Annotated in this window: 47 protein-coding genes (1 of these 47 only partly in view); 27 read left to right on the forward strand and 20 right to left on the reverse strand. The window is 68.6% G+C overall.

The features are described 5' to 3' along the window. Nucleotides 1-307: 307 nt before the first annotated feature. Nucleotides 308-1,492 (reverse strand): Xaa-Pro peptidase family protein, encoded by a 1,185-nt coding sequence (locus CA234_RS14415; protein ID WP_126002024.1) that lies wholly within the window; start codon nucleotides 1,490-1,492, stop codon nucleotides 308-310. Between the two features lie 12 nt (nucleotides 1,493-1,504). After that, entirely contained in the window at nucleotides 1,505-2,731 is a 1,227-nt protein-coding gene (locus CA234_RS14420) for an FAD-dependent oxidoreductase (RefSeq protein WP_125975270.1), read from the reverse strand. A 128-nt stretch (nucleotides 2,732-2,859) separates the two neighbouring features. Between CA234_RS14420 and CA234_RS14425 the strand changes: the two genes are divergently transcribed. Next, nucleotides 2,860-3,504, forward strand: coding sequence for a GntR family transcriptional regulator (locus CA234_RS14425; protein WP_125975268.1), 645 nt, complete (start codon nucleotides 2,860-2,862; stop codon nucleotides 3,502-3,504). 4 nt (nucleotides 3,505-3,508) lie between these two features. Here the strand turns inward: CA234_RS14425 and CA234_RS14430 are convergent, their stop codons facing one another. From CA234_RS14430 to CA234_RS14440, 3 genes are read right to left on the reverse strand one after another with little or no spacing between them, the layout of a single operon-like run. Further along, nucleotides 3,509-4,915, reverse strand: a complete 1,407-nt coding sequence (locus CA234_RS14430) for an amino acid permease (protein WP_126002025.1) — start codon at nucleotides 4,913-4,915, stop codon at nucleotides 3,509-3,511. A gap of 28 nt (nucleotides 4,916-4,943) precedes the next feature. Next, a complete protein-coding gene (locus CA234_RS14435) occupies nucleotides 4,944-5,942 on the reverse strand; it encodes a 4-hydroxyproline epimerase (protein WP_126002026.1) in 999 nt (332 codons plus the stop codon). Between the two features lie 8 nt (nucleotides 5,943-5,950). After that, a complete protein-coding gene (locus tag CA234_RS14440) occupies nucleotides 5,951-6,874 on the reverse strand; it encodes a dihydrodipicolinate synthase family protein (RefSeq protein WP_125975262.1) in 924 nt (307 codons plus the stop codon). A gap of 211 nt (nucleotides 6,875-7,085) precedes the next feature. On the opposite strand from CA234_RS14440, the gene CA234_RS14445 reads away from it, so the two are divergent. The 3 genes from CA234_RS14445 (at nucleotide 7,086) to CA234_RS14455 (ending at nucleotide 13,720) form a co-directional block, all read left to right on the forward strand. After that, nucleotides 7,086-10,022: a TonB-dependent receptor gene (locus CA234_RS14445; protein WP_126002027.1), complete on the forward strand. Its 2,937-nt coding sequence runs from the start codon at nucleotides 7,086-7,088 to the stop codon at nucleotides 10,020-10,022. 107 nt (nucleotides 10,023-10,129) lie between these two features. Further along, a complete protein-coding gene (locus CA234_RS14450) occupies nucleotides 10,130-13,324 on the forward strand; it encodes a helicase-related protein (protein WP_126002028.1) in 3,195 nt (1,064 codons plus the stop codon). Between the two features lie 69 nt (nucleotides 13,325-13,393). After that, nucleotides 13,394-13,720, forward strand: coding sequence for a hypothetical protein (locus CA234_RS14455; protein ID WP_126002029.1), 327 nt, complete (start codon nucleotides 13,394-13,396; stop codon nucleotides 13,718-13,720). A gap of 6 nt (nucleotides 13,721-13,726) precedes the next feature. Here the strand turns inward: CA234_RS14455 and CA234_RS14460 are convergent, their stop codons facing one another. From CA234_RS14460 to CA234_RS14485, 6 genes are all read right to left on the reverse strand, one after another. Continuing rightward, nucleotides 13,727-14,494, reverse strand: a complete 768-nt coding sequence (locus CA234_RS14460) for a ThuA domain-containing protein (protein WP_126002030.1) — start codon at nucleotides 14,492-14,494, stop codon at nucleotides 13,727-13,729. Next, nucleotides 14,491-15,753: a M20/M25/M40 family metallo-hydrolase gene (locus CA234_RS14465; protein WP_126002049.1), complete on the reverse strand. Its 1,263-nt coding sequence runs from the start codon at nucleotides 15,751-15,753 to the stop codon at nucleotides 14,491-14,493. The genes CA234_RS14460 and CA234_RS14465 overlap by 4 nt, the downstream gene beginning before the upstream one ends. Nucleotides 15,754-15,883: 130 nt before the next feature. Beyond that, nucleotides 15,884-16,114, reverse strand: coding sequence for a hypothetical protein (locus CA234_RS14470; protein WP_126002031.1), 231 nt, complete (start codon nucleotides 16,112-16,114; stop codon nucleotides 15,884-15,886). Nucleotides 16,115-16,659: 545 nt separating this feature from the next. Then, nucleotides 16,660-17,847, reverse strand: coding sequence for a replication initiator protein A (locus CA234_RS14475; protein ID WP_125975250.1), 1,188 nt, complete (start codon nucleotides 17,845-17,847; stop codon nucleotides 16,660-16,662). A gap of 166 nt (nucleotides 17,848-18,013) precedes the next feature. Further along, complete coding sequence (locus CA234_RS14480) at nucleotides 18,014-19,096, reverse strand: ParB/RepB/Spo0J family partition protein (RefSeq protein ID WP_125975248.1); 1,083 nt, start codon at nucleotides 19,094-19,096, stop codon at nucleotides 18,014-18,016. 34 nt (nucleotides 19,097-19,130) lie between these two features. Further along, complete coding sequence (locus CA234_RS14485; protein ID WP_125975246.1) at nucleotides 19,131-20,330, reverse strand: AAA family ATPase; 1,200 nt, start codon at nucleotides 20,328-20,330, stop codon at nucleotides 19,131-19,133. Nucleotides 20,331-20,513: 183 nt separating this feature from the next. On the opposite strand from CA234_RS14485, the gene CA234_RS14490 reads away from it, so the two are divergent. Together CA234_RS14490 and CA234_RS14495 are read left to right on the forward strand one after the other, a co-directional pair. Then, the gene (locus CA234_RS14490) at nucleotides 20,514-20,795 is read left to right on the forward strand and encodes a type II toxin-antitoxin system Phd/YefM family antitoxin (RefSeq protein WP_125975244.1); all 282 of its coding nucleotides are present in this window, start codon (nucleotides 20,514-20,516) and stop codon (nucleotides 20,793-20,795) included. Next, on the forward strand, nucleotides 20,792-21,124 hold the full coding sequence (locus CA234_RS14495; protein WP_126002032.1) for a type II toxin-antitoxin system RelE/ParE family toxin: 333 nt from the start codon (nucleotides 20,792-20,794) through the stop codon (nucleotides 21,122-21,124). The genes CA234_RS14490 and CA234_RS14495 overlap by 4 nt, the downstream gene beginning before the upstream one ends. Nucleotides 21,125-21,131: 7 nt before the next feature. Here the strand turns inward: CA234_RS14495 and CA234_RS14500 are convergent, their stop codons facing one another. Next, on the reverse strand, nucleotides 21,132-21,389 hold the full coding sequence (locus CA234_RS14500) for a response regulator transcription factor (RefSeq protein WP_241213516.1): 258 nt from the start codon (nucleotides 21,387-21,389) through the stop codon (nucleotides 21,132-21,134). 236 nt (nucleotides 21,390-21,625) lie between these two features. Between CA234_RS14500 and CA234_RS14505 the strand changes: the two genes are divergently transcribed. Then, a complete protein-coding gene (locus CA234_RS14505) occupies nucleotides 21,626-22,303 on the forward strand; it encodes a FadR/GntR family transcriptional regulator (protein WP_125975240.1) in 678 nt (225 codons plus the stop codon). Here CA234_RS14505 and CA234_RS14510 read toward each other — a convergent pair. Then, the gene (locus CA234_RS14510) at nucleotides 22,293-22,838 is read right to left on the reverse strand and encodes a gluconokinase (protein WP_241213517.1); all 546 of its coding nucleotides are present in this window, start codon (nucleotides 22,836-22,838) and stop codon (nucleotides 22,293-22,295) included. The two genes, CA234_RS14505 and CA234_RS14510, sit on opposite strands and share 11 nt — an antisense overlap. Before the next feature lie 138 nt (nucleotides 22,839-22,976). Between CA234_RS14510 and CA234_RS14515 the strand changes: the two genes are divergently transcribed. From CA234_RS14515 to CA234_RS14550, 8 genes are all read left to right on the forward strand, one after another. Beyond that, on the forward strand, nucleotides 22,977-25,997 hold the full coding sequence (locus CA234_RS14515) for a glycosyl hydrolase family 28-related protein (RefSeq protein WP_125975236.1): 3,021 nt from the start codon (nucleotides 22,977-22,979) through the stop codon (nucleotides 25,995-25,997). A 115-nt stretch (nucleotides 25,998-26,112) separates the two neighbouring features. Further along, entirely contained in the window at nucleotides 26,113-29,082 is a 2,970-nt protein-coding gene (locus tag CA234_RS14520; protein WP_125975234.1) for a TonB-dependent receptor, read from the forward strand. Between the two features lie 132 nt (nucleotides 29,083-29,214). Continuing rightward, nucleotides 29,215-29,421, forward strand: coding sequence for a hypothetical protein (locus CA234_RS14525; RefSeq protein WP_125975232.1), 207 nt, complete (start codon nucleotides 29,215-29,217; stop codon nucleotides 29,419-29,421). Nucleotides 29,422-29,533: 112 nt separating this feature from the next. Next, the gene (locus tag CA234_RS14530; protein WP_125975230.1) at nucleotides 29,534-30,145 is read left to right on the forward strand and encodes a TetR/AcrR family transcriptional regulator; all 612 of its coding nucleotides are present in this window, start codon (nucleotides 29,534-29,536) and stop codon (nucleotides 30,143-30,145) included. Nucleotides 30,146-30,715: 570 nt separating this feature from the next. Beyond that, a complete protein-coding gene (locus CA234_RS14535) occupies nucleotides 30,716-31,129 on the forward strand; it encodes a hypothetical protein (RefSeq protein WP_126002033.1) in 414 nt (137 codons plus the stop codon). Beyond that, on the forward strand, nucleotides 31,107-32,357 hold the full coding sequence (locus CA234_RS14540; protein WP_206431203.1) for an efflux RND transporter periplasmic adaptor subunit: 1,251 nt from the start codon (nucleotides 31,107-31,109) through the stop codon (nucleotides 32,355-32,357). Before CA234_RS14535 ends, CA234_RS14540 begins: the two co-directional genes overlap by 23 nt. A 116-nt stretch (nucleotides 32,358-32,473) precedes the next feature. Continuing rightward, the gene (locus tag CA234_RS14545; protein WP_126002035.1) at nucleotides 32,474-35,650 is read left to right on the forward strand and encodes a multidrug efflux RND transporter permease subunit; all 3,177 of its coding nucleotides are present in this window, start codon (nucleotides 32,474-32,476) and stop codon (nucleotides 35,648-35,650) included. 51 nt (nucleotides 35,651-35,701) lie between these two features. After that, nucleotides 35,702-37,108 carry an efflux transporter outer membrane subunit gene (locus tag CA234_RS14550; RefSeq protein ID WP_126002036.1) on the forward strand — a complete coding sequence of 469 codons (1,407 nt, stop codon included), beginning with the start codon at nucleotides 35,702-35,704 and terminating at the stop codon, nucleotides 37,106-37,108. Between the two features lie 54 nt (nucleotides 37,109-37,162). Here the strand turns inward: CA234_RS14550 and CA234_RS14555 are convergent, their stop codons facing one another. Beyond that, nucleotides 37,163-37,597 (reverse strand): pyridoxamine 5'-phosphate oxidase family protein, encoded by a 435-nt coding sequence (locus CA234_RS14555; protein WP_126002037.1) that lies wholly within the window; start codon nucleotides 37,595-37,597, stop codon nucleotides 37,163-37,165. 272 nt (nucleotides 37,598-37,869) lie between these two features. Between CA234_RS14555 and CA234_RS14560 the strand changes: the two genes are divergently transcribed. The 5 genes from CA234_RS14560 (at nucleotide 37,870) to CA234_RS14580 (ending at nucleotide 41,728) form a co-directional block, all read left to right on the forward strand. Continuing rightward, nucleotides 37,870-38,517, forward strand: a complete 648-nt coding sequence (locus tag CA234_RS14560) for a PEP-CTERM sorting domain-containing protein (protein WP_125975218.1) — start codon at nucleotides 37,870-37,872, stop codon at nucleotides 38,515-38,517. Between the two features lie 118 nt (nucleotides 38,518-38,635). Continuing rightward, the gene (locus CA234_RS14565; protein WP_241213518.1) at nucleotides 38,636-39,229 is read left to right on the forward strand and encodes a sigma-70 family RNA polymerase sigma factor; all 594 of its coding nucleotides are present in this window, start codon (nucleotides 38,636-38,638) and stop codon (nucleotides 39,227-39,229) included. Between the two features lie 3 nt (nucleotides 39,230-39,232). Next, complete coding sequence (locus tag CA234_RS14570; RefSeq protein WP_126002038.1) at nucleotides 39,233-39,859, forward strand: zf-HC2 domain-containing protein; 627 nt, start codon at nucleotides 39,233-39,235, stop codon at nucleotides 39,857-39,859. Then, nucleotides 39,856-41,046, forward strand: coding sequence for a S8 family serine peptidase (locus CA234_RS14575; protein ID WP_126002039.1), 1,191 nt, complete (start codon nucleotides 39,856-39,858; stop codon nucleotides 41,044-41,046). Before CA234_RS14570 ends, CA234_RS14575 begins: the two co-directional genes overlap by 4 nt. A gap of 7 nt (nucleotides 41,047-41,053) precedes the next feature. Then, a complete protein-coding gene (locus tag CA234_RS14580) occupies nucleotides 41,054-41,728 on the forward strand; it encodes a TorF family putative porin (RefSeq protein ID WP_164521823.1) in 675 nt (224 codons plus the stop codon). Here CA234_RS14580 and CA234_RS14585 read toward each other — a convergent pair. Together CA234_RS14585 and CA234_RS14590 are read right to left on the reverse strand one after the other, a co-directional pair. Beyond that, nucleotides 41,711-42,739, reverse strand: coding sequence for a LacI family DNA-binding transcriptional regulator (locus CA234_RS14585; protein WP_126002041.1), 1,029 nt, complete (start codon nucleotides 42,737-42,739; stop codon nucleotides 41,711-41,713). The genes CA234_RS14580 and CA234_RS14585 overlap by 18 nt on opposite strands. Nucleotides 42,740-42,751: 12 nt before the next feature. Further along, nucleotides 42,752-43,933, reverse strand: a complete 1,182-nt coding sequence (locus tag CA234_RS14590; protein ID WP_126002042.1) for an MFS transporter — start codon at nucleotides 43,931-43,933, stop codon at nucleotides 42,752-42,754. A 354-nt stretch (nucleotides 43,934-44,287) separates the two neighbouring features. On the opposite strand from CA234_RS14590, the gene CA234_RS14595 reads away from it, so the two are divergent. From CA234_RS14595 to CA234_RS14610, 4 genes are all read left to right on the forward strand, one after another. Further along, nucleotides 44,288-46,519: a glycoside hydrolase family 3 protein gene (locus CA234_RS14595; protein ID WP_126002043.1), complete on the forward strand. Its 2,232-nt coding sequence runs from the start codon at nucleotides 44,288-44,290 to the stop codon at nucleotides 46,517-46,519. A gap of 116 nt (nucleotides 46,520-46,635) precedes the next feature. Further along, a complete protein-coding gene (locus CA234_RS14600) occupies nucleotides 46,636-49,827 on the forward strand; it encodes a TonB-dependent receptor (RefSeq protein ID WP_126002044.1) in 3,192 nt (1,063 codons plus the stop codon). A gap of 68 nt (nucleotides 49,828-49,895) precedes the next feature. Then, the gene (locus tag CA234_RS14605) at nucleotides 49,896-50,603 is read left to right on the forward strand and encodes a SapC family protein (RefSeq protein ID WP_125975201.1); all 708 of its coding nucleotides are present in this window, start codon (nucleotides 49,896-49,898) and stop codon (nucleotides 50,601-50,603) included. Between the two features lie 35 nt (nucleotides 50,604-50,638). Then, a complete protein-coding gene (locus CA234_RS14610; protein ID WP_126002045.1) occupies nucleotides 50,639-52,129 on the forward strand; it encodes a tryptophan halogenase family protein in 1,491 nt (496 codons plus the stop codon). A 9-nt stretch (nucleotides 52,130-52,138) separates the two neighbouring features. Here the strand turns inward: CA234_RS14610 and CA234_RS14615 are convergent, their stop codons facing one another. Beyond that, on the reverse strand, nucleotides 52,139-52,348 hold the full coding sequence (locus CA234_RS14615; protein ID WP_241213519.1) for a hypothetical protein: 210 nt from the start codon (nucleotides 52,346-52,348) through the stop codon (nucleotides 52,139-52,141). 115 nt (nucleotides 52,349-52,463) lie between these two features. Between CA234_RS14615 and CA234_RS14620 the strand changes: the two genes are divergently transcribed. Both CA234_RS14620 and CA234_RS14625 read left to right on the forward strand, forming a co-directional pair. Next, the gene (locus CA234_RS14620; RefSeq protein ID WP_125975194.1) at nucleotides 52,464-53,198 is read left to right on the forward strand and encodes an ABC transporter ATP-binding protein; all 735 of its coding nucleotides are present in this window, start codon (nucleotides 52,464-52,466) and stop codon (nucleotides 53,196-53,198) included. After that, nucleotides 53,195-54,640, forward strand: a complete 1,446-nt coding sequence (locus tag CA234_RS14625; protein ID WP_241213520.1) for a hypothetical protein — start codon at nucleotides 53,195-53,197, stop codon at nucleotides 54,638-54,640. The genes CA234_RS14620 and CA234_RS14625 overlap by 4 nt, the downstream gene beginning before the upstream one ends. A gap of 2 nt (nucleotides 54,641-54,642) precedes the next feature. Here CA234_RS14625 and CA234_RS14630 read toward each other — a convergent pair whose 3' ends face one another. Continuing rightward, nucleotides 54,643-55,194, reverse strand: a complete 552-nt coding sequence (locus CA234_RS14630) for a hypothetical protein (protein WP_125975191.1) — start codon at nucleotides 55,192-55,194, stop codon at nucleotides 54,643-54,645. A 244-nt stretch (nucleotides 55,195-55,438) separates the two neighbouring features. Between CA234_RS14630 and CA234_RS14635 the strand changes: the two genes are divergently transcribed. Continuing rightward, entirely contained in the window at nucleotides 55,439-56,437 is a 999-nt protein-coding gene (locus tag CA234_RS14635; protein WP_241213521.1) for a phosphatase PAP2 family protein, read from the forward strand. Nucleotides 56,438-56,450: 13 nt separating this feature from the next. On the opposite strand, the gene CA234_RS14640 is transcribed toward CA234_RS14635, so the two are convergent. Together CA234_RS14640 and CA234_RS14645 are read right to left on the reverse strand one after the other, a co-directional pair. Then, the gene (locus CA234_RS14640; protein WP_125975186.1) at nucleotides 56,451-56,978 is read right to left on the reverse strand and encodes an RNA 2'-phosphotransferase; all 528 of its coding nucleotides are present in this window, start codon (nucleotides 56,976-56,978) and stop codon (nucleotides 56,451-56,453) included. Between the two features lie 62 nt (nucleotides 56,979-57,040). Continuing rightward, a protein-coding gene (locus CA234_RS14645; RefSeq protein ID WP_164521824.1) for a response regulator crosses the window boundary here: on the reverse strand, nucleotides 57,041-57,207 show its 3' portion. It continues 187 nt past the right edge of the window; the window shows 167 of its 354 coding nt (coding positions 188-354); its start codon lies off the right edge, out of view — the gene reads right to left on this strand; its stop codon occupies nucleotides 57,041-57,043.

Raw genomic sequence — 57,207 nt, forward strand, 5'->3', positions numbered from 1 at the left:
TCAAAGAGCGACAAAAATCGACGCTGCGCCTTTCCCCTTTTTCTCGGGGCGGCCGCTGCGCCTGAATTTCGGTGACCACCGCTGCGTCCCGGTGAGGAGCACCGCGTCGGTGGAGTGGCTTCTATGCGCGCTTCCCAGGACCGTCAACACCGTTTTGCATTTTTGTGGCGCTTGACCGATCCAAGCCCACGAAATCGACAGAAAACCGCGATTTTCCCACGGTAGAAAGTTCGGCCCGCATGACCATTTGATGGCCTTTGCGAGCCGAATCACCGCGAATCACGGTCCCGAGCGGGAGAATCGGGGCTCAGACGAGCCGGTCGATCGCCTTTTGCGGCTCGGTGAACCAGCGCGGACCCGACTCGCTCATATAGAAATGGTCCTCGAGGCGAATGCCGAACCGATCGGGCACGACGATCATCGGTTCGTTCGAGAAGCACATGCCGGTGTCGAGCAGCGTCCTGTCCCCGCGCACCAGATAGGCGGGCTCGTGGATCGACAGGCCGATGCCGTGGCCGGTGCGGTGCGGCAGGCCGGGCAGGCGATAGTCCGGCCCAAGCCCCGCCTTCTCCAATACGACGCGCGCGGCGGCATCGACCTGCTCGCACGGCACCCCCGGTTGGGCAGCAGCAAATGCCGCGGCCTGGGCTTCCTTCTCGAGCGACCAGATCGCCTGCTCGTCGTCCGACACGCGCCCGAACGCATAGGTGCGGGTGATGTCCGAATGATAGCCTTCGACCGTGCAGCCGGTGTCGATCAGCACGAGCTGGCCTTCTTCCAGCGCCTGTTCGCCAGGCAGGCCATGGGGAAAGGCGGTCGCATGGCCGAACTGGACGATGCAGAAGCTTGAGCCAGCGGCGCCGAGCGCACGATGGGCCTGGTCGATGAAGCGCTTCACCGCGCCGGTGGTAATGCCCGGCTCCAGAATCCGCGCGGCGGCGTGATGGACCGCCAGCGTCATGTTCTTGGCCTGCTGCATCAGCGCAAGCTCGGCGGGCGACTTGCGCATCCGGCAGCCGTCGATCGCGGGGGCACCGTCGACCAGGGTGACGCTCGGGGCCGCGCGGCGCAGGCGCTCGGCCATCTGGAAGGGCAGCGCCGGATCGATCGCCAGCGTGGTGACACCGTACAGCGCATCCGCGACCAGTGCGAAGGGATCCTCGTCCTCCTCCCACAGCCGCATGTCCGCCTCGTACGCCATGTCGGCGGTGAGCGAACCGAACTCGAAGCACGGGCAGATCATGATCGGTTCGCCGTGGAGCGGCAGCAGCATCGCGACCAGCCGTTCGGTGGCGCCCCAGGGGACGCCGGCGAAATAGCGCAGCGACATGCCGGCATTCACCAGCAGCGCCTGCGCGCCCATCGCTTCCATACGCTCGCGCACGCGCGCGAGGCGATCGCGGCGCTCGGCAAGGGTGATGGCCGGCGCGCGATCGGCCCAGGGGGCGAGCGCGGCGAGTTCGGTTTCCGCGGTGGATCCGCCGATGGTCATGGAGGGACGTCCTTATGCGTGGAAGCGTTGGAGATCGAAGGGGGCGAGGTCGGCCGCGCCGCCCTCGGCCAGCGCGGCGATGCGTTCGCCGGTGATCGCCGCCAGCGTGAGGCCGAGATGCTGATGGCCGAAGGCGTAGAGCAGGTTGCCCGCCTTGCAGCTGCGGCCGATCGCCGGGAGATAGTCGGGGAGCGTCGGCCGCGCGCCGCTCCAGCGGGTGAAGGGCGGGCGCAGCGGCAGGCCGAGCGCGGCGATATGCGCCTCGAGCCGTTCCCATTTGGCGGGATCGGGCGGCGTGTCGATGCCGGCGAACTCGACGAAACTCGCCGCTTGCACGCAGCCGGCATAGCGGGTGACGATCATCGAGCGATCCTCGAACACCAAGGGCGGCAGATCGGCGGGCCAGTCATGATCGGTGGCGCGGAGATGATAGCCGCGCTCGGCGATGATCGGTACGCGGTGGCCGAGCGGCCCGAGCAGACGCCCCGAGGCGACGCCGGCGGCGACCAGGAGCTGGTCCGCATCCGCCACGGGGGCGCCGTCGATCGCCAGCCGCGCCTCACCGCCCGCGAGGCTGAGCGTCGCGTGACCGGACAGGATCGTGCCGCCGGCCGCGACCAGCGCCGCCCGCAGCGCGCAGTCGAGCGCGCCGAGGTCGCTGATCTGCGCGGTGTTGGTGAAGCGGATCGCGCCCGCGACCGCCTTGCCCGGCAGCTGGAGCAGCTCGGCGGGCGTGGCGTCGCGGAACGCCGCGGTGCCGATGTCCGCCGACGCCCAGGCGCGCCGCCCCGCCTCGACCGATGCGGGGCTGCTCCAGGCGACGAGATGCCCCTGCTCGCGCAGCAGGTCTGGCGTGTCGAGGCTGGCGCTCAGCCGCTGCCAGGCGGGCATCGCCTCGGCGAGCAGTCCGCCCAGCGCCGCTTGCCCCCGCGCGAACACGCTCGGCCGTGCCGCGCCGAGCAGCCGCAGCCCGAAGGGCAGCCAGTGTCGCCAGGCCGATGCCGGCAAGGACACCGCCCCCCCTGCCCCGAAGCGCCGGCGCGGCAGGCTGCGCACCGTCGCCCAGGAGGCGAGCGGCGCGACCTGCTCGATCGCGATATGCCCGGCATTGCCCCAGGAGGCGGCACGGCGATCGGGATCGGCGTCGACCAGCCGCACCGACCAGCCGGAACGCGCCAAGGCGATCGCGCTCGACAGTCCGACGACGCCCCCGCCGATCACCACGATATTGCGCTGCATCAACTTCGCCTTGCCGATTTTGGGGTACAGGTATACTGTATTTGCGCGTTTCGCCTGCCACAAGCCGCGCCCGCAGGACGGGGAAATCCTGGCGCCGGCGGCAGGTATTCCAGGGAAAGACCGAACACATGAGTATCGTCGTCCGCACGCTGTCGGAACAGATCTTCACGATCGTCCGCGAGCAGATCGTCTCCGGCAAGCTGCCGGTCGACCAGGCGATCCGCCAGGACGCGCTGGCCAACCAGCTGGGCGTGAGCAAGATCCCGCTGCGCGAGGCGCTGGCGCGGCTGGAGCAGGAAGGGCTGCTCGTCGGCCAGGCGAACCGCGGCTATTTCGTCCGCGCGATGTCCTCGGGCGAGGCCGAGGAGATCTTCGCGCTGCGCCTGGCGATCGAGCCCGATGCGGTTGCCGCCGGCGCGCTTTCCGCCACCGATACCGATCGCGCCGCTGCGCGCGAGGCGCTGGCCGCGCTCGACCTTGCCGCCCACGAGCATCTCGACGAAGTCGCCGCGCGCAACCGCGAGTTCCACATCGCGATGGTCCGCCCCGGCGGGCGGCTGCTCACCACCCAGCTGGTCGAACGACTGCAGATCCTCGCCGAGCGCTACGTCCACAAGCATCTCGAACCCGCCGGGCGCGAGGATCGTGCGCATCTCGAACATGCCGAGCTGATGACCGCGTGGGAAAGCGGCGATGCCGATCGCACCCGCGCGCTGGCCCGCGCCCACATCGAAGGCACCCTCACCGATCTCCGCCGCCAGCTGAACGGCTGAGCCCTCAGCCGCGCGCCAGCACGCTGCGCGCGCGGCCATAGAGGAAATAGACGGCAAGCCCCGCCACGTTCCAGATCAGGAAGCGGACCAGCGTCTTCTCCGGCAGCGAGAAGAGCAGATAGAGGCAGCCGAGCACCGCCAGCGTGCCGACCACATAAGGTTGCGGGCAGCGGAAGATGCGGGGCGCGTCGGGCGCGCGGCGGCGGAGCAGCATCATGCAGACGCCCACCGCGATGAACGCGATCAGCGTGCCGGCATTGGCCAGCTCGGCGATCTCGTCGAGCCGCAGGAAACCCGCGACCGCGGCGACGAACAGCCCGGTGATGCCGGTCACCAGCACCGGCGCGCCGGTGCGCGGCGAGACCCTAGCGAGCCCGCGCGGCAGCAGCCCGTCGCGCGCCATCACGAAGAAGATGCGGCTCTGCCCGTACATCATCACCAGGATCACCGAGGGGAGCGCGACCAGCGCTGCGGCGGCGATCGCCCAGGCGGCGAAGGGGTGGCCGAGCGTGCGCAGCACCAGCGCCAGTGGCTCGGGCGAGTTGCCGAGCGTGGTGTAGGACATCGCCCCCACCGCGGCGACCGCGACGAGGATGTAGATGGTGGTGCACAAGGCCATCGATCCGACGATGCCGATGGTCAGGTCGCGACCCGGCTTCTTGGCTTCTTCGGCCGAGGTGGCGACGGCGTCGAAGCCGTAAAAGGCGAAGAACACGATCGCCGCGGCGGCCATCACGCCGCGGGTGCTGGCGCCGTCGGCATGGGAGGCGAAGCCATAGGGCATGAAGGGGTGGAAGTTCGCCGCATCGAAGCCGGGCAATGCGAGTGCCACAAACACCGCGAGCGCCACCAGCTTGATCACGACCAGCACGATGTTGAGCGTCGCGCTCTCGCGGGTGCCGAGCATCAGCATGCCGGCGATCACGAAGGAGACGAGCACCGCGGGCAGGTTGACGATGCCGCCGGCATGCGGCCCCTGGAGCAGCACCGCGGGCAGGTGGATGCCCGCCGATTGCAGCCAGCCGACCAGATAGCCCGACCAGCCCACCGCCACCGCCGAGCAGGCCAGCGAATATTCGAGGATCAGGCTCCAGCCGACCACCCAGGCGATCGTCTCGCCCAGCACCGAATAGCTATAGGTATAGGCGCTGCCCGCCGCCGGGATCATCGTCGCGAGCTCCGCATAGGCGAGCGCGGCGCAGGCGCAGACCGCGCCGGCGATGACGAAGGCGAGGATCACCGCCGGCCCTGCCCGCTCGGCGCCGACGCCGGTCAGCGTGTAGATGCCGGTGCCGACGATCGCGCCGACGCCGAGCGCGATCAGGTGCGGCCAGGATAATGTGGGGCGCAGCCGATGCGCGCTATGGCCCGTGCTGCGTTCGATCGGCTTGATCGGTCCCCAAAATCCCATGCAACCCCCGATGGTTTCGTTGTGCTGTTCAGACGACCGAGAAGCCCGCCCAGAAGGGGTCCTCGCGGTCGATCCAGATGGTGTTGAAGCCGGTCGCGATCGCCGAGCCTTCGATCGAGGGAATGATGCCGGGGCGATCGCCCACCATCACCGCTTCCTCGACCCGGCCGATGAACCGGCTGCCGATATAGCTTTCATGGACGAAGCGGTCGCCGACGTTCAGGCGCCCCTGCTGCTCCAGATGCGCGAGCCGCGCCGAGGTGCCGGTGCCGCACGGGCTGCGATCGATCGCGCGTTCGCCGTAGAACACGGCGTTGCGGCCATCGGCCCCTTCCCCCTTGGGCTTGTCGGCCCACAGGACATGGCTGACGCCGCGGATGCGGTCGTCGAGCGGATGCACCGGCTCTACTTGCGCGCGCACCAGCTCGCGGATCGTGCGGCTGAGCTCGACGATGCGCGAGGCGCCGAGATCGTCGAGGCCGGTATAGGGGCCCTGCGGCTCGATGATCGCGTAATAATTGCCGCCATAGGAGACGTCGATGCGGAGCGGGCCGAAGCCCGGCACCTCGATCTCGATGCCGCGTGCGGCGACATAGGCGGGCACGTTGCGGATGCGCACCCAACGCACCCGGTCGCCCTCCATGCCATAGGCGATGTCGATCACCCCCGCCGGCACTTCGATGCGCAGCTGGCCGGGCGTACGCGGGGTGATCAGGCCGTGCTCGAGCCCGAAGGTCACCATCCCGATCGTGCCGTGCCCGCACATCGGCAGGCAACCCGAGGTCTCGATGAACAGGATGCCGCAATCGGTATCGTCGCGGGTGGGCGGGTAGAGGAACCCGCCCGACATCATGTCGTGCCCGCGCGGCTCGAAGCAGAGGCCGGTGCGGATCCAGTCGAACCGCTCGAGAAAGTCCGCGCGCCGCGCCAGCATGTCGCCGCCGCGAAGCAGCGGTGCGCCGCCCGCGACCAGCCGCACCGGGTTTCCCGCGGTGTGGCCGTCGATGCAGAAGAAGGTGTGGCGCATGGTTTTCCTCAGGCTGCCTTGGCGGCGCGCTGGCTCGGGCGGGTCGCCGCAGCTTCCTCGACCCAGGCGATCACCTGGGCGCGGCGCGCACCCGAAAGCGGCAGGCGCGGCAGGCGGACGCGCTCGCTGCCACGGCCCATGATCTGCTCGGCGAGCTTGATCGACTGGACCAGGTCGTGCTCGGCATCGAGATGGAGCAGCGGCATGAACCAGCGGTAGATGGCGCGGGCCTCGTCGTAGCGGCCTTCGTTGAACGCCGCGATCAGCCGCACCGACTCTTCGGGGAAGGCGCTGGTGAGGCCCGAGACCCAGCCCGAGGCGCCGAGGAACATGCCTTCGAGCGCGACATCGTCCAGGCCCGCCATCAGCGTGTAGCGATCACCATAGCGGTTGAAGAGATCGGTGAAGCGGCGCGGATCGGGCGCGCTTTCCTTGACCGCCACGATGTTCTTCACATCGGTGAGGCGATCCAGCGTCGCGGTGTCGATCGACACGCGATAGGCTGGCGGGTTGTTGTAGAGCATGATTGGCAGCGAGGTCGCCTCGGCTACCGCTCGGAAATGGGCTTCGAGCTCCTCCGCGGTCGGCACATAGACCATCGCGGGCAGCAGCATCAGCGCGTCGACGCCGATCTTCTCGGCATCGCGGGCATACTGGATCGCGCGCGCGGTGGTGAATTCGGACACGCCGGCGACCAAGGGCACGCGGCCGCCAACCGCCTCGACGCCGGCCTGGAGCACGACGCGCTTTTCCTCTGGCTCGAGCGAATTATTCTCGCCGCAGGTGCCGAGCAGGATAAGGCCGTCGACGCCGTCATCGACCAGCGCGGTCTGGGTGCGCTGGGTGGCGTCGAGGTCGATCGAGAGATCCTCGGCGAACTGAGTCGTCGCCGCGGGATAGACGCCGGTCCAGAGCGTCTTGGCTGCAGTCATAAGAACACGATCCTCCACTGGGTTGGCCGATTTCGTATACCGTATGCGACGGATGCGCAAGGCTGCTTCGGAGCAACGCACAAATTGGTGATTCCCGAAAGGGGTAACCGGCGGGGCACGGGACAGCTTCAGATATCGTATAATTTATTTGACGAGATGATGTTTCTTATGTTGCATATGTGCGACTCAAAAAAAGCGGGGTGCGCGGCAAATGCGTAATTTTCTTACAATTCGTTCAGGAGCGGCACTGGGCGCGCTCGCCATCTCTCTTGTTGCCGGGGTGGCCCATGCCCAGGATATGGAAGGCCCGGCAGGCGCGGACGATGATCGCACCGAAATCACGGTCACCGGTACCCGCATCCGCCGCCCCGACCTGGAGAGCAACAGTCCGCTGACCAGCGTCGATGCGCAGGAAGTGCGCTACCAGGGCGCGGTCAATGCCGAGACGATGCTGGCGCGGCTGCCCCAGTTCACCGCCGACGGCAACGAGAACGTCTCCAACGGTTCTGACGGCTCGGCGCAGATCAACCTGCGCAACCTCGGCTCGAACCGGGTGCTGACGCTGATCAACGGCCAGCGCATCCTCTCCTCGCAGGCGACCGACATCAACTTCGTGCCCACGGCGCTGATCGAGCGGGTCGACGTCGTCACGGGCGGCGCCTCGGCGGTCTATGGCTCGGACGCGATGTCGGGCGTGGTCAACTTCATCCTGCGCGACCATCTCGACGGGCTGCGGCTCGATGCGCAGACCAGTATGGCCCAGCACACCAATGACAATGCCTATGTCCGCGGCCTCGTCTCGGCCAAGGGCTACCAGCTGGCGCCGCGCAACGTGTTCGACGGCGCCAAGCAGGACATCAACGGCGCGTTCGGCAAGAACTTCGCCGGCGGCCGCGGCAATATCACCGTCTATGGCGGCTATCGCCACACCGATCCGGTGCTGCAGGCGACGCGCGACTATTCGTCCTGCGCGCTCAACGCGGATGGTCCCAGTGCGCTGGTCTGCGGCGGGTCGAGCAACACCACCTATGGCACCTTCGCGCCGCTCGCGGGCCCGAGCAAGGACCTGGGCTACCTGACCAACGCGCGCGATGGCTCCAAGAGCTGGGTGCCGTACGACGCGAGCTACGCCTACAACTACTCGCCGACCAACTACATCCAGCGCTCGGACGAGCGCTATACCGGCGGCGGCAGCGCCTCGTTCGAGATCGCGCCCGCCGCCAAGGTGTATGGCAGCTTCATGTGGATGAAGGACCATACCTTCTCGCAGGTGGCGCCCTCCGCGCTGTTCCTCGGCACCACCTTCACCCTGCCCTGCGACAACCCGCTGATGAGCGCAGGCCAGCAAGCGGCGCTGTGCGGCCCGGCCGCCGGCACGTCCGCCACGATCGACTCGCTGATCGGCTATCGCCTCAACGGCGCCTATTCGCGCCGCGACGATCTGCGCCACCAGGATTATCGCTACAACGGCGGCGTGAAGGGCGATCTCGGCCACGGTTTCAGCTACGACGTCGGCTATCTCTATTCGCTGTCGCGCTACAACGAGACCTATCTCAACAATGTCGACAATGTGAAGGCGCAGCGCGCGCTCGACGTGGTGTCGGTGAACGGCACGCCGACCTGCCGCTCGAAGATCGACGGTACCGATCCGAACTGCGTGCCGATCGACATCTTCCGTGCCGACGGCATCACCACCGATCAGGCGCGCTACCTGTTCAGCCCGTCGAGCACCGCGTCACGCAACACGCTCGAAGTGTTTTCGGGCTCGGTCAACGGCGACCTCGGCACCTTCGGCATCCAGAGCCCCTGGGCGACGCGGGGTGCGGGTCTCGCGGTCGGACTGGAGCGCCGCCGCGAGACGCTCAACTTCACCGCGGACGACGTCGCCAAGCAGGGCGGCAGCGCCGATGCCGATGGCTCGATCACCGTCAACGAAGCCTATGGCGAGCTCGAGCTGCCGCTGGTCGAGAACGTGCCCTTCATCCACGACCTGACGGTGAACGGCGGCCTGCGCTATTCGGACTATACCAACCGCCAGGGATCGACGGCGACCGAATCGCACTACAAGGCCTGGACCTACAAGGCGGAGCTGACCTGGTCGCCGGTCGACGGCGCCCGCTTCCGCGCCAGCTACAACCGCGCGATCCGCGCGCCCAACATCAGCGAGCTGTTCGGCGCGCGCGGCATCGGCAACGTCTCGCTGACCGATCCCTGCGCCGGCGCCACGCCGGACGCTTCCCTTGCCGCGTGCAAGCTGACCGGGGTCAGCGACGCGCAGTACGGCCACATCATCCAGTGCCCGGCCGAGACCTGCTCGCAATCCTATGGCGGCAATCCGGCGGTGAAGCCCGAGGTGGGCGACACCTACACCTTCGGCGTGGTGCTGACGCCAAAGCAGCTGCGCGGCTTCTCGCTTTCGGTCGATTACTACCACATCAAGGTGAACGGCTATATCAGCTCGATCGCGCCCTCGCTGGTGGTCAGCCAGTGCACCAGCACCGGCGATCCCTATTATTGCGGGCTGTTCCACCGCGATCCGCGCTCGGGCGCATTGTTCGGCAGCAACGGCTATGTCGTCGGCAGCACGCTCAACACCGGCTATCTGCTGACCTCGGGCATCGACGTGGCGGCGGCCTATGCGACGCGGATCGGCAACCTCGGCAAGCTCGACGCCAACATCGTCGGCACCTGGCTGGAACAGCAGGTGCAGGAGCCGCTGCCCGGCCTCGGCAGCTATGACTGCAAGGGCTATTACGGCTATAGCTGCGGTCAGCCCAACCCGACCTGGCGCCATGTCGCGCGCCTGACCTGGACGGTCCCCGGCGAGAAGGCGACGCTATCGCTCGCCTGGCGCCACTTCGCCAAGACGGCGCTGTCGACCTCGTCGTCGAACGCCTTCCTCAGCGAGGCCGGCCCGATCAGCATCATCAACGCGACCATTCCGGCCTATGAGTATTTCGATCTCGCCGCCACCGTGGTGCCGGCCAAGCAGCTGCAGTTCCGCATGGGCATCAACAACCTGACCGACAAGTCGCCGCCGGCGATCGCCTCGGGCGTGCTGGCCAGCTTCGGCAACGGCAACACCTATCCGGGCGTGTACGACCCGATGGGCCGCACGCTGTTCGTCGGTGCGACGCTGACCTTCTGAGGTCTCCCCGGGGCCGGCCTTCCCTCGCCGGCCCCACCCCTCGCCTCTGGAACGGCAGCGCAGGCTGCTCGTTAGCGGTAGCCCGCTCGTTCCAAAGGCTTTCCCGCATGGCTTCTTCCCGCGATCCCGTTGCCCGCGCGATCGCGCCCACCAGGGCCGCCCCTGCCCTTGCAACCGGCGAGACCGCCGCGCTGCTGGCGGAAGCGCTGGCCTCGGCCGACCTGTTCTTCGCCGCCGCCGACGAACCTCGCGCCATCGCCATTGCGCGTGCGCTGGCGGCGCTTGCGCCCGAGGCAACCGTGGTGTTCTGCCCCGGCAGCGACGCGCTGCCCGGCGACGGCGCTCCGGCCTCCCCCGCCAATGTGGGCGAGCGTGTTGCGGCGCTGCGCCGCTTGCGCCTCGCCCAGGCTGAGGAGATGCGACCGCGGATCGCCTGCATCACCACCGGCGAGGCGCTGGCCAGGCTCTACCCGCCGCCAGCCGCCTTCGAAGCCGCCCCACCGCGGATCGCCACCGGTGCGCCGATCGACCTGGCAGCGCTGTTCGAAACGCTGGTCGAAGCCGGCTATGTCGAGGACGAGCGTGTCGACGAGCCCGGCGAGGTTGCGCTGCGCGGCCAGGTGCTCGACGTCTATCCCGCGGATGCCGAGGGACCGCGCCGGATCGAAGTGGCCGACGGCGTGGTGCTCTCGCTGCGCAGCTATGATCCCGGCACCCAGCGCACCACCGGCGACTGCGAGGCACAGGAACTGGGCCGCGTCTCGGAACCGCCACTCGGCAAGGATGCCGTACCGCTCACCGCGCATCTGCCCAGTGCCCTGCTGGCGATCGAGTCCCCGGCGGAGGACCGGCGCAAGCGCTTCCTCGCGCTCGCCGCGGACGCGCAGCGCCATCGGCCGAGCCGCGCGCTGCGCGACGTGCTGGAGGACAAGCACTGGCAGGCCGCGGTGAAGGAGCATCTGCCGCTGGTGCTGACTGCCGCCGGCGATCCCCCGCCCCGCTTCATCGAAGGCCGCGCCCCGCTCCGCGCCTTTGCCCGCGCGGCCCGCGATTGCGTCGCCGCGGACGACCGGCTGGTCGTGCTGGGCAGCGCCCGCGACCTGCGCTTCCTGCGCAGCCGCATTGCAAGCGTGCTGAAGACCGAGCTGCACGACGTACCCAGCTGGGCCGCGCTGCAGAACGCGCCGATCGGCACGGTCGCGCTGCTGGAAGCGCCCGTCGACCGCGGGTTCCGCCGCGACGGCATCCTCGCCGTAGCCGCCGCCGACCTGCTCGGCAGCCGTGCCGAGCGCGACACGGCGCAGACCGGCGCCGCCGATCCCACGCTGTTCGGCCAGACCGAGATCCGCCTCGGCGACCTCGTCGTTCACGAGGACCATGGCATCGCCGAAGTCACCGGCCTTGCGCCGATGCCGGGGGAAGCGGAGGCGGGCGGCGATGCCATCGCCCTCACCTATGCCGATGGCGGCGTGCGGCTGGTGCCGGTCGCCGAGGCCGATCGGCTGTGGCGCTATGGCGGCGATGCCGATGCGGTGGCGCTCGACAAGCTCGACGGCTCCAGCTGGCAGAAGCGGCGCGGTGCGATCGATCTTGCTATCGCCGAGACCGCGCGCGGCATGATCGCACTGGCCGAAGAACGTATGAAACTAACCGCTCCGGTTCTTTCTCCCGATATTTCTGCGTATGAGCGGTTTGTCGCCGGCTTCGCCTATACCGAAACGCGGGATCAGGCCCGTGCGATCGAAGCGGTGCGCAGCGACCTTGCCGCAGGGACGCCGATGGACCGTCTGGTGATCGGTGACGTCGGCTTCGGCAAGACCGAAGTCGCGCTGCGCGCCGCCGCGCTGGCTGCACTCGCCGGCTATCAGGTGGCGGTCGCCGCCCCCACGACCGTCCTGGCCCGCCAGCATCTCGAGACCTTCACCGAACGTTTCGAGGGAACCGGCATCGCCGTCGCCGGCCTCTCCCGGCTGTCGAGCGCAGCCGAGAAGAAGCGGGTCAAGGCGGGGCTCGCCGACGGGTCGATCCAGGTGGTGATCGGCACCGGCGCGGTCGCCGGCAAGGGTGTGGCGTACGACAAGCTCGCGCTCGTCATCATCGACGAGGAGCAGCGCTTCGGCGCCGCCGACAAGGCCAAGCTCCGCGCCCTCGGCGCGGGCCATGTCCTGACGCTCAGCGCCACGCCGATCCCGCGCACGCTGCAGGCCGCGTTGGTCGGCATCCAGCACCTCTCGGTCATCGCCACGCCCCCTGCCCGCCGCCAGCCGATCCGCACCGCCGTGGGCGCGTTCGACGAGGCGATGGTGCGCACCGCGCTGCTCCGCGAGCGCAGCCGGGGCGGCCAGAGCTTCGTCGTCGTGCCGCGGATCGAGGACATGGCCCCACTGGCCGAGAAGATCGCCCGCCTCGTGCCCGAGCTCGAGCTGCTCCAGGCGCATGGCAAGATGCCTGCCGCCGAGATCGATGAGGCGATGGTCCGTTTCGGCCGCGGCGATGGCGACGTCCTGCTGGCGACCAACATCATCGAGGCGGGGCTCGACGTGCCGCGCGCCAATACCATGGTGCTCTACCGCGCCGATCGCTTCGGGCTCAGCCAGCTCCACCAGCTGCGCGGCCGGGTGGGGCGCGGCAGCCGGCGCGGGCAGGTGCTGCTGCTCACCGAGCCCGACAAGCCGATCGGCGCGCGCACCCTCAAGCGGCTGCGCACGCTGGAGGCCTTTGACCGGCTCGGCGCCGGCTTCGCGATCAGCGCGCAGGATCTCGACATGCGGGGCGCGGGCGACCTGCTCGGCGATGCGCAGGCGGGGCACATGAAGCTGATCGGCGTCGACCTCTACCAGCATCTCCTCGAAGCCGCGCTGCGCACCGCACGTGGCGAAACGGTGGAGCGCTGGACGCCCGAACTGCATCTGGGGCTGCAGGGCTGCCTCCCCGAGTCGTGGATCCCCGACGAGGAGCTGCGCGTCGGCTTCTACGTCCGTCTAGCCCGTGCCGAGGACGGGCCGGCCATCGACGCCTTGGAGGCGGAACTGGAAGATCGCTTCGGCGCCCTTCCGGAGGCGGCCACGACCCTGCTCGCGATCGCCCGCGTCCGCGCCCAGGCATCGGCGCAGCGGATCGCGCGGATCGACGCCGGCCCCGCCGCGATCGCCTTCACCCCGCGCGCCGATTTTGTCGGGGATGCGGAGGTGGCCGGCCTCGCCGCCAAGGGCGCTCGGCTGCTGCTCGCCGAGCGGATCGACGATCCCGCCGCGCGGCTGGCCCGGATCGAAACGGTGCTGGAGGCGATGGCGGGCGATTGACGCATTGTGCTGCCCCCTCCCCCGGCCTAGGCTGGCCGAAGAAAACAGAAACCGGAGAGGAATGGCGCCATGATTCTGCCCATCCTGCTGCTGATGCTCCAGACCAGCCCGGCGTTCAACGCCGAGGAGGAGATCATCGTCGTCTCGCGCCAGCTGCGCATGATCAAGGTCGACCTGAAGACCGACAAGCGCGAGGGCGCCATGCATCTGCGCAGCTGCCGTATCCTGCGCGGTTCGGGGCATAGCGACCTCGATGCGATCCCCTGCGGCGTTGCGGAGCAATGCGTCGCCGACGGCGTACCCACGCGGCGCGAGTTGAAGAACTGCGTCGAGGATCGCTCGACCAGCCGGATCAACCTGGTGCTGGCGTCGCGCCGCATGGCGCGGGTCGACTGACGCTCCTCAGCGCTGCTCGCCGAGGCCCGTCGCTGCCCAAGTGATGCCGCCCAGCAGGTGCTGGAGGTAGCGGTCGTCGCGGTACATCGCTGCTTCGTGGCCGAGCAGGGTCACGAACACCCTGCCCTTCTCGTAGCGATGGAACCAGGCCTCGGGATGGTCCTTGCCCATCCGGTGCCCGACCTGCCCGGGCCAGATGCGGGTGGGATCGTAGCTCGCCTCGTCAACGCCGAGCACGCGGTGGATCGCGATGTCGAACGGGTTGCTGGTGACGTAGAATTCGTCGCTCCACAGCCAATGGTCCGGGAGCCCGAACGTCGCCGGAAAGCCCTTGTCGAGCACGTTCACCACCGCGGTCTGGATCATCGGGTGGTTGACGAAGCTGCGCCCGACCAGCTTCTCGTACCAGGGCCACACCCCCGCGGCTATGATCGCAGCACGGTGGACAACGACAGCATTGCCGCCGCCCTGCAGGTACTGCTCCAGGCCGGACCGCTGGGTGGGGCTGAATTCGTCCGCTAGCGTGTTGAGCAGCAGGATCGCGGCGTATCGGCTGAGGTCCCTATCGAGCGGCGTGCCGTCCTTATGCCAGTCAACGGCAAAGGCGTGGAGGCTACCGAGCTTTTCGAGACTTTCGCGCGCGACGGGGATGTACTCGTAATGATATTTGCTGGGCGCCGCGATCACCAGCAGCGTGAACTGCGGATCGGCCCGCCCCATTGTCGGCAGCAGCAGCGCGGCAAGTGCCAGCAGCAGACGGACCGCGGCCTTCATCGCGCGCTGCGTTCCGCACTGAGGCGCGACATCAGGATCGCCGCGCGCTTGGCCTGGCGCCGGATGCTGGCGAGGTCCACCGTCTCGCCCGGCGCATGGTCGCCGGTGCTGTAGGGGCCCAGTCCCGCGAGGCTGTCGACATCGGCGGCGACGAAGGAGATGTCCCCTGCCCCGCGCCTGAGCGGATCGAGCGCGGGCATCTCGGGCAGGCCGAGATCGCGATTGACGCCGTTCAGCGCCGCCAGCAGCGCGCGGTTGCCGTCGGTCGGCGCCATCGCCGGATAACCTTCGCCGAAGCGGATCGTGGCATCGGTTCCCGGTGCATGCGCGGCGACGATCGCTTCCATCTTCGCCTTCACCCGCGCGGTCTGCTCGGGGCTGAGCGTGCGGAAGTCGCCGGTGGCGATCGCGGTGGCGGGAATGATGTTGGTCTTGCCCGCTGCAGTGGCATTGCCGCTGTCGTCGACGGCGGCGCGCGCACCGCCGGCGATCACCCCGGTGTTGAAGGTGAGATTGGGCTCGGGCAGCTCCTTGCGGAACGCGGCGAGGATTCGCGTGAGTTCGTTGATCGCACCATCGCCGAACTCCGACCCGAAGATCAGCGAGCTGTGCCCGGTCTTGCCGGTGGCGGTGATCCGCCAGTCGATCGCGGAGCGCCGCGCGATCGAGCCCATGTCCCGCCCGGCATCGATCACCAGTCCCTCGAAATCAAGCGCGACATCGGCGCGCTTGCCCGCGGCGATCAGATCGGCGCGGGCAATGCTGTGCGGGCTGCCCGACTTTTCCTCGTCGCCGGTTAGCACGATCTCGATGTTCGCGGCCTTGAGGGTGCCGGCGGCCTGCATCGCCCGCAGCGCGGCGAGCATCACCACCATGCCGCCCTTGTCGTCCCCAGCGCCCGGCCCTTCCGCCAGATCGCCCTTGCGGACGAACTTCTGAAACGGCGAGTTGGGCTCGAACACGGTATCGAGATGGCCGATCAGCAGCAGGCGCTTGGTGCCGGGCTTGCCGCGATGGACGGCGATCAGGTGACCGGCACGCTGGACCGTTTCCATCGGCTTCCAGCTGACGGTGAAGCCCAAGGGCTCCAGTTCGGCACGCATCCGCTCGCCGACCTTGGCGACACCGGCGAGATTGAGCGTGCCGCTGTTCTGGTTGACCAGGGTTTCCAGCAGCGCGACGGAGCGGTCATACTCGGCATCGATGGTACGCGTCATTGCCGTTTCCGCCGTCGGGAGGCGTTGCGCGGCAGCGGGCATGATCGCGGTGGCGCTTAGCAGCAGCGCCGCGGCAACGCGAGGAAGACAAGACAGATCGCTCACCGGAACCCCTTTCCTGAGGGGGTTCTTCAACCACGCTCGCTCCAGCCGGGCAAGCCAATCCCATACTCTAGGAGAGCTGCCGGGCCAGGTCCGCGACCAGAATACGGGCAACCGGCTGGTTGCCGTCGTCCTCGATGTCGAGACTCCCGCGTACCGGGGTGCCGTGGCGGTGTCGCAGCAGGGCACGGGCGAGGCTGTGGCCGGCGATCAGCGCCTGACGCAGATCGGGCAATTCGCGACGCTCGGCAGTGTGGGGGTGGCGATCCGGGGTGCAGAGGCGGAAGCGATAGGCGGGCATGCGTGGATAATGCCCCTGCCTTCAACTAGTTGCTGGCGGTTGATGTATATTATTGTTGCGCCCGGCTTCGCGGTGGCCGTGTGGAACGAGCCTCTGTGGCTTAGCATGTTGATCCGCGCCTTCCCCTCGTTCTCTTTCTCTTCATCTAAAGGAGAAAGCTCGGTGCCTGGTTAGAGGGTTTCTTGAGTCGTTACGGAGTTACGCGACGCGCTTGACCCGCCGAATCGCGGTGACTCCACGATTCGCGCGAAGGCCGCGTTCCCATTGTATCGAGTATCCGTTCCCGAAAGGTCGACGCTGCCGTTCCCGAAAGGTCGATAGAGGGTTCCGGAAGGGTCGAATGTCGTTCCCGAAGGGTCGAAAGGCGGTGTAGCGCACCTGATTTATGATGCGTTTGCACGTGCAGTATCCCACGGTTGAATCAGTTGGAGGGCGGCTGTGGATAAAGTGGTTCAAACCAGTCTCCCAAATGGCGACGCTTTCTGCCCTGCGGTATCTCCGCCCGACACTTCGGGAACGGACCGCGCGCCGCACCGCCCTGTCCCTCAGCGCAGCTGGTGCTTGTTGCGGGCGTGCCATTGGCGCACGAACCCCAGAAAGGCGTTCTGATAATTGGCCGGCGTCCGCGCCGGATCCGCCTCCACCCAGTCGCGAAACTGGCGGTGCAGGTCCTGATAGTCCCAGCCGGGGCATTCGCGGCGGGCCTGCTCCAGCGTCGCATCGGTGAGCATGCCGCTGGTGCCGCGCGTCGCCAGGCTGGTGACCGTCCGGCGCAGCAGCGCGCGTGCCTCGGCACCAAGCACAGGCGTTTCCGCTGCTGCCGGCTGCGTCTCCGGGCGCGGCGCGGCGAGGGTGGGTTCGGCAGGTGGGACCGTCGCCGTGGCCGACTCCTCCCCCTCCCCGCGCCGCCGCATCCGCAGGCTCGGCTCGCGCTTCCCCGCCGGCGTTTCGAGCGACAGCGTATAGCCCGGCAGCTCGTTGCGCTCGACGATCTTGGCGATCTCGAACTTGAAGCGGCGATATTGCCCCTCGGCGCCCGATTTCTCGAACAGGGTCGGCATCGAGATCGCGAAGCCCGCTTCTCCTGCCCCGCCGGCATGTTTGCGCGCGACCTTGTAGAGCCAGCGCTCGCGCCCACCGGTCAGGTCGAAATAGGCGCGGTCGATCGACAGCACTCCGCCGGTCATCAGCACGCCTTCGTAGAACCAGCTCGACAATTCGATCGTCATGCCCCGCGAGCGCTCGGTGCGTTCGTCGACCAGCTGGGTCCAGCCGTCGAGCCAGCTGAAGGTCGCCTCGCGGCGGTTCTCGGCGCGGATGTTGGTCTTGATCGTCGTTGCCACCAGTCGGTCGAGCGACTGGCCGAGCAGTTCGTAGGCGCGCCCCGTCGTGGGGCGGCCGATCGCGCGGAGCAGATCATAGGGCATCAAATGGAGCTTGCGCGGAATGTCGTTGCGTCCGCGCCGGGCCATGTCGGCGAGCACGCTGGCGCAATAGATCAGGATGTCGGCATCCCAGATCGTCGCCATACCGTAATCGGGATTGGCCGAGACATGCACCCACAGCTTTCCGTCCGGGCTCTTGTAGTCGATCGGCTTAACCCGCTTGGTCTTGGCCAGGCTGAAGAAGGGGCGCTCCATCATCTCGCGCTGGTCGCGCAGCGGCATGTCGGCGAGATAGGGGAGGAAAAGGTCGAACTGTTCGGGGATCGACTGGCGATCGGCCTGGGTCATGGAGCCTCTGGGAGCAGGGTGTGGGAGGGCCGTTTCCCCGGGGAAACGAATGGCGATCGTTGGATCGCGAACCGGGTCCGACGGCAGGGGGCTTGAAGCAGGGAGGGTGTTTCCCCGGGGAAACACCAGTGCCGAACCCGTTGGCCGTTTCCCCGGGGAAACGCGCTCATGGCTGCAACCCGCGGCCTTCGCGCTCGAGCTGGTCTAGCGCTTCGCGGAAGGCGGTGACGAGATGGTCGCGGCTGGCACCCGAGCCGGCGTGCAGCCGCACCGTGACCCCCTGGCGGTTGACTGACAACACACTGAGCGCGGTGCGTCCGCCGGGCACTGTCCAGGTGAAGAGCTCGTCCGCAACCTGCGGGCCCGACGGCGCCGCGAGCAACCGGCGCAGCACATCGGCGGCGGCGATCGGCGCATGCCCGTTTGCTCGGCGATCGCCCTGCTCGCGGGAAAGCGCCTTGGCCTCGGCGAGGATCGCCTTGGCCGCCGCCTTGTCGTCCAATGCCTGGGCCAGCGGATAGGCGGGCTTGAGCAGCACGTCGGCGGGGGAAGCAAAGGCCGCTATCACCGCGTCGGGAATGCCTGCCACTTTGATCATCTTCGACAGCCAGCCCTTGGAGAGCTTCAGCCGCTCGGCCATGCGGGTGAGGTGATTGCCGTAATGCGCCTTGAGCGCCTCGGCATAATTGCGTGCGCGCTCGAGGTCCGACACGTCCTTGCGGGCGCGGTTCTCCAGGTCGGCGAGGCGGAAGGCGGCTTCGTCATCCAGCTGCGCGACCTGCGCCACGAACTGCATGTCGGGATAGCTGTGGGCGCGCAGCCAGGAGATCGCGAAGTGGCGCCGCGTGCCGGCGATCACCTCATAGTCATGGTCCGGGTCGCCCTCGATCCGACGCACCACGGCGGGGACCTTCTGGCCGTTCTCCGCAACGATCGAGTCGATCAGCTCGCGGACATTCTCTTCGTTGAGATCGGCATAGACGCGGGCATTGCCCGGCCAGATCCGCACCCGCGCCGGGTCGAGCAGCAGCTGGGTGACTTGGCGCACCTCGCCCGACGCGACGCGGGCAAGCGCGGATTCGCGGCCGAGCAGCGTGGTGCCGCGCGTGCGGGCGAGCCGCGGCGGCAGCTCGGGCTCGGCAGCGGGGGAGGGGAGGGGGGCAGGCGCGGAGGGCGCTGGCGCCGCCGCTTCCGCCGCGGCTTCCTCGGCGAGCAGATCGGCGAGATAGTCTTTCTGGGTACGTGCCACGGTTCAGCCCTTCTGCCCGGTTGCGGCGGTGCGCTCAGGCCGCTTCATTGACGACATCCTCTTCGCTGGCCGGCGCGACCCGGCCCCAGTTGCGGCGGACGAGCGCCTCGACCTGGCCGAGCGCCTCGTCGAGATTGGCCTTGCACCGCTTGTGGGTGCGCGCGGTGCCGATCGGGCGATCCAGCTCGTAGATCGTCATCATCCGCATCGCCGCATGGCTGATCTCGGCCGATTCGAGGATGGGCACCGGCAGCAGCGCAGGTCCGAACGCCTGCTCCATGATCTGGCGGACCATCGCATGGCTGGGATCGTTGCCGTCGAACTTCGAGCAGATCAGCCGGACGAAGTCATAGCTGACGTCGATGCCTGCCTCGGTCAGCTGGTGGAGCACCTGATCCATCATCGACAGGAACTGGACGGTGGAGCAGAAGTCGGGCGTGGTGGCGGCCAGCGGCACGAGCAGCGCGTTCGCCGCCTGCATGACCGCCAGGCTGATCGTGCCGAGCGCGGGCGGGGGATCGAGGATCACCACGTCATAGTCGCGCGCGAGATCGTTGAGCCCGGCCTTGAGCTTGCGGAAGCGCGTGGCAAGGATCGAGCCGCCATCGGCGCCCGCCGCGGCCAGCTCATATTCGACGTCGAACAATTCGAGGTTCGACGGGATCAGGTCAACGTTCGGCCACGGAGTCTTCTTCACCGCATAGAGCAGGTCGGCCTGGGTCGGGTCGATCGAGAGATAGGGGTAGAGCGTCTCTTCGCGGGTGATGTTGAAATGCGGGTTGAACCCGAACAGCGTGGTGGTGGTCGCCTGGCTGTCGCAATCGACCACGAGCACGCGGTAGCCCTGTACCGCGAAATAATGGGCGAGATGGGTCGTGACCGTCGACTTGCCGACGCCGCCCTTGAAGTTCTGCACGGCGATGATCGCGGGTACGTCGAGCGGCGCGCGGGCAGGGGAGGCGCCGAGCACCTGCCGCATGTTGAGCAGTTCTTCCACCGTATAGCCGGGGCGCCGGCCGTTTTCGCTCGGCGGCGGCGGTGGAAGGCGCCCATCGTCCTCGGCCATGCGGATGCGGTTGGTCGAGCAGCCGAGCAGCTGCGCCGCCTCGGCAATGCCGAAGCGGACATAGAGTCCCTTGCGGCTTTCCGGTAAGAACGCCTTGCGGCGCAACCGTTCGATCATGCGCTCGCCGGCATCGGCAAGCTCGCTGATCCGTTCAATGTCTGAATGCATTCTTGCCTCGCCCCGCGCGGTTGAATGAGAGTTATGCGACATATCTCATATTTCGTTCAAACCGGCAAGATTGGCACCAGAACGGCGCAACTATCGGGGCCCGCGATTGTTATCAAAGCGTATGAGGACTATATTCAGACCGATAATGGTCTGAAATTACGTCAATAAGGGTCGGAGACCGAGATGCGCTACACCGAACAGGTCAAACCTGTCAGCTATTTGAAGGCCAATGCTGCGGACGTGTTGCGCGGGCTGGCGGCGGGCGGCGCGCCGCTGGTGATCACGCAGAATGGCGAGGCGCGCGCCGTGCTGCAGGACGTGGCAAGCTATGAGGCGACCCAGGAAACGCTGGCGCTGCTCAAGCTGATGGCGCTGGGCACGCGGGACGTGGAAGCAGGCCGCTTCACGCCCGCGCGGGATGCCATTGCCCGGCTGCGCGAGGGCAGGGCCGACAACGCCGCATGAGCGGACGCTATACGGTCTACCTCACCGACGGCGCGGAAACCGATTTGGCCGAGATCCATGGCTGGATCGCCGCCAATCGTTCTCCCGAACAGGCCGAGGCCTTTCTCGAGGCGATGCTGGCGAAGGTGGACAGCCTCGAAGCCTTTCCCGATCGCGGCAGCGTGCCGGTCGAACTCGACGCGCTGGGAATTCGCGAATTCCGCCAGTTGGTGGCGCCCCCCTATCGGCTCATCTACCGCGTGATCGTCGATCACGTGTTCGTGTTCCTGATTGCCGACGGGCGCCGCGACTTCCAGGCGCTGCTGGAGCGCCGCCTGCTCTCGGCCTGAGCTGGGCTCAGCCGTGCGACCAGCCGAACTGACCGGCGGCGATCGCTGCCTGGGTGCGGTTGCGGACGTTGAGCTTGCGCATCACCGCGGTCATGTGGACCTTCACCGTCGCTTCGGCCATGCCGAGCTCATAGGCGATCTGCTTGTTGAGCAGACCCGAATGGACGCAGCGCAGCACCTGCATCTGCGTGGGCGTCAGGCGCGGGGGTGCCGAAGGCTCGGCGCCGATGCGTTCAACCTGCTGTGCTTGAGTTGCGGCTTGCATGCCCATCCTCCCAACCGATCCGTTTTTGTGAGGCTGTGCCTCCAGATTCGTTAACGTTAACGTAGGCGAACTTGTAGGACAGGTTCAAGTGCAAAATTGCGCCATCGGGCGAAGGCGATCGTTTCGGCTGGCAATTTCGGCTGCCCATGGCTAGAACCTGTCCGATAAGTTACCGCCGACATGCGGCAGGCGATGGGGAGGAGCATGGCGGTTGCAGGGGCCCGGAGCGCGGGGCGGTGAGCCAGCCGCGACTATCCGATCACGCCTATGCGGCGATCGTCGAACTCATCAAGGCGGAGGATCTCGAGGTCGGCGCACGGCTGCCCTCCGAGGCGCGGCTGGCGGAGATGTGCGGCGTGTCGCGCGCGATCGTCCGGGAGGCGCTGGTGCGGCTCGGCTCGGACGGGATCACCGAAGTGCGGCGCGGTGCGGGCTCGTTCGTGAAGGGGCGCCCGTCGGAGCGACTGGCGGCGTTCATGCCGCTCGCCGAGCTTCCAGCGACGCTGGGCAGCTACGAAGTGCGTTTCGTGCTGGAAACCGAAGCCGCGCGGCTCGCTGCCGTCCGCCGCACCGCCGAGCAGATGGCGGTGCTGGAAACCGCGCTAGCGGACCTGCGCGCGGCGCTGCTCTCCAGCGCGCCTGCCCATGTCGAGGACCGCGAACTCCACCGCGCGATCGCGGATGCCACCGGCAATCTCGCCTTCCAGCAGGCGTTCGACGCGCTCTGGCCGGACGTGGAGAAGGTGATGCAGGCGGGCGTCGACATCTCCCGGTCGCGCTCGGCGGATGTCATCGCGGTGATGCTCCACGAGCATGAGGTGATCGTCGATTCGATCCGCGCCCAGGATCCCGAGCGTGCCGCATTGGCGATGCGCTGGCATCTGGGGGAGGGGCGTCGCCGGCTCATGCCCTGAGCGCGGGCTGCTCCAGATAGGCGAGGACGCGGTCGCGTAGCGCTGCGGGCGGCAGGGTCGCGGGCAGGATCAGTACGCTTTCGTCGGGCTGCGGGCGCTCCAGCGTCGCCAGCTGGCTGTCGAGCAGGCTGGTCGGCATGAAATGGCCCGGGCGCGACGACATGCGGGCGAGGAGCTGCGCGCGGTCTGCCTCCAACAGCACGAACTGCACCGCGCCGGGGATCTCGGCGCGCAGCCGGTCGCGATAGACCCGCCGCAGCGCCGAGCAGGCGGCGACCGAGACACCGCAGGTGTCGATCGACGCGGCCGCCGCCGATCCGATCCGGTCGAGCCAAGGCCAGCGATCGGCATCGGTGAGGGGCGTGCCATCGCGCATCTTCACCACCGCCTCGGCGGAGTGAAACGCATCGCCCTCCAGAAACACGCAGCCCAGCGACTCGGCGAGCAGCGCACCGAGCGTCGACTTGCCCGAGCCGCTGACCCCCATCACGATCACGGCCGCAGCGGCAGGCGATCGGGCAGGCAGGTCGGACATGGGCAAGGCTCCGGACACGAAAGGCAGCCTCGCTTGTGAAAGGCTGCAGCGATGCTGAAAACTACGACCTTGGTCGCAGATGCCGCCAGCCCTTCAACGGGTTAGCCCATGCAATCAAGAACTAAGCTCAATATGGGGATGGATATGCGCTGCTTCCTGGCCGGTCTGCTCGTCGCGACCTCGCTCACCGCGCCTGCGGTGGCGCAACATGCCTCGGTGTTCCCCACCGCCCCGGACGAACCCCGTGCCGTGACGGTGAAGGCGCGCGGCGACGGCAAGACCGACGACACGGCGGCGATCCAGAAGGCGCTCGACGAGGCGCGCGACGCCAGCCGCCACGGCATCGTCTTTCTCCCCTCGGGCCGCTACCGGATCAGCCGGACATTGGTCGTGCCGGCAGGCGTGCGCGTCTACGGCGTCGGGCCGACACGGCCGACGATCCTGCTCGGCGCCAGCACACCCGGCTTCCAGCAGGGCGTCTCGACGATGATCGTGTTCGGCGGCGACGACCAGTACGCCGTGGGCAAGGTGCCGGTGCCGGTCCCCAACATCGTGCCGCGCGAGAAGATCGTCCGCGATGCCAATTCGGGCACCTTCTATTCCTCGATGAGCAATGTCGACATCGAGATCGCGGAAGGCAATCCGGCGGCGGCGGGCGTGCGCTTCCGCATGGCGCAGCATGCGTTCCTCAGCCACATGGAGTTCCGCCTGGGCAGCGCCTTTGCCGGGGTCTACCAGGCCGGCAACGTGATCGAGAAGGTCGCCTTCAAGGGCGGCCGCTACGGCATCGTCACCGAAAAGACTTCCCCCGCCTGGCAGTTCACGCTGATCGACGCGCAGTTCGACGGCCAGCGCGAGGCGGCGATCCGCGAGCATGAGGTGGACCTGACGCTGGTCAACGTCGCGATCCGCGACACGCCGGTGGGGATCGAGATCGACCGCGGCTATTCGGACTCGCTGTGGGGCAAGGACGTGCGGTTCGAGCGCGTGTCCAAGGCGGCGGTGGTGATCTCCAACGAGGACAGCGCCTTCACGCAAGTCGGCTTCGACAATGCGGTAGCGATCGACAGCCCAATTTTCGCCCGCTTCCGCGACAGCGGCAAGACCGTGGCCGGGAAGGGCAGGGCGTACCGCGTCGGCGCCTTCTCCTATGGCCTCAAGGTGCCGAAGCTGGGCGAGATGGGGAAGACCGACCTCCAGGCGGAAATCCAGCCGCTGGCGAGCGCGCCGGCGCGCCCGGCACTGGCGGTGCGCGCGCTGCCGCCGATGGCCGAGTGGGTCAATGTCCGCACGCTGGGGGTGAAGGGCGACGGCACCACCGACGACACCGCCGCGCTGCAAAAGGCGATCGACGGCAACCGCGTGCTCTATCTGCCCGTGGGCTTCTACAAGGTGACCGACCGGCTCAAGCTGCGCCCCGATAGCGTGCTGATCGGCCTGCACCCGGCGACCACCCAGCTCTACATCCCCGACGACAACCCGGCGCATCGCGGGCTCGGCACCGTGATTCCGATCCTCGAGACGCCGCAGGGAGGCGACAATATTCTCTCGGGCCTCGGCCTGTTCACCGGGCGGGTGAACCCGCGCGCTTCGGCGGTGCTTTGGCGCTCGGGGGCGAACAGCCTGATGCAGGACGTCAAGATCATGGGCGGCGGCGGCACCCCCACCGCCGACGGCAAGCCGCTCGGCAGCCTGCAGGGCCGCACCGGCGATCCGGTGGCCGAGGGGCGGTGGGACGCGCAATATCCGAGCATCTGGGTGACCGACAATGGCGGCGGCACCTTCACCGATGTGTGGAGCCCCAACACTTTCGCCCAGGCCGGCTTCTACGTCACCAACACCAGCACGCCGGGCCATGTGTACGAGATGTCGGTCGAGCACCATGTCCGCAACGAGTTCGTGCTCGACAACGTCCAGAACTGGGAGTTCCTGGCGCCCCAGACCGAGCAGGAAGTCGGCGACGGCCCCGATGCCGTCTCGCTCGAGATCCGCAACTCGCGCAATCTCTTGTTCGCCAACTATCATGGCTACCGCGTCACTCGCAGCTACCACCCGGCGAAGAGCGCGGTGAAGCTGTTCAATTCCTCGGACATTCGCTTCCGCAACGTCCATGTGAATGCCGAGAGCGGCTATGCGGCGTGCGACGACGAGGGCTGCGGCACCTTCCTGCGCGTCAGCAAATATCCGTTCGACAATGCGATCGAGGACGTGACGGGCAAGAAACTGGTCCGCGAGCGCGAGTTCGCGCGGCTGGACGTGGGCGCGACCGAGCGGCAGGTGGCGGAGAAGCCCGCATCGGGCAAGGTCGAGAAGCTGGAGGACGGCTTCTACTCGATCTCGGGCGCGGCGGTGGATCCGCAGGGCCGGCTCTACTTCATCGATCGCCGCTTCCAGCGGATCCAGCGCTGGACCGAGGCCAAGGGGCTGGAAATTATCCGCGATCATGCGCTCGATCCGGTGAACCTCGCGGTCGACGCCTCGGGGCATCTGCTGGTGCTGTCGTCGCTGGGGCCCAAGGGCGCGGTCTATTCGATCGATCCGGACGGCCCGCGCGACCAGCTGACCCGCATCGAACCGACGCCGATCGGCGCGGGGGCGGGGGCCAAGACGCTGCTGCCGGTCAACTGGTGGGCGAACGGCGAATTCCGCGACCAGCTGAACCAGCAGACCTACCAGTTCACCACCATGGCCGAGTTGTTCGCCAAGGAAGCGATGGAGCCCAAGACGCGGGCATATGTCTCGCCGGACGGCAGCGTCGCGCTGCCCGCCTTCCGGGTGTGGCAGCAGGGACCGATCGACCATGTCGGCTGGCGCTGGTCGCACGCGCTCAACGCCAACGGCCTGATTAGCGGCAAGCAAGGCGAGCGGGTGTTCGTTACCAACGGATCGGAGAACATCACCTATACCGGGACGGTCGGGCCATCGGGCACGCTCACCAACCTCAAGCCCTTCGCCAACCGGGGCGGCGAGAGCGTGGCGGTGGCGCCGGACGGGCGGGTCTATGTCGCGAACGGGCAGGTGTTCGTCTATGGCGCGGACGGCAAGGAGGTCGGCCGGATCGACGTGCCCGAACGGCCGCTCCAGATCCTGTTCGGCGGCGCGGACAAGCGCACCCTGTTCATCCTTACCCACCATGCGCTGTACGCCACGCGGCCCTGAACGGCCGCGTCTACCACCTATGTCGTAGATGCCTGCGAGCCTGGGCAGGTCTAGCGTCGCAACAGTATCGACACGGGTCAGATAACGCCCGGAAAACATTGGAGGGGTTCGTCGCATGAAAGCCATTCTCACATCGCAGCTGCGCCTTGGCGGCGCGAGCCTTATCGCGCTCGCGGCCATGGGATGGGCGAATGCGGCGCATGCCCAGACCAGCACGACCGAACCGGCGCCCGCCGCCGAAGTGCCGCAGGCGGATACGGCCGCCCAGACCGACCAGAACGACCAGATCGTCGTCACCGGCTCGCGCATCATTGCCAGCGGCTTCACCGCCCCGACGCCGACCACGGTGATCGGCGCCGAGCAGATCGCCGCCAACGCGCAGCCGAACCTGTTCAACACCATCGCCCAGCTGCCATCGCTCCAGGGCTCGACGGGTGCGGCGACCGGCACCTTCAGCACCTCGAGCGGCACCCAGGGGCTCAGCTCCTTCTCGCTGCGCGGCCTCCAGCCGATCCGCACGCTGACTCTGCTCGACGGCCAGCGAGTCGCCGCCGCGAACGTCAGCGGCGTGCCGGACATCAGCCTGTTCCCGCAGCTGCTGGTCAAGCGCGTCGACGTGGTCAATGGCGGCGCCTCGGCCACCTATGGCTCGGACGCGGTCGGCGGCGTGGTCAACTTCATCACCGACACCCGCTTCACCGGCTTCAAGGCCAATGTGCTGGGCGGCATCACCACCTATGGCGACAACAAGCAGATCCTGGCGCAGGGGGCCTGGGGCGGATCGTTCGCCGGCGACAGGCTGCACCTGATCGTCAGCGGCGAATATGCCCATGACGGCGGCGTAGGCCCCGGCGACTTCGGCACCGATCTCGCCCGCAGCCGCGACTGGTACAAGGCGACGACGCTGCTCAACACCGGCGTCACCACCGGCGGATCGCCGCAGTTCGTCTACAGCGATTATGCCCAGCCCTATCAGTACGCCCGCTATGGCCTGATCAACAACGGCCCGCTCCAGGGCATCGCCTTCGATGCCGCCGGCAACCCGTACAACTTCCAGTATGGCTCGGGCGGCCAGCCGCTCGGCAACGGCCGGGTGAGCAACTGCTATCCGGGCAACAGCTTCTGCGTCGGCGGCGACCTCACCGGCGCGCCGGGGTCGGGCGCGTCGCTCGTCTCCAAGCTGCAGCGCGTCGTCGGCTATACGCGGATCGGCTATGATTTCGCGCCGGGCAACGAATTCTACGGCACGCTGAACATCGGCCAGGTCAAGACCAACAACCAGCCGAGCCCGGGCTATAACCGCCCGAACCTGACCGTGCAGTGTTCCAACCCCTATCTGCCGCAGCTGGTGCGCGATCGCTGCGCGACGGCGGGGATCACCCAGTTCAACTTCGGCACCAGCAACGGCGCCTTCCCCGATCCCCAGGTCTATACCGATCGTCGCCAGTATCGCGGCGTGCTCGGCGCCAAGGGCAAGTTCTCGGCCGCCGGCGGCGAGTGGAACTATGACGCCTATTACGAGCATGGTGAGACGATCGCGGACATCAACGTCCAGGACATCGTGCTGCAGAACCGCTATGTCGCGGCGACCAACGCGATCGCGCTCAACGGCGCGATCGTCTGCGCCGATCCGGTGGCGCGCGCGGCGGGCTGCCAGCCGATCAACGTGTTCGGCGGCTTCGCGCCCTCCGCCTCGGCGCTGGCCTATGTCGCTCCGGCCAACGGCCCGTTCCAGCACACCAAGCTGACCCAGGACGTGGTGAGCGCCAATATCTCGGGCAATCTGATCGACCTCTGGGCGGGTCCGCTCAGCCTGGCGATCGGCGGCGAGTATCGCCGCGAATTCTACCGGGTGAACGCCGATCCCTATGGCGCGGGCGCGACCAGCCCCAACAGCGCCGCCTATCCCGTGGACCCGCTGCTCAACCAGGCGCAGGGCAGCAACTGGGCCGCGGGCAACTACAAGAATGGCGGCGGCAAGTACAATGTCTACGAGTTCTCGGCGGAAACCAACCTGCCGCTGCTCGACAGCGAGAGCCTCGGTCGCGCCAATCTGAACGCGGCCGCGCGCTACACCCATTACAGCACCTCGGGCTCGGTCTGGGCGTGGAAGGTCGGCGGCACCTGGTCGACTCCGATCGACGGCATCCGCCTGCGCGCGGTCACTTCGCGCGACGTGCGTGCGCCGAACTTGTCCGAGCTGTTCGCCGCGCCCACCGTCACCACGCTGCCGAACTTCAACGATCCGTTCCGCAACGTCGCCGTGCAGGCGTTCCAGAACACCGTGGGCAACCCCAACCTCAAGCCCGAAATCGCGCGCAACACCGAAGTCGGCATCACGCTCGCCAACCCGACCTGGCTGCCGGGGCTGAGCCTGTCGTTCGACTATTACACGATCAAGCTGAGCGGGGTCGTCTCGACGCTGTCGCCCGACCAGATCGTCCGCTTCTGCTTCGAGGGCAACCAGGCCTTCTGCGGCGGCTTCGTGCTCAACAGCCCGACCCAGGGCGGCAATTTCATCAACGTCCAGCCGTTCAACCTGGCGAGCTGGAAGACCAGCGGCTTCGACATCGAGGCGAGCTATCGCTGGCAGCGCCCGCTGGGGCTGCCGGGCAACTTCACCGTCCGCGCGCTGGGCACCCATGTGCAGGAGTTCCTCGTCCGCGCCGGCATCGCCGGGGTGGCGACGGTGGACAATGCCGGTGCCAACAACGGCGCGACGCCCGACTGGAAGTGGCTGGCGATCCAGACCTACGACACCGACACGTTCAGCCTGCTGGTGCAGGAGCGCTGGTTCTCCGACGGCAATTTCGGCAACCAATATGTCGAGTGCCAGAGCGGCTGCCCGGTCTCGACCGGCAACAACCCGACGATCAGCCGCAACTTCATGCCCGGCGCCTTCTACGTGGACGTCGGCGGCTCCTACAAGGTCACCCGCGGGCTGGAGGGCTATTTCAAGGTCGACAATCTGTTCAACGTCGATCCGGTCCCCGCGCCGCAGACCAACACCGGTCTCGACGTCAACCCGGCGCTCTACGACACGATCGGCCGCACCTATCGCATCGGCGTGCGCCTCAACTTCTGACCCGTTCGTCCCCCCGACGATCTCCTGGTCCCGGTCGCAAGGCCGGGACCTTTGTTTTGTACGGAAACCCGGGCGGTCGCGGGCGTTGAGGGCGGGTGCGGGGCACTGCGCCCCCAACCACGGAGACGACGCATGACCGAAGCGACCACCGACGCCGCCAAGACCGTGTCGAACGGCAAGACCGCGCTGACCGACGACATCCGCGCCCATTTCTCGGGTGACGCCCCGATCACCGAAAAGGCCAAGAGCTTCGCCAAGGCGCGGCCCTGGACCAGCGCCGCGTTTCTCGGCATCGCGGCGCTCGCGGTACTCAACGGCGTGCGCGGCGTTCGTCCGTAATGCGCTGCCGGGTGGCGGCGCAGCTGTCGCCACCCGGCGCTTGCACCCTTTGCGGCGCGCGGAAATACGCGTACTGGCAATCGGCCGTCGTCGGGGTTATATACCGCTCGTTATGAAAACCGCTGCCTGTACCGTAGCCAAGGGTCGCCCCCGTGAGTTCGACGTCGACGAGGCGTTGACGGCGGCGCTCCGCATCTTCTGGACCAAGGGCTATGAAGGTGCCTCGCTGACCGACCTGACCGAGGCGATGGGCATCACCCGCCCCAGCCTCTATGCGGCGTTCGGCAACAAGGAATCCTTGTTCTGCAAGGCGCTGGAGCTCTACGAGCGCGAGAAGATGTGCTATATCGGCCGGGCGCTGGAAGCGCCGACCGCGCGCGGCGTGGCGGAAGCGCTGCTGCGCGGGGCGCTGGAGCGTCAGCGGGATACCAGCGATCCCAAGGGCTGCATGGGCGTGATCAATTCGGTGGCATGCGGCGCCGAGGCCGAGTCGATCCGCGAGGAAGTGCTCAAGCGGGGCGAGGCCGCCAAGCGCGCGATCGTCGAGCGGTTCGAGCGCGCCAAGGCCGAAGACGATCTTCCGCCGCATGCCGATCCGGAGGGGCTTACCTCCTATATCATCGCGCTGATCCAGGGCATCGCGCTGCAGGGCGGCGCGGGCACCAGCTGTGCCGATCTCGAGCGGCTCGTGCAGACCAGCCTGTCGATGTGGCCGGCGCGCTGAAGCCGGCCCTTCGCTAGACCGGGCCTTCGGGAACAGCCGGCCCGACGCCGGTTCCCCCGTGCTGCTGCGAGACCAGGCTATGGCCGCGGTGCCTTCCCCTACTTCCGAGGCAAGCTGATCCGCGAGCGCGACGGTCTTGGACGCGCCTCGCCCGCATCGCGATGGGCCCAGCAGGCCGTGGGGCAGCGACGTGAAAAGAAAACGTTTCGCACTCGAAAATCGCTCTTGCTCCGAAAAATACCGGCCGGTATAAAAAGGCTGTTGACGCACCGCAGCGCGACTTATATACCGGATGGTATAGAAAGTGATCCGCCGCCCCATCGGGGCGCGGGCAGACGGAGACGCGGACATGCGCCAGCTTGCACGCAAGAAACGGGGTGAGCCCTAGGCTCGATCCTTCCATAGCAACGACGTAACGGGCGCTGCCTTCCGGCAGTGGGGCGCGGCGAGGCATCGCTGCGGACCATGGCGCACGACCAGAAGAATTCATCCCGGCATCCGGAATCGCGACAGGCGCTTTTCGGGAGGGCGGAGCCTTGCTCCCCGCCGGCGCAACCGAGGGAGAATGACATGGCATATCTCGATCTCACCGACATGGCCGGCAACGCCGCCGCGCTCCCAGCCTTCCTCGCCACGCCGCGCGAGGAAACCAGGCTGAGCGCGCTCGAATGGCAGGTCGTCGCGATCGCCCAGCGCGATCGCCTGTCCTCGCTGGAGGCCCCGAGCCGCCTTTCGATCGCGCTCGGCGTGATCTTCGGCGGCGAGCGCGGCAACCCGCGCCTGGCCGACCCCAAGCTTGAGGCGCTGCGCCGCATCGCCGTCCTTGCTTGGCACCGCGGCTTCCGCGTGCCCCAGTCCGAAATCCAGCGCTTCCACGCGGCCGGCTACACGCCCGGTCAGCTGGAGACGCTGCTCACCAGCATCAGCCGTGGTCGCGCGGCGATGAATCAGGGGAACCAACATGAATATGCACGCGCCCATTGAGGGCGAAGCGGTGGCAGAACGCCGCCCCAAGCGCCTGCGCACCTGGCAGAAGGCGGCCCTGGTCGTCGTGCCGGTGGGCGTGGTCGCCGCCGGCTTCAGCCTGAGCGGGCGCAATGCGCCTGCCGTCGCTGCGCCGGCCGCACCCGTCGTTACCGTTGCCACCCCGCTCGCCCGCGAAGTGAATGAGTGGGACGAATATGTCGGCCGCTTCGAGGCGAGCCGCACCGTCGAGGTGCGGCCGCGCGTCTCGGGCGCCGTCACCGCGATCCACTTCAAGGACGGCATGGTGGTGAAGCAGGGCCAGCTCCTCTTCACCATCGATCCGCGTCCGTTCACCGCCGCGCTGGCCGAAGCCAAGGCGGGCGTGGCGAGCGCGCAGAGCGATCTGGCGCTCGCCCGCTCCGACCTCGACCGCGCGCAGCGGCTAGTGAGCGTCGAAGCCGTGTCGAAGAGCGATGTCGAACGTCTCCAGGCCCGCGTCCGCGCGGCCACTGCCGCTGTCGCCGCGGCGGAGGCCCGCGTCCGTGCGCGTGCGCTCGACGTCGAGTTCACCCAGGTGCGCGCGCCGATTTCGGGCCGCATCTCCGATCGCCGCGTCGATCCCGGCAATCTGGTCGCCGCCGGGGAAGGGCAGGGGGGTACGCTCCTCACCACGATCAACGCGCTCGATCCGATCTACTTCACCTTCGACGGCTCGGAGGCCCTGTTCCTCAAGGCCAAGCGTGCGGCGGGATCTTCCGCCAGCCCGGTCGAGATCCGGCTGCAGGACGAAGGCGATTATCGCTGGAAGGGCCAGATCGACTTCACCGACAACGGGCTCGATCCCAAGTCCGGCACGATCCGCGGCCGCGCGGTGCTGTCGAACAAGGACATGTTCCTGACGCCGGGGATGTTCGGCAACATGCGGCTCGCCGCCGGCGGCAAGGCGCAGGCGCTGCTGGTGCCCGATGCCGCGATCCAGACCGACCAGGCGCGCAAGCTGGTGCTCACCGTCGGCGCCGACGGTACCGTGGTGCCCAAGCCGGTGGTGCTCGGCCCGGTGGTCGACGGCCTCCGCATCGTCCGCTCCGGGCTAGCGCCCCAGGACAAGGTGGTGATCGCCGGTACCCAGATGGCGCAGCCCGGCGGCAAGGTGCAGCCCAAGGCCGGCACCATCACGCCGAACGCTGCGACCGACGCGCCGGTCGTCTCCGCTCCGGTCACGGGCCAGGCGACCTTCGCCCGCTGACCGAACTGCCGCCGGGCGCACCCCAGATGCCCGGCGGCAGGTAGTTTCCCGTGTGCCCGTCCGCGTGATCCAACGCGGGCGCGAGCACGCGCGTCCGCCAGGGAAAGGAGAAGGCCATGCGCCTCTCACGCTTCTTCATCACCCGCCCGATCTTCGCGGCGGTGATCGCGATCATCATCACGATCCTGGGCGGCATCGCCTATTTCGCGCTGCCCATCTCGCAATATCCCGACATCGTGCCGCCGACGGTCACGGTGACGGCCAGCTATCCCGGCGCCTCGGCCGAGACCGTGGCGGAAACCGTCGCGGCGCCGATCGAGCAGGAAATCAACGGCGTCGACGACATGCTCTACCAGTCGTCGCAGTCGACCGGCGACGGCAACGTTACGATCACCGTCACCTTCAAGACCGGCACCAACCTCGATGCGGCGCAGGTGCTGGTGCAGAATCGCGTCGCGGTCGCGATCCCGCGCCTGCCCGAGGAAGTGCAGCGTCTCGGCGTCGTCACGCGCAAGACCAGCCCCGACTTCCTGATGGTCGTCAACCTGATCTCGCCCGACAATTCGATCGATCGCAGCTACATCTCCAACTATGCCCTCACCCAGGTGAAGGACCGCCTGGCGCGCCTCGAGGGCGTGGGCGACGTGCGCATGTTCGGTGCGCGCGACTATGCGATGCGCGTGTGGATCGATCCCGGCCGTGCCGCCGCGCTGAACCTCACGGCCGGCGACATCGTCCAGGCGCTGCGCGGGCAGAACATCCAGGTAGCGGCGGGCTCGCTGGGCCAGCCGGGCTCCAGCCCCAGCGGCAATGCCTTCCAGCTCAACGTCGAGACGCAGGGCCGCCTCAAGACTCCGGCCGAGTTCGGCCGCGTCGTCATCCGCACCGATAGCGAGGGCCGCCAGGTCCGCGTGAGCGACGTCGCCCGCGTCGAGCTCGGCGCCGCCGATTATTCCTCCAACACCTATCTCTCGAACCAGCCGACCGTGATCCTGGCCGCCTTCCAGCGCCCGGGCTCCAACGCGCTCGCCGCCGCCGAGCGGATCAAGGCCGAGATGGACGAGATTTCGAAGACCTTCCCCAAGGGACTCGAATATCGCGTGATCTACAACCCCACCGAGTTCATCGCCCAGTCGATCGACGCGGTGTACCATACGCTCGGCGAAGCGGTGATCCTCGTCGTTCTCGTCGTGATCGTGTTCCTCCAGAAATGGCGCGCGGCGATCATCCCGGTGGTGGCGATCCCGGTCTCGCTGATCGGCACGATGGCGGTGCTGCTGCCGATGGGCTATTCGCTCAACAACCTGTCGCTGTTCGGGCTGGTGCTCGCGATCGGCATCGTCGTCGACGACGCGATCGTCGTGGTCGAGAATGTCGAGCGCAACCTGGCGCAGGGCATGACTCCGCTCCAGGCGGCGCGTACCTCGATGGACGAAGTGTCGGGCGCGCTGGTCGCGATCGTGCTGGTGCTGTTCGCGGTGTTCCTGCCGACGCTGTTCCTCAATGGTCTGTCGGGCGCCTTCTACAAGCAGTTCGCGGTGACGATCTCGGTCGCCACTGCCATCTCGCTGCTCGTCTCGCTCACGCTCTCCCCGGCGCTTGCCGCGGTGCTGCTCAAGCATCACGAGGGCGAGGCCAAGGGTCGGATCGGCCGCGTGTTCAGCCGTGCGGCCGACGCCTTCAACCGCGGCTTCGAGCGGATGAGCAACGGCTATGCCCGCCTCACCCACAAGCTGGTCACCCGGCCCAAGCGGATGATGGTCACCTATGCCGGCCTGATCGCCGCCACGGTCGCGATGTTCTGGGTGACGCCGGTCGGCTTCATCCCGGCGCAGGACCAGGGGTACTTCCTCACCGTCATCCAGCTGCCGCCGGGCTCGTCGCTCGAGCGTACCGACGAGGTGATGCGCAAGGTCGTCGCGCGCATCCTGCCGATCCCGGGGGTGAAGGGCTCGGTGATGCTCGCGGGCTTTGACGGTCCGTCGCAGACGCTCGCCCCGAACAGCGCGGCGGCGTACGTGCCGCTGCAGAGCTTCGAGGAGCGCAAGAAGCTGGGCGTCGACCTGGCCGGCATCATGGCCGAGGCGCGCAAGCGCACCGCCGACATCAACGAGGCGATGCTGCTCGTGGTCCCGCCGCCGCTCATCCAGGGCATCGGCTCGGCCGGCGGCTACCGCCTGATGGTGCAGGACCGCGCCGAGCACGGCTATCAGGCATTGGGCAACACCGCCTTCGGCCTGATCGGGGAAGCCAACAAGACGCCGGGGCTCGCCCAGGTCTATACCTTCTTCAACACCGCGACGCCGCGCGTCTTCGCCGATATCGACCGCCGCAAGGCCGAGATGCTGGGCGTGCCGCCGGAGCGGGTGTTCGAAGCGCTGGGCGTCTATCTCGGCTCGGCCTTTGTCAACGACTTCAACATGCTCGGCCGCACCTACCGGGTAACCGCGCAGGCCGACGCGCCCTTCCGGGCGACCGAGGCCGACATCGCCAACCTCAAGACGCGCTCGGACGCCGGCGGCATGGTGCCGATCGGATCGGTCGCGACCTTCGAGAACAAGACGGGGCCGTATCGCGTGACGCGCTACAACCTGTTCCCGGCGGTGGAAGTCGATGGCGATACCGCGCCGGGCTACAGCTCGGGTGCCTCGCTCGCCGCGATGGAGAAGCTCGCGGCCGAACTGCCGGCCGGCTATGCGGGCGAGTGGACCGGCATCGCCTATCAGCAGAAGATGGCGGGCAGCACCGCGGGCCTCGTGTTCGCGCTGGCGGTGCTGTTCGTCTTCCTGGTGCTCGCCGCGCAATATGAGAGCCTGACGCTGCCGCTGGCGATCATCCTGATCGTGCCGATGTGCCTGCTCGCGGCCATGGCAGGCGTGAACCTGCGCGGCATGGACAATAATGTGCTGACGCAGATCGGGCTTGTCGTGCTGATCGCGCTCGCCGCCAAGAACGCGATCCTCGTGGTCGAGTTCGCCCACCAGGCGGAAGTGCGCGACGGGCTGTCGCCGGTGGAAGCCGCGGTGCGCGCGGCGCAGGACCGATTGCGGCCGATCCTGATGACGAGCTTCGCCTTCATCCTCGGCGCGGTGCCGCTGCTGATCGCGAGCGGCGCGGGTGCCGAGCTCCGCCAGGCGCTGGGTACCGCCGTGTTCTTCGGGATGATGGGCGTCACCGGCTTCGGCCTGCTGTTCACGCCGACCTTCTACGTGGTGTGCCGCGCGGCTGGCACGCGGCTCGCCCGGCGGCGCGGGCCGGGTGGCGACCACCAGCAGCTCCAGCCGGCCGAGTAAACTGAACCAACCGGCGGGCGCTCCCCATGCGCCTGCCGCAGGAGATTTCGCATGCAACGCATGGCTTCGATCATGGCCGCAGTCTCGGCGCTGGCGCTTTCCGCCTGCGCCGCCGGCCCGAACTACACGGCACCCGCCCGGCCGCAGAGCGCCGCCGGCGCGTTTCTCTCCACCACCCCGGCGGTCTCGACCGCGCCGGTGCAGGAGGGCTGGTGGCGGCTCTACAACGATCCGGTGCTCGACCGGCTGGTGACGCAAGCGCTCGCCGCCAACACCGACATCCGCGTCGCGGTCGCCCGGATCGAGCGCGCCCGCGCGACGTTGCGCGGCGCAACTTCGAACCGGCTGCCCCAGGCGACCGCCAGCACCAGCGCCAATTACGGCCGCCTGGCGCAGGCGCAGCGCCCGATCGGCTTCGGCCAGGAAGACTGGCAGGTCGATGTCGGCCTCAACGTCTCCTATGAGGTCGATCTGTTCGGCCGCATCGCGCGCAATGTCGAGGCGGCGCGCGGCGATGTCGCGGCGGCGCAGGCCGATGCCGACGCCGTCCGCGTGATCGTCGCGGCCGATACCGCACGCGCCTATGCCGACGCGGTGTCCTCGGCCGAGCGGCTGGCGGTGGCGGAGCGGATCGTCGCGCTGCTCGACCAGTCGATCGACCTCACCCAGCGCCGCCGCAACGTCGGCCTGGCGACCCGGCTCGACGTCGCCCGCATCGCCGCGCTGCGCAACCAGCGCCAGGCGGACGTGCCCGCGCTCGCCGCCCAGCGCGACGCGGCGCTGTTCCGCCTCGCCACGCTGATCGGCAAGACCCCCGCCGAGCTGCCCGCCGAGGCGCGGGAGCGCCACACCACGCTGCGGCTCGACCAGCCGATCCCGGTCGGCGACGGCGCGGCGCTGCTCGCCCGGCGGCCGGACGTACGTGCCGCCGAGCGCCGGCTGGCGGCCTCAACGGCGCGGATCGGTATCGCCACGGCGGATCTCTATCCGCGCATCTCGCTGGGCGGGTCGGGCGGATCCACCGGCAACGACTTCGGCAACATCTTCGGGGCAGGGCCGCTGCGCTGGCTGGTCGGCGGGCTGATCAACTGGACGGTGAATCCGGCGCCGGCGCGCGCGCGCATCGCGGCGGCCGAGGCCGACAGCCGCGCCGCGCTCGCCGGCTTCGACGGCACGGTGCTGACCGCGCTGCAGGAAACCGAGACCGCGCTGTCCAACTACGGCCGCGCGCTGGAGCGGCGTACTGCCCTCCAGGCGGCACTGAACGAAGCCGAGGCGGCGGTGCGGATCGCCCGCGCGCGCCAGACCGAGGGCGACATCAACTCGCTCGACCTGCTCGATGCCGAGCGGACCTTCGCCGACGCGCAGGCGGCGCTGGCGACGGCGGATGCCGCGATCGCCGAGGCGCAGGTCAACCTGTTCCGCGCGCTCGGCGGGGGCTGGCAGCAGCAGGCCTGAAGATCCGCGCTCCGGCGCCGCTACCGATTATGGGGCGGCGCCGGGGCGCAAACCTCAGAGCGCGATCTCGCCCTCGTCGCTGCCATTCCAATAATGCAGCCGGCGCGCGCGGACATGGATCATCACCACGCCCGGCGTGTCGATGCCCTGCTCGAACCAGCGATCGAGATCCTTGGTCCAATGCTCGGCGAACTGCGCCTTGTCGCGCACCAGATCGGCATCGCCCTCGACCGCGATGAACAGCGGCGGGCCGCCAAGCAGCCCCGTCGCACCGGTGAAGGTGAGGCCCACCTTCGGTTCGGCCTCGATGTCGGCGATGGTCCGCGCGCTGTCATAGCTGAAAAAATAGCTGTCGCCGCGATACTCGACCTCGCCATTGTTGCTCATCGGGCGGCTCGCGATGGCACCCCCGTCGGTCCGCGTGGAGAGCATGCCGAAGTCGATCTTGCCCATCTTCTTCGCCAGCGATTCCAACGTCATTTCCGCCATGATACTCTCCTTCGACACGACCGGGGCCCCGGACGGAAGCATCAACCGCGGCCGATGGCGTCGGTTGCATCGACGACACGGAAGCGCGGCCCGGCACATCGCCCGCAAAAAGTTAATCCGCTTTGAACCATTCCCCCCGGTCCCGGCACTGACGGCATGCGAACGCTTCCGGCCGCGGCGTTCCCCCTGTGTGCGGCCGAGGCCGACGTGCGTGTCCGATCCGGTGTCCGCCCCTGTGCACCGGATCGGACCAATCAAGGGAGAACCAATTGATGCGTATCTTGTTGGGCGCAGCCGCGCTCGTCTCGCTCGCCGCCGCGCCTGCGCTGGCCCAGACCCAGACCGTCACCGACGCGACCGGCGATTTCCTGTCCGGCTATACCGGTCCGAAGCTCGCCGATCTCGACGTCACCAGCTTTTCGGTGAGCTATGATTCCACCGCCCAGCTGTTCACGCTCGGCACCACCTTCGCCGGCGCGATCACCCCCGGTACGCCGGGCTTCTATGTGTTCGGCGTCAACACCGGCAAGGGCGCGATCCGGCCGTTCGGCGGGATCGGCCAGGGCAATGTGATCTTCGACCAGGCGATCGTGGTGCAGAAGGACGGCACCGGCGCGATCGGCGGCACCGCGCTCGATGCGAACTGGGTGGCGATCGCCGGCAACATCCTGACCGTGAAGGTGCCGCTGTCGCTGCTGCCGAGCACCGGCTTCGCGCCGGGCAAATACGGCTTCAACCTGTGGCCGCGTACCGGCTTCGGCAACAACGCCCAGATCAGCGACTTCGCGCCCGAGAACGCCACGCTCGCCGCCGCCGTGCCCGAACCGGCCAGCTGGGCGATGCTGATGCTCGGCGCCGGCGCTGCCGGCGGCATGCTCCGCTATCGCCGCCGCCGCCAGGCGACCCTCGCGCTCGCCTGACCGGTCATCGCCGGCCGGGCGCGCAAAACCACCCGGCCGGCGAAAAATTGCACCTCGGGCCGCACCGATTGAACCTTCGCTCCCCTACACCCCACTAAGGGGGAGCGAGGGCAGGTGCGTGACACAGAACGACCATCAGGCCCGGCGACCGACCGCACGGCAGGACGACGAGGAAATGGGCCTCGTCGCCGCGGTGCGCGCGCGCGACCTGCGGGCGTTCGAGCAGCTCTATCGTCGCTACCAGCCGCGGCTCGCCCGCTTCGTCGGCTCGTTGCTGCGCTCGCCGGGGCTGGTCGAGGAAGTCGTCAACGACACGCTGATGGTGCTGTGGCAGAAGGCGAGCGACTTTACCGGCGCCAGCCGGCTGTCGACCTGGCTGTTCGCCATCGCCTATCGCAAGGCGGTGCGCGCCCGGGCCCGCGAGCCGCTTGCCGCCGCCGAGGACGCGGCGATGCTTGCCGAAGTCGCGGATGACAGCAGCGCGGACGCGGGGCTGTCGCGCGATCGTACCCGCCAGGCGCTGCAGCGGGCGATGGGCGTGCTTTCGGCCGAACACCGCGCGGTGGTGGACCTCACCTATTTTCACGAGATCGGCTATCGCGAGATTGCCGAGATTCTGGGATGTCCGGTCGATACGGTGAAGACGCGGATGTTCCATGCCCGGCGCCACTTGCGGCGTGCGATGGCGGGCGAATTGGCGGACTGGATCTAGACGATGGGCGACCTACTCCATTTGCGCGGCGATCCCCACGAGGCGACGATGCTGCTGCTGCCCTGGTACGTCACCGGGGAAATCGAGCCCGGCGACCGGTTGCTGGTCGACGCGCATCTCGCCGACTGTGCCGAATGCCGCGAGGAACTCGCCGCCGAGCGACGGCTGCACGGCGCCGTCGCGGATCTGCCCGCGCCGAGTGCCGCCGGCTGGGAGCGCATGATGGCCGAGCTTGCCCGGCCGGAAGCACCGGCGCAGCTGCCGAAGCGTTTCCTGCGCCGCGCCGGCTGGATGCTGGCGGCGCAGGCGGCGGTGCTGGTGCTCGGCGTCGGCGTGGTGCTGCACCTCCAGCGCCAGGCGCCATCGGTCGCCACCCCGCCATCCTATCATGCGCTCGGCGCGCCGCAGCAGGGACGGGCGGGCAACATCCTGGTGATGTTCGCGCCAGACACGCGCGAGCCGGCGCTGCGCAAGGCGATCGCAGCCTCGGGCGCGCGGCTGGTCGACGGGCCGACCGCGGCGGGTGCCTATCTGCTCGCCATCGCGCCGGGCGAGCGCGCGGCCGCGCTGGCCCGTCTGCGGGCGCAGGCGGGGGTCACCCTGGTGCAGCCGGTCGACGCCGCGCCATGAGGTGGCTGGGCGCGGTGCTGTTGCTCGCGCTGTTCGCGGCCGCGCCCGTGCAGGCGCGCGCTGCCGCGGACGACGCCCCGCGCATCCTGATGATGCTCCGCCTCGCTCCTGCGCATTTCCGTGCCGGCAGCGGCTATGGCGGCGGCTATGGCGAGGACCAGTCGGCGGCGGCGCGGCGGCGGATCGCAGCCGCGGTGGCCAGGCGCAACGGGCTGCGCCTCGCCGGCAACTGGCCGATGCCGATCATCGGGATCGACTGCTTCATCCTGACCGTCCCCAGGGGCCGCGCCCCGGCCGAGGCAGCCGCGCAGGTCGCGCGCGATCCCGCCGTGGAATGGTCGGAGCCGATCGAGACCTTCGAGGCCCAGGGCGACCCGACGCCCAATGATCCGCTCTACCCGGCCCAACCCGCCGCACACGCCTGGCACCTGGCGATGCTCCACCGCACCGCCACCGGGCGGCGCGCGCGGATCGCGGTGATCGACAGCCAGGTCGATGCCCGGCATCCGGATCTGGCGGGGCAGGTCGCGGTCGAGCGCAACTTCGTCGACGGCGCCGGCGCCGCCGCGGAACGGCACGGCACCGGCATCGCCGGCGTGATCGCGGCGCGGCCGGACAATGGCGTGGGCATCGTCGGCATCGCGCCCGGCGCCCGGCTGCTCGCGCTGCGCGCCTGTGCGGAGCAGGGGGCAGGGGCGGGCGCCGCGACGCTCTGCGACAGCCTCAGCCTCGCCCGCGCGGTGAGCTTCGCGGTCGAGCAGCGCGCCGACGTGATCAACCTCAGCCTCGCCGGGCCGCCGAGCCGGCTGCTCGAGACGCTGCTGCGGATCGGCGTCGCGCGCGGGGCGACGGTGGTCGCGGCCTATGATCCCAAGCTGCCCGGCGGCGGCTTCCCGGCCTCGATGCCCGGCGTGATCGCGGTGGCGGAGTCGGCGGTGGGGCAGGCGGGCGGCCCCTATGCCGCGCCTGGTCGCGACATCCCCACGACGCAGCCCGGCGGCCGCTGGTATCTGGCAAGCGGTTCCTCCTATGCCGCCGCCGAGGTGAGCGGGCTGATCGCGCTGATCCGCGAAGAGCATGTACCGGGCAGACGACCCGCGCTCGTTTCTGCTAGACCCGGCGGCGGAGAGATCGATGCCTGTGCGAGCGTGGTGGGAAAGGCGAAATGCGCAGGTTTGCGTCGCTGAGGCGCTGTTGGCGCTCGCGCTGCTGGGCGCGGTCCCGGCGCGGGCGCAGTGGAGCGGGCAGATCTCGGTCACCAACGACGAGCGCTGGCGCGGGCGCAGCATCAGCGAGGGCCGCCCTGCCGCGACGCTGTCGCTCGGCTATGACGATCGCTCGGGCCTCTACGCCGATGCCTCGGCCACCGCGGCGGCGCTGCCGCAGGGCGTGACGCTGGTCTCGGCGGGCGTCGATGCCGGCTATGCCTGGCGGCTGCCCGGCGGGCGCGTGCTCGATGTCGGCGTGACGCGGCGCGAGTTCCGCAGCGCTGCCACCACCCCGCCCGGATCGGGCTATACCGAAGCCTATCTCGGCATCGGCGGCCGCAGCCTTTCGGCGCGGCTGCACTATTCCCCGGACTATCTGTGGCGCGACACCGCGACGCTCTACGCCACGCTCGACGGTGTGGTGCGCCCCGCACCTGGCTGGCGGCTGCTCGCCCATGGCGGCGCGATGCAGTTTCTGGGGACCGTGCCGCGCTACAGCACGGATCGGACGCAGTTCGATTACAGCCTGGGCGTGGCGAGGCGCTTCGGGCGGATCGACGCCCAGCTCGCCTGGACCGGCGGGGCACCGGGCACCGACTTCTACCGCGGCGCCGCGCATGCGCGCCGGGGGGTCACGCTGGCGCTATCGCTCGGTTTCTGACGCGGGGGCGGGGCCGGTGCTGTCGCGCAGCGTCAGCGTATGGGGCAGGCGCAGCGACGGCGTCGCCTTGCGCCCCTCGGCCGGGCGGGTGAGCAGCTCCACCGCCGCCGCCGCCATCTCGACATGCGGCTGGTGGACGGTGCTGAGCGGCGGCCAGGCCATGCGCGCGATCGCGGCATCGTCGAACCCGGCGATCGAGAGCTGGTCGGGCACCACGATCCCGGCGCGCATCGCCGCGACCAGCACGCCCAGCGCCATCTCGTCATTGGCTGCGAAGATCGCGCTCGGCCGGTCCGGGCCCGACAGCAGCGTTTCGCCCGCGGCGAGGCCCGAGCGGAAGGTGAAGTCGCCGGGCAGCGTCCGCTCGGGGCGCAGCGCGAGGCCCGCCGCCGTCATCGCCGCCTCGAAGCCTTCCTGGCGGCGGGCGGCGGCATGGTGTTCGGGATTGCCCTGGATGAAGCCGATGTCGCGGTGGCCGAGCGCGATCAGCGCCTCGGTCAGCTCGCGGGCGGCGCCGCGTTCGTCCATCTCCACCGCGGCGGTGTGTTCGTCGACGTCGCCCGGCGAGATCCGCACCACGGCGACCTCCATCCGCGCGAACAGGTCGAGCAGCTCGGGCCAGTCGCACAAGGGGGGCGTGAGGATCGCGCCGCCCAGCCGCATCGATCGCAGCGAGGCCTCGCACTCCGCCAGCCAGCCGGGCCGGTCGCGGGTCACCTGCTCGACGACGAGGTGGTAGCCGAGCGCCCGGCAGCGCGCGAGCGCGCCGCGCTGGACATCGGCGGCATAGGCCGAGGCCGGGTCGTCGAAATACAGGCCGAGCAGGAAGGAGCGGGCGCTGGACAGCTCGCGGGCGAAGGCGTTGGGACGATAGCCGAGTTCGTCGACCACCTTCTGCACCGCTGCGCGCACCTCGGGGCGAACATAGGCCTCGCCGTTGATCACGCGCGAGACGGTCTTGGGCGAAACGCCCGCCTGCCGGGCGACGTCCTTGAGGGTGAGCGGCTTCATGCGTGCGCAGTCTTATCGCCTCGCCGGCGATAGCGCTATCATGCATGCGAAGGCGGCGATCCCCAGATAGCACAGCAGCGGCAGCACCAGCGCGGCGGCGAGCCCGAGCTGGTCGGCCAGCGCACCGGTGGCGAGCGGCACCACCGCGCCGCCGACCACCGCCATGCACAGGATCATCGAGGCATAGGCGGCGAGGCCGCGATCCTCGGGCAGCGCCAGCGCGAAGATCGTCGGGTACATGATCGCGTTGCACAGCCCCACCGCGATCAGTGCCGCCGCGCCGATGACGCCGGGCGTACCGCTCGCGATGCCGACCAGCAGCACCGCCCCCAGCGCCACCCCCGCGAGCAGCCGCGCCGGGGCGATCCGCGCCAGCCCCAGCGCGCCGGCGAAGCGGCCGAGCATCGCCCCGCCCCAATAGAGGCTGACCAGCCGCCCCGCGCTCGCCGGATCGATGGCGAGGATCGTCGGCAGCGCGAGATAATTGGCGAGCAGGCTGCCGATCGTCACCTCCGCGCCGACATAGCCGAACATCGCGAGCGCACCCCAGGCGAGGCGCGGCTGGCGCAGCACCCGGCCGAGCGCCGCCAGCGGCAGCCGCTGCGGGGCGGGGTACGACGCGAGCAGGTCGCGTGCCCGCCAGAAGACGAGGCACAGCCAGCCCAGCACCAGCGCGCACGCAAGGAACGGCAGCGCCAGCGGCACTCGCCCCATCGCGCCGAGCTGGAGCAGGAAGCCCGCGCCGATCAGCGGCGCCAGCACGGTGCCGACCGAGTTGAACCCCTGGAGCAGGGTCAGCCGCGCCGCGCCGCCGCCCTCGGTCGCGACCAAGGGCTGCACGACATTGGCGGCGATCTGGAGAAAGGTGATGCCGGTCGACAGGCTCAGCAGCGCCAGCAGCAGCAGCGGATAGCTGCCGATCCACGCCGCGCCGCCCAGTGCCACGCAGGCGCAGGCCATTACCGCCAGCCCCGCGGCGATCGCGCGCATATAGCCGGTGCGGACCAGCAGCGCGGTGATCGGCAGCGCGAACAGCAGATAGCTTGAATGGAAGGCGAACTGGACCAGCGCCGCGCGCGTATAGTCGAGCCGGTCGATCAGCGTCAGCCGCGGCACCAGCAGCCCGACCAGCGCGGTGACGAAGCCGCCCATGAAGAAGATGCCGATCGAGCGGCGAAACAGCCGTGCGACCATGTCCGATGCCGGGGAGGTTAGGGAGTTCGATGCCACCCCGGAATCTTAGCGGCCGTTGCGCCCCAGGCAATGCGGATCGGCTTTATGCTTGACATCGATGTCAGATCGATCCAGACATCGCTGTCAGAAAATACAAGCCCGTAATAATGCGGGTCGAAACGGGGGAGAGGACATGCCGGGCATTGCTGCCGTTCGCCGCGCGACTGCGCCGACGCGCCTCCCCACCGCTATGCGCTTTCCGGTTCCGGCCCCCTCCTCAAGGGCGGATTACCTGCGGCCGTCGTCCGCCCCGATGGACGGCGGCCGCATTTTTCGGGCCGCACCCCTCCCTCCGCATCAGGAACTTTCGCGCCGATGAACGCTGCCCGCGCCCTTGCCTTGCTTCTCCTGACCGGTACCGCGCCCGCGGCGTCCTTTGCGCAGAGTGCGCCGCCGGCATGGCAGGACAGCAAGCTGGCGCCCGAAGCGCGCGCCGCCGCGCTGGTCCGCGCGATGACGCATGCCGAAAAGCTGCAGCTGATCCACGGCCTGTTTCCGCCGCGCGCGCAGCCCGCCCCGGCGGACATGATTCCCTCGGCCGGTTATGTCCCCGGCATCCCCCGGCTCGGCATTCCGACGCTGCGCGAGAGCGACGCGAGCCTCGGCGTCGCCAACCAGGTCGAGCAGCGCAAGGGCGACGTCGCGACGGCGTTGCCCTCGGGCCTCGCTACCGCCGCGACCTTCGACCCTGAATTGGCCCGCGCGGGCGGCGCGATGATCGGCGCGGAGGCGCGCGCCAAGACCTTCAACGTGCTGCTCGCCGGCGGCGTCAATCTCACCCGCGATGCGTGGAACGGCCGCAACTTCGAGTATCTCGGCGAGGATCCGATCCTTGCCGGCACGCTGGCCGGGGCGGCGATCGACGGCGTCCAGTCGAACCACATCGTCTCGACGATCAAGCATTTCATCCTGAACGCCCAGGAAACCGGCCGCACCGTGCTCAACGCGCGGATCGACGAAGCAGCCTTGCGTGAGAGCGACCTGCTCGCCTTCGAAATCGCGATCCAGGCCGGCAAGCCCGGCTCGGTGATGTGCGCCTATAACCGCATCGAAGGCGATTATGCCTGTGAGAGCGCGCGCATGCTCACCGGCGTGCTGCGCCGCGACTGGGGCTATACCGGCTGGGTGATGAGCGACTGGGGCGCGGTCCACTCCACCGTCAAGGCGGCGATGTCGGGGCTGGATCAGGAATCGGGGCAGGAGCTCGACCACGAAATCTACTTCGCACCCGAGAAGATCGACGCGGCGATCCAGGCCGGGCAGATCAGCACGGCGCGGCTCGACGAGATGGTCACGCGCATCCTCACCGGCGTGATCGCCAGCGGGCTCTACGATCATCCGACGCCGACCACCGCCCAGCCGATCGACTATGCTGCCCATGCCGAGGTCGCGCAGCGCGTCGCCGAGGCGGGCATGGTGCTACTGCGGAACGAGGGCGACCTGCTGCCGCTGGCCACGTCGGCCAAGAAGATCGTGCTGATCGGCGGCCATGCCGATGTCGGCGTGCTGTCGGGCGGCGGGTCGAGCCAGGTGCGTTCGGTCGGCGGTGCGCCGGTCGAAATCCCGCTGACCAGCGGGGCCGCCGCGTCGTTCGCGCGCGTCACCTGGCATGCCTCGTCGCCGCTCCAGGCGATCCGCGCCAAGGCCCCGCAGGCGCAGGTGACCTATGTCGACGGCAGCGATCCCGCCGCGGCGGCGCGCGCTGCACGTTCGGCCGACATGGTCGTGCTGTTCGCCACGCAATGGGCGACCGAGGCGCAGGACGTCGACTCGCTGAGCCTTCCCGACAACCAGGACGCGCTGATCACCGCGGTCGCCAGGGCGAACCCGAAGACGGTGGTGGTGCTCGAGACCGGCGGGCCGGTGCTGATGCCGTGGCTGGAGCAGGTCCCCGCCGTGCTCCAGGCCTGGTATCCCGGCCAGCGCGGCGGCGAGGCGATCGCCGGCATCCTGTTCGGCGACGTCAATCCCTCGGGCCGGCTGCCGATCAGCTTCCCGAAGAGCGCCGACCAGCTGCCACGGCCGAAGCCGGTGGTACCCGCCGGGCTCAACTCGAATGCTGCCAGCGATGCCGGTGCGGGCGACGGCAGCGCGTTGCCGAGCTGGGACGTGACCTATAGCGAAGGCGCCAATGTCGGCTATCGCTGGTATGCCACGCAGGGCACGCAGCCTTTGTTCCCGTTCGGCTATGGCCTCAGCTACACGCGCTTCGGCTTCAGCGATGCGCGCTTTACCGGCGGCGCCGCGCCTTCCGTCACGGTTACCGTCCGCAACCAGGGCGCGCGTGCGGGCGTCGTGGTGCCGCAGCTCTACGTCACCGGCCCCGACGGCGGGGCGCCGCGACTGGCCGCCTGGAAGCGCCAGGCGCTCAAGCCCGGCGAGGCCGCGCAGGTGACGCTCACCGCCGACCGCCATGCGCTCGTGCGGTGGAAGGACGGGCGCTGGGTGATCCCGGCCGGCAAGTATCGGCTTGCCGTCGGGCAGGATTCCGCTTCCGCGACGATGATGCGCGAAGTAGAGGTGCCGGCGGGAGCGATTCGCAAATGAAAACATAAGGAAAGGGGAAGGTGTGAAGAAAAGTAAGACAACGTTGTCGCCGATCGAAGTCGGTACTCAGCGGACCATCAGGGCCTAACGGCTCGTTCAGGAGGGGAAGAGACCCAATGCATATTCGTTCGTCATCGCGCGTTCGCGCGGTATCCATGCTCGCCGTCGCGACGGCGCTCGCCATGCCCGGCATCGCCGCGGCCCAGACCAGCACCGCGACGGACTCGGCCGCAGCGGACACCAGCGCCGCGCAGGATGCGGGCCAGGACAGCGGCGAGATCGTCGTCACCGGCATCCGCGCCTCGCTCGAGCGCTCCATCGCGCTGAAGCGCGACTCGACCGGCATCGTCGATGCGATCTCGGCCGAGGACATCGGCAAGTTCGCCAACACCAACCTCGCGGAATCGCTCCAGCGCATCACCGGCGTGTCGATCGACCGCGTCAACGGCGAAGGCTCGACCGTCACGGTCCGCGGCTTCGGCGCGCAGTACAACATGGTGACGCTGAACGGCCGCCAGCTCGCGGCCTCGAACATCGTCGCGGTGGGCGGCGACCAGGGCGGTGACGGCGCCGGCGGCTTTGGCCGTTCGTTCGACTTCGCCAACCTCGCCTCGGAAGGCGTCAAGACGCTGGAGGTCTACAAGACCGGTCGCGCCGCGATCCCGTCGGGCGGCATCGGTGCCACCATCAACATCGTCGGCGTGCGGCCGCTGGATCGCCCGGCCGGCTTCACCGGCTCGATCGGCGCCAAGGCGAGCTACGATACGTCGGCCGACGACTGCATCAGCTGCGGCAGCCATGTGACGCCCGAATTCTCGGGCGTGGCGAGCTGGAGCGATCAGGAGCAGCGCTTCGGCGTCACCCTGTTCGGCAGCTACCAGAAGCGCAATTTCAGCTTCCCGAGCCAGGCGAACAACTATTGGAACATGCCCCGCCTGTCGGACTTCCTCGATCCGTCGAAGGGCTACATCACCGCCAATACGAAGATCAACAATCGCCCGACCGACGGCAACACGCTGGTCGCGGTGCCCGACGACTATCGCCACCACTTCTCGGAAGCGAGCCGCGAGCGCATCAACGGCCAGGCCGTGGTGCAGTATCGCCCGTCGGACAGCATGACCTTCACGGTCGACGGCCTGTTCGCCCAGCTGCGCTCGTCCGAGCGCCGTTCGTCGCAGTCCAACTGGTTCTCCAAGCCGTTCGACGAAGTCACCTTCGACGATTCGAGCAACGGCATCGCCACCACCAAGTATCTTCACGAGACGCTCAACGGCGTGAAGGACGAAGGCTTCGAGAACGCCTATCGCGCGCAGAAGAACCGGCTGTGGGACATCGGCGGCAACCTGAAGTGGGAGCTGGCCGACAACTTCACGCTGAACTTCGACGGCCATATCGGCAAGGCCGAAAGCCTGCCCGACAATCCCAACGGCCAGACCTCGACCACGGTCGCCTTCAACGGCAACATCGTCACGTCGCACGGCCTGAACTGGGACGATGACGGGTTCCCGACCCAGACGCTGACGATCAACGACTGCTACCGGCAGACGACGCCGAAGGGCGTGGCTTTCACCAACGGCAATTGCAACGGCGTGTTCGACGCGGGCGATCTGTCGGCGGCGGTGCAGCGCCAGTTCGCGTCGACCCAGTCGCAGAAGATCAAGGAAGCCCGCATCGATGCGGGCTGGGATCTGGGCGGCGGCAGCCGCTTCGACTTCGGCGGCGACTTCCGCACCACCGACACGCGCCAGACCCAGTACAACACCCGCCAGGTGCTGGGTGACTGGAACAACGCGCTGCCGCCCGACGTCGCGGCCTTCGCGCCCGGCACGGTGCAGCAATATTGCCTGGTCTGCCAGTTCCACCACAACAACGCGACCGCCGACGCGGTGGGCAAGATCGCCTGGCGCGCCGAGGATCCGACCAAGCTCTACAACGCGCTGTACAACCACTATATCGGCATCACCAACGACGGCATCGACCACCAGAACTTCATCGACGCGAACAACGACAATCGCGTCAAGGAAGACATCTGGGCGGCCTATGGCCAGCTTACCTGGAAGGGCGAACTGGCCGGCCGCAACGCCACGCTGGTGATGGGCGTCCGCTACGAGCATACCAAGGTGAAGGCGACGTCGTTCCAGACCGTGCCGCTCGCGGTGGTGTGGCAGGCCGACAACGACTTCACGGTGCTCAACTCAGCCGATCGCCAGGCGGTTTCCGGCAATGGGAGCTACGACAATCTGCTGCCGCAGATCGACTTCCAGATCGAAGCCGCGAAGAACCTGATCGGCCGCGTTTCGTACAGCAAGACGATCTCGCGCGCGCCGTTCGGCAACCTGTTCGCCTCCACCGGGGCGGGTGCGCTCAACAACCCGACTTCGCTCGGCGGCGTTGCGACCGGCACCCAGAACAACCCGGCGCTGAAGCCGCTGGATTCGGATAACTTCGACGTTTCGCTCGAATGGTATCCGCGCCGCGACGTGTATCTGTCGGTCGGTTTCTTCGACAAGCGGGTGCACAACTTCATCGGCAACTCGGTGGTGCAGCGCAACCTGTTCGGCCTGCGCGACCCAACCGCGGGTCCGCTGGCGCAGGCAGGGCGCGCGATCGTCACCGGTCTCGGCGGCGACATCAGCAACGTGAACCTGTTCACCAGCACCGCGACCCTGCAGAAGTATAACGGCAACGTCGCGGCGGCGACCGCCGAGCTGCAGGCCAACTATGTGCCGTCGACCCGAACCTTCGACTCGACCTATATCAGCAACACGCTGGCCGCGATCGACGTGCAGCCGACCTCGGCCGACCCGCTGCTGAACTTTGCGGTGAACACGCCGATCAACAACAAGGACGCCGAGATCTACGGTGTCGAAGTCGCCGGCCAGTATTTCCTCGGCAATACCGGCTTCGGTATCGCCGCGAGCTACACGCTGGTGCGCGGCAATGTCGGCTTCAACATCACCGCCGATCCGAATGCCGACCAGTTCGCGCTGGTGGGCCTGAGCGATACCGCCAACGCCACGCTGATCTACGACAAGCACGGCATTTCCGCCCGCCTGTCGTACAATTGGCGCGGCAAGTTCCTCGCCGAAACCAACCGCGGCGCGGCGCGCAACCCGGCGTTCAACGATCCGTACGGCCAGGTCGATCTCAGCATCAACTACGACCTGACCAGGAACATCGCGCTCAGCTTCGAGGGCATCAACCTCCTTGAGGAAGGCGTCCGCAGCTACAGCCGCGATTACATCAACACCTGGTACGAGTCCGAAGGCTCGGCCCGCTATCTCGTCGGCGCGCGCTTCCGCTTCTGAAGCCCGCCGGTACAACAGGGAAAGGCCGCTCGCTTCGGGCGGCCTTTCTCGTTTAAGGTTCGCACATCATGCCCCGCGCCGTGCTCAACAATATCGACCATGCCGATCTGCGGATCCGGCTCGACCGTGGCGCCGCGTTCGGTGACGCGGTGAACCAGATGACGGTGTTTCCCACCGAGTTCGAGGCGCTCCAGCGCGACTATGTGCTGCTCTTCCGCCGCGATGCGGACGGCAGCTGGCGCTCGACGGTGCTGCTCGGCCTCGATGCCGACGAAAATCTCTATCTCGACGGCGATCGCTGGGATGCCGACCAGATTCCTGCGCTGATGGAGATCGGCCCCTTCTCGATCGGCCTGCCGCGCCCCGGCGAGGCGGGCGAGCCGATGATCCATATCGATACCGATCACCCGCGCGTCTCGACCAGCGAAGGCGCGCCGCTGTTCCTCGACCAGGGCGGCAACGCCCCCTATCTCGACCGGATCGCGGCGACGCTGCAGGCGATTTACGTCGGCGACCAGCTTTCGGCGCCGATGTTTGCCGCGTTCGAGGCTGCCGGGCTGCTCGAGCCCGTCACCTTCGACATCGAGCTGACCAGCGGCAGGCGCTACAAGCTGCCCGATTGCTGGGTGATCGAGGGCAGTCGCTTCGCCGCGCTCGGCGCCGAGGTGCTGGCGGCGTTGCACGCACAGGATTTCCTGCGCTGCGCGGTGTGGCAGCTATCTTCGCTCGGCAACCTGCCGCGACTGATCGCGCGCAAGGAACGCCGCGAAGGCTGAGGGCAGAAGCAGAAAAATCTCGGAGGGGACCAGCGATGGACGGGCAGAAGTTTCGGGTGGTGATCGCCGGTGGCGGCACGGCAGGCTGGGTCGCGGCGGCGGCGCTGGTGCGGCATCTCGGACCCAATCTCGACATCACGCTCGTGGAGTCCGATGCGATCGGCACGGTCGGCGTGGGCGAGTCCACCATCCCCACCGCCTGGACCTTCCACAAGCTGCTCGGCATCAACGAGCAGGTCTTCCTCCGCGAAACCAACGCGACCTTCAAGCTCGGCATCGCGTTCGAGAACTGGCTGCGCGACGGCGATCGCTATTTCCATCCGTTCGGCTCGGTGGGGCGTGCGCTGCCCTTGTGCGACTTCCAGCATTTCTGGCTGGAAGCGCAGCGGCGCGGCTTCGGCGGCGCGCTGGGCGACTATTCGCTTGAGACCCAGGCCGCGCTCTCGGAGAAGTTCGCTACCGGCGATCCGATGCCGCTCGCTTATGCCTATCATCTCGACGCGACGGCCTATGCAGCGTTCCTCCGCAGTCTCGCCGAGCCGGCCGGCGTGCGCCGCGTCGAGGGTCGCATCGTCGAGGTCGAGCAGGCAGCGGATGGCGATATCACCGCGCTGGTGCTCGAAGGCGGGCTGCGCGTCGAAGGCGACCTGTTCATCGACTGCACGGGTTTTCGCGCGCTGCTGATCGAGGAAACGCTCAAGACCGGCTTCGACGACTGGAGCCACTGGCTGCCGACCAACCGCGCCTTCGCGGTCCAGTCCGAGACGACCGAGGCGCCGGTGCCCTATACGCGCGCGATCGCGCACGGCGCCGGCTGGCGCTGGCGGATTCCGCTGCAGCACCGGATGGGCAATGGGTTCGTCTATGCCAGCGACTATCTGTCGGACGAGGAGGCCAAGGCGCAGCTGCTCGCCGCTGTTCCCGGCCGAGCACTGTTCGATCCGCGGCTGATCCGCTTCACCACCGGCATGCGCAAGAAGGCGTGGAACCGCAACTGCGTCGCGCTCGGCCTGTCGAGCGGGTTCATCGAGCCGCTCGAATCGACCAGCATCCATCTGGTGATGATCGCGGTGACGCGGCTGCTGCAGAATTTCCCGTTCCGCCGCGACATGGGCGCGCTGTCGGCGCGCTTCAACGCCCAGTCGCGCGCGGAATCGGAGCATATCCGCGACTTCATCATCCTCCACTACAAGCTCAACGACCGGCCCGAGCCCTTCTGGCGCGACCATGCCGCGCGCGCGGTGCCGGACAGCCTGGCAGCGCGGATCGCCTTGTTCGAGGAAGGCGCGTCGAGCTATCAGGAAGGCACCGACCTGTTCCGCGTCGACAGCTGGAACGCGGTGATGCTGGGGCAGGGGGTGCGCCCGCGCGACCATCATCCGATGCCCGCGCAGATTCCCAGCGAGGATCTGGAGCGGGCGCTGGGCGACCTGCGCGCGGGGATCGCGGCGCAGCTCGCCAAGCTGCCGGGCCATGCCGAGTTCATCGCCCGCTATGCGGCGGCGAAGGTACCGGCCGCCGCCTGACGCAGGCGCTTAGCGGCGGCTGCCGATCAGGGCGAGTTCGGCGACGCGCAGGCTCAGCTGATCGGCGGCGGCGGGATCGGCCTCGCCCCAGGCGAAGGCGGGGCGGGCAGTACCCAGATCGGCGCGGACACGCTGCGCTACCCGCTCCAGCTCGTTGGGCGTCGGCGGGCGCCCCTCGGCGATGCAGGCGATCACTTCCGGTGCGATCGTGCTTGGCATTGCGAACATCCTCACCCCTCCCGGTACTTTGCGGAAGCTGGGGACGAATGAACGCGAAAAAAGGTCCATGAAGGCGCGCTTGCGACGAACCGCGCGGCCGCTAGGATCAGCGCCAATGTCCTCGCCCGCGCTCCGCATCACCGGCCTGCATAAGTCCTTCGGCAAGCCCGTCATCACCGGCCTCGACCTGACCGTCGGGGCGGGGCAGCTCTACGCATTGCTCGGTCCCAACGGCGCCGGCAAGACGACGACGCTGCGCATGGCGGTGGGGCTGACCGAACCCGATTCCGGCAGCATCGAGATCTTCGGGATCGACGCGCGCACCGATCCGCGGGCGGCCAAGGCGATCACCGCCTGGCTGCCCGACGAGCCGATGCTCTACGACAAGCTGACCCCGGCCGAATATCTCGGCTTCGTCGCCGGCCTGTGGCGGATTCCGCCCGACCGCGCCGCGCCCGAGGCCGAGCGGCTGCTCCGCTGGCTGGAGCTGTGGGAGGTGCGCGACACGCGCTGCGAGGGCTTCTCGCGCGGCATGCAGCAGAAGGTGGCGCTGGCGGGCGCGCTGATCCACGATCCGCAGCTGCTGATCCTCGACGAGCCGCTGACCGGGCTCGACGCGGCGATGGCGCGATCGGTGAAGGACGCGCTGCGCGCCGCGGTCGACCAGGGCAAGACGGTGATCGTGACGACCCATATCCTCGAGGTCGCCGAGCGGCTGGCCGATCGGATCGGGATCATCGCCGGCGGCCGGCTGCTCGCCGAGGGCACGCTGGAGGAACTGCGTGCGCTCGCCGGGGCCGACGACGCGACGCTGGAAGACACCTTCATCCGCCTGACGAGCCGGTCGTGATCGGCTGGACGATGCGGCGGCTGCCGCCGGGAAGCCTCGCCTGGCTGACGCTGCACGAGCTGCGCGGCAACCTGCGCGCCACCGGCCGGAGCAAGCTGGGGCAGGTCGTGCTCGCGCTGGTGCTGCTTGGCTATACCGGGCTGGGCGTCGGCCTCGGGCTGCTGCTGGCCGACGAACAGTGGCAGGCAGGGGCGCTCGCCTGGCTGATCGCGCTGCTCGTGTCGATCCTGCTTTTCACCTTCATGACCACCCAGGCGCTGCTCGCCAGCCAGCGGACCCTGTACGAGGCGGGCGATCTCGACCTGCTTTTCTCCGCCCCGCTCGATCCGCGCACCGTCGTCTCGGCCAAGCTGCTGGGCATCGCCGGCGGGGTGATGCTCACCTTCTCGATCTTCCTGCTGCCGATCCTGCTGCCGGTGGCGCTGCTCGGCCATCCCGAGCTGCTCGGCGCCCTCGTCTTGCTGGTGGCGCTGGCGCTGGCAGCGGCGTGCCTCGGACTGGGGGTGACGCTGCTGCTCGCGCGGACCGTCGGCCCCCCCGCGGCGCGAACGCTGGGGCAGATCCTCGCCGCGCTGACCGGTGCGAGCGTGTTTCTCGCCAGCCAGCTCCTCAACCAGCACGACGATCGCCGCGAGTCCGGCACCGTGCTGCTGTTCGACGCACTGCGCAGCGCAGGGTACGGCAAACACGGCCTGAGCAGCCTGCCGGGCCGCGCCGCGTTCGGCGAGCCGCTGGCGATGGCGCTCCTGCTCGGCGGGGCGCTGGCGCTGTTCGGACTTGCCGGCTGGGGGATGCGCCATGCCTTCCTGCGCAGCTACCGCGCCGGGGGCGCACGACCGGCGGCGAAGCGCGCGGCCAAGGGCGGGATCGCCCGGCACTTCCATCGCGGGCTGTTCGCGACGATCTTCGCCAAGGAGCTGTGGCTGCTGCTGCGCGATCCGGCGCTGATCTTCCAGGTGCTGCTGCGCATCGTCTATCTTGCGCCGATCCTGCTGATCGCCTTTCGCGACAGCGGTTCGCTGCCGATGGCGCCGACGCTCGCCTTCACCAGCGTGGTGATCGCCGGGCAATTGGTGTCGAGCCTCGCCTGGCTCGCCGCCTCGGCCGAGGACGCCCCCGATCTGCTCAAGGTCGCGCCGGTGGACAAGGACGATCTCGATCTCGCCAAGCTGCTCGCGGCGATGGCCTTGGCGGCGCCTTTGGGCATGCTGCTGCCGGTCGCGATCGCGGTGGAGACCGTGCCCGGCGCGCTGGTGACGCTGCTGTTCACGGCCGGGGCGGGCGGGGCGGTCGGCTATCTGGAGGTGGCGCATGCCCAGCCGGCGCCGCGCTCTACCTTTCAGCGCAGGCAGAAGGGCGGGGGGATCGTCCGCAACCTGGTCGAGTTCGTGATCGCGCTGCTGCTTGGGCTCGCCGCCGGGGTGATCGTCTACTTCCTCTGACCTCAGCCGCCGGGCTGGAGCGCGCGGCGCGCCTCTTCGGTGACTGCATAGACGGCATGACGCTGGGCGCCGCGATTGTGGTGATCGACGCGGAAGCCCTGATAGTGCCGCCGGACGAGCCCGGCGCGGACCAGCTCGGAAACCGCGCGGCTGACGTTGGTGCGGCCGGACAGGCGGATCCGATGCTGCACCTCCGCCTCGATCGCCGCGCGTGCTGCCTCGGGATCGGCGGGGAGGGTGCCCGCCTTCTCGAGCTCGGCGCGAGCCCGCGCGGTCAGCCCCAGCCGACGCGGATCGCGGCGGGCGACCGGCGACAGTGCCTCGCTCAGCCAGTCGCGGACCGAGAGGCGGCGGCCGTCGCGCTCGATCCAGGGGCCTGCCCAGCCGGTGCGGTCGCTCGCCTGGGCGATCAGCTGGAGCACCATGAAACTGTAGCGCGGCCGCTCGCAGGTGGCGCTCAGCCGGTCGAGCACCGCGGGCAGGTCCAGGGCGGTGGGGGAGGCCGCATCCGGCCGAACGCGGGGGGCGGCGGCGAAGAGATCGGGCTGGAACATAGCAGGAATCTAAGCACATCGCGATTCGCCTGTGAATCCCCCATGTGCGCCCGCCTGCATTTGGACCAGCCATGGCACTTTGCCGCGCGCGGGAAACCGCCGGTCGTGGCACTTTACCTCCGGGCAAAGTGCCACAGATGGCAGGCGCGCCAGAGGGCTAGGCGCGGGCGCATCCGCGCGATAGGGTCGACGCCGACACGCGGACAGCAATGGCAGGCGGGTCGCCCCGCCCTCTCGACGAGCCATGCCTTTGACCGATCCGCATTCCGCCTCCGCCCTGCTCGCCGCCGCACCGGTGCTGCCGACCCCCGCGACAGACCCGCGGGCGGGCATCGGCTTTTCGGGAGGACAGGTCCGCGGCGCGGTTATCGCCGCGGTGGCGGCCTGTGCGCTGCTGCTCTGGGCGGCGGGGCTGACGATCGATCCGTTCGCGCGGAGCAACATCCCCTATTACGCGATCCTCGCCACCGCGCCGCTGCTGCGGCTCTGGTGTCTGCGCGACGGCCGCCGCTGGAGCCTGGTTCTCGCCCAGGTGATCGAATATTATACGCTCTTCATGGCGCTCGCGCTGATCGGCGCGGTGAGCTCCTATCCGGTCGCGGGGCTGAGCCAGGGCTTTGCCGATGCCGGGCTGCAGCGGGTGGACGAACTGCTCCAGTTCGACTGGCTCGCCTGGTACCGGCTGGTCGCCGCGCATCGTTCGCTCCAGCTGCTCGGCATCGTCGCCTATCAGAGCATCTTCCTCACCCCCGCGCTGTTGCTCGGCTGGTTCGCGCTTATGGGGCAGCGGCGCGAGGCGCATCGCTTTCTGGCGGCCTTCGCGATCGCCGCAGTGCTGACGCTGGCGATCTACAGCCAGATGCCGGCGGTGGGGCCGTTCTCGTACCTCTGGCACGGGCCGATTCCCTATATGCCGGTGAGCGAGCTGTGGCAGCCCGACCTGATCCCGGCGCTGCGCGACCACAGCCTGACGGTGGTCGATCTCGGCCAGCTGCGCGGGCTGGTCTCGGCGCCGAGCTTCCATGCCGCGTCCGCCACGCTCTACATCGCCGCCGCCCAGCGCTGCGGGCCCTTGCGCTGGTGGCTGACCGCGATCCCTTGCGCGATGCTGCTGTCGACCCCGGTGGAGGGCACCCATTATCTGATCGACCTGATCCTCGGCGCCGGCGTTGCGCTGGTCGCCTGGTTCTTCGCGACGCTGCTGATCCGCTGGCGGGTGCGGACGGCGCTCGCGGCCGGTTGAGCATCCTACGGCGCTAGGCGCGGGACAGGAATGCCGGCGGCACGGCTTCTACCAACCAGACGCCGTTGGTCGACAACCGGAACACGGTCCCATGACGGGCCATCTCCCCGGCGGCGATGCGAAGAAGGACGGGGGCTCCGCGTCGTTCACCGACACGCGCCGCAGTTTCGACATCGGGCGAAAGGTGCACATGGTGTCGCGCCATCGGCTTGAGCCCTTCCGCGAAGATCGCCTCCAGGAAGCGCTCGACGGTGCCGTGATAGAGCGTCTCCGGCGGGGTTGCGATGGGCCAGTCCAGATCGACGCTGATCGAATGTCCCTGTCTTGCGCGGACGCGGGTGCCATCGGGGGAGAGCTCGAAACGCTGCTTGTCGCTGTCCGCTACCACCTGTTCCAGCAGCGTCGGATCGGCGCCTTCGCGCGCGAGCGCCGCGCGAACGGACTCGACCGACGCCCAGCCCGCTTCATCCAGCGCGAGGTCGGCCGCTTCCGGCGCGTGGCGCAACCAGTAGGAGAGCAGCTTGGAGAGTTTCTGAGTCATCGCCCGCAGGTTTAGAGGCCCGGACCGCGATGGTCGACGATTTCAATAGACGCCGTGCGCCATCAGCCCGCGAACACATTCTCCACCGCCGCCCTAAGCGTGCTCGGCGAGCAGGGCTTGGAGCAGACCACCGCCTGCGGATAGCGGTCGCGCAGCGAGGTCGCGTCGGCATGGCCCGAATGGAAGATGATCGGCACGCCCGCGTCGCGCAGCACGTCGGCGGCGGGGA

Origin of the sequence: Sphingomonas sp. ABOLE (genome assembly GCF_003950455.1) — a bacterium.
GTDB lineage: Bacteria > Pseudomonadota > Alphaproteobacteria > Sphingomonadales > Sphingomonadaceae > Sphingomonas > Sphingomonas trueperi.

What these genes read in the sequence shown, in the direction of transcription:
- CA234_RS14530 (WP_125975230.1), top strand. Translation starts at nt 29,534, where the DNA reads ATGAAAACCGCTGCCTGTACCGTAGCCAAGGGTCGCCCCCGTGAGTTC.
- CA234_RS14585 (WP_126002041.1), bottom strand. Translation starts at nt 42,739, where the DNA reads ATGAAGCCGCTCACCCTCAAGGACGTCGCCCGGCAGGCGGGCGTTTCG.
- CA234_RS14630 (WP_125975191.1), bottom strand. Translation starts at nt 55,194, where the DNA reads ATGTTCCAGCCCGATCTCTTCGCCGCCGCCCCCCGCGTTCGGCCGGAT.
- CA234_RS14525 (WP_125975232.1), top strand. Translation starts at nt 29,215, where the DNA reads ATGACCGAAGCGACCACCGACGCCGCCAAGACCGTGTCGAACGGCAAG.
- CA234_RS14640 (WP_125975186.1), bottom strand. Translation starts at nt 56,978, where the DNA reads ATGACTCAGAAACTCTCCAAGCTGCTCTCCTACTGGTTGCGCCACGCG.
- CA234_RS14515 (WP_125975236.1), top strand. Translation starts at nt 22,977, where the DNA reads ATGGATATGCGCTGCTTCCTGGCCGGTCTGCTCGTCGCGACCTCGCTC.
- CA234_RS14475 (WP_125975250.1), bottom strand. Translation starts at nt 17,847, where the DNA reads ATGACCCAGGCCGATCGCCAGTCGATCCCCGAACAGTTCGACCTTTTC.
- CA234_RS14590 (WP_126002042.1), bottom strand. Translation starts at nt 43,933, where the DNA reads ATGGTCGCACGGCTGTTTCGCCGCTCGATCGGCATCTTCTTCATGGGC.
- CA234_RS14520 (WP_125975234.1), top strand. Translation starts at nt 26,113, where the DNA reads ATGAAAGCCATTCTCACATCGCAGCTGCGCCTTGGCGGCGCGAGCCTT.
- CA234_RS14420 (WP_125975270.1), bottom strand. Translation starts at nt 2,731, where the DNA reads ATGCAGCGCAATATCGTGGTGATCGGCGGGGGCGTCGTCGGACTGTCG.
- CA234_RS14490 (WP_125975244.1), top strand. Translation starts at nt 20,514, where the DNA reads ATGCGCTACACCGAACAGGTCAAACCTGTCAGCTATTTGAAGGCCAAT.
- CA234_RS14635 (WP_241213521.1), top strand. Translation starts at nt 55,439, where the DNA reads ATGCCTTTGACCGATCCGCATTCCGCCTCCGCCCTGCTCGCCGCCGCA.
- CA234_RS14570 (WP_126002038.1), top strand. Translation starts at nt 39,233, where the DNA reads ATGGGCGACCTACTCCATTTGCGCGGCGATCCCCACGAGGCGACGATG.
- CA234_RS14425 (WP_125975268.1), top strand. Translation starts at nt 2,860, where the DNA reads ATGAGTATCGTCGTCCGCACGCTGTCGGAACAGATCTTCACGATCGTC.
- CA234_RS14575 (WP_126002039.1), top strand. Translation starts at nt 39,856, where the DNA reads ATGAGGTGGCTGGGCGCGGTGCTGTTGCTCGCGCTGTTCGCGGCCGCG.
- CA234_RS14465 (WP_126002049.1), bottom strand. Translation starts at nt 15,753, where the DNA reads ATGCCCGCTGCCGCGCAACGCCTCCCGACGGCGGAAACGGCAATGACG.
- CA234_RS14445 (WP_126002027.1), top strand. Translation starts at nt 7,086, where the DNA reads ATGCGTAATTTTCTTACAATTCGTTCAGGAGCGGCACTGGGCGCGCTC.
- CA234_RS14440 (WP_125975262.1), bottom strand. Translation starts at nt 6,874, where the DNA reads ATGACTGCAGCCAAGACGCTCTGGACCGGCGTCTATCCCGCGGCGACG.
- CA234_RS14450 (WP_126002028.1), top strand. Translation starts at nt 10,130, where the DNA reads ATGGCTTCTTCCCGCGATCCCGTTGCCCGCGCGATCGCGCCCACCAGG.
- CA234_RS14460 (WP_126002030.1), bottom strand. Translation starts at nt 14,494, where the DNA reads ATGAAGGCCGCGGTCCGTCTGCTGCTGGCACTTGCCGCGCTGCTGCTG.
- CA234_RS14600 (WP_126002044.1), top strand. Translation starts at nt 46,636, where the DNA reads ATGCATATTCGTTCGTCATCGCGCGTTCGCGCGGTATCCATGCTCGCC.
- CA234_RS14610 (WP_126002045.1), top strand. Translation starts at nt 50,639, where the DNA reads ATGGACGGGCAGAAGTTTCGGGTGGTGATCGCCGGTGGCGGCACGGCA.
- CA234_RS14500 (WP_241213516.1), bottom strand. Translation starts at nt 21,389, where the DNA reads ATGCAAGCCGCAACTCAAGCACAGCAGGTTGAACGCATCGGCGCCGAG.
- CA234_RS14545 (WP_126002035.1), top strand. Translation starts at nt 32,474, where the DNA reads ATGCGCCTCTCACGCTTCTTCATCACCCGCCCGATCTTCGCGGCGGTG.
- CA234_RS14435 (WP_126002026.1), bottom strand. Translation starts at nt 5,942, where the DNA reads ATGCGCCACACCTTCTTCTGCATCGACGGCCACACCGCGGGAAACCCG.
- CA234_RS14415 (WP_126002024.1), bottom strand. Translation starts at nt 1,492, where the DNA reads ATGACCATCGGCGGATCCACCGCGGAAACCGAACTCGCCGCGCTCGCC.
- CA234_RS14430 (WP_126002025.1), bottom strand. Translation starts at nt 4,915, where the DNA reads ATGGGATTTTGGGGACCGATCAAGCCGATCGAACGCAGCACGGGCCAT.
- CA234_RS14595 (WP_126002043.1), top strand. Translation starts at nt 44,288, where the DNA reads ATGAACGCTGCCCGCGCCCTTGCCTTGCTTCTCCTGACCGGTACCGCG.
- CA234_RS14510 (WP_241213517.1), bottom strand. Translation starts at nt 22,838, where the DNA reads ATGTCCGACCTGCCTGCCCGATCGCCTGCCGCTGCGGCCGTGATCGTG.
- CA234_RS14605 (WP_125975201.1), top strand. Translation starts at nt 49,896, where the DNA reads ATGCCCCGCGCCGTGCTCAACAATATCGACCATGCCGATCTGCGGATC.
- CA234_RS14485 (WP_125975246.1), bottom strand. Translation starts at nt 20,330, where the DNA reads ATGCATTCAGACATTGAACGGATCAGCGAGCTTGCCGATGCCGGCGAG.
- CA234_RS14535 (WP_126002033.1), top strand. Translation starts at nt 30,716, where the DNA reads ATGGCATATCTCGATCTCACCGACATGGCCGGCAACGCCGCCGCGCTC.
- CA234_RS14620 (WP_125975194.1), top strand. Translation starts at nt 52,464, where the DNA reads ATGTCCTCGCCCGCGCTCCGCATCACCGGCCTGCATAAGTCCTTCGGC.
- CA234_RS14615 (WP_241213519.1), bottom strand. Translation starts at nt 52,348, where the DNA reads ATGCCAAGCACGATCGCACCGGAAGTGATCGCCTGCATCGCCGAGGGG.
- CA234_RS14495 (WP_126002032.1), top strand. Translation starts at nt 20,792, where the DNA reads ATGAGCGGACGCTATACGGTCTACCTCACCGACGGCGCGGAAACCGAT.
- CA234_RS14455 (WP_126002029.1), top strand. Translation starts at nt 13,394, where the DNA reads ATGATTCTGCCCATCCTGCTGCTGATGCTCCAGACCAGCCCGGCGTTC.
- CA234_RS14555 (WP_126002037.1), bottom strand. Translation starts at nt 37,597, where the DNA reads ATGGCGGAAATGACGTTGGAATCGCTGGCGAAGAAGATGGGCAAGATC.
- CA234_RS14540 (WP_206431203.1), top strand. Translation starts at nt 31,107, where the DNA reads ATGAATATGCACGCGCCCATTGAGGGCGAAGCGGTGGCAGAACGCCGC.
- CA234_RS14550 (WP_126002036.1), top strand. Translation starts at nt 35,702, where the DNA reads ATGCAACGCATGGCTTCGATCATGGCCGCAGTCTCGGCGCTGGCGCTT.
- CA234_RS14470 (WP_126002031.1), bottom strand. Translation starts at nt 16,114, where the DNA reads ATGCCCGCCTATCGCTTCCGCCTCTGCACCCCGGATCGCCACCCCCAC.
- CA234_RS14560 (WP_125975218.1), top strand. Translation starts at nt 37,870, where the DNA reads ATGCGTATCTTGTTGGGCGCAGCCGCGCTCGTCTCGCTCGCCGCCGCG.